Below are 56,002 nucleotides of genomic sequence, written 5' to 3'. Positions count from 1 at the left end.
TACCGGAACTGCCGGGTGAGCAGCACGCACCCCCGCCCGGTGTCGTACGGCAGGACGACGGCGCCGTTGCCCCGGTCGTACGTCTCGCGCTGCTGGGTCTCCCAGCGGCCGTCCCGGCGGCGGTGGTCGAAGGTGGTGCGCCGCAGGACGTGCCAGCCCTCGGAAGTGAGTTCGACGGCCTGGACCACAACGTCAGGATTGCGGTCAAGGCCGCGGCCCGCCCGGTCGAGGCCGGTACGGCCCCGATGGTCGGGAGTATCGATGCCGGGGCGGGCGGTCACGCGACCTCGCCCGGCGTGCGGCGGGGGATCTCGCTCGCCTCGAAGTAGACGGGCAGGCCACGGCGCCGGGCGGTGGCGACGTCCTGGTCGGCACCGGCGGACTCGCCCGGGAGGCGGAGTACGGCGTCGCAGTGCGCGAGCAGCCGGTCGGCGACCGGGTAGAGGACCTCGTCCGCGAGCGGGTCGGTGGGACCGGCGCCGGCCGAGCGCAGCACGGGCAGCGCGACCCACTCGCCGATGACGGGAACGTGCCCGGCGGCGAAGACCGGCCAGGCGGCGCCTTCGAGGCTGCGGAGGTTGTCGGCCATGGCCTGCGGGTCGCCGTCGGTGCCGGACCGGTAGGGGCCTGCGATCAGGATGAGCATGGGCTTGTTCGCCACCTGTGTGCCGTTCATGCCGTCTACACTACATGCAGAAACACGCAAGAACAGGAGAGAACGTGCATGCTTGCTGCTGAACGCCGCGATCACCTACTCGGTCTGCTCGCCCGCGAGGGCAAGATCGTCGCCAAGGACGTCGCCTCCGAGCTGGGCATTTCCGAGGACAGCGTCCGCCGCGACCTGCGCGACCTCGCGGCCGAGGGTCTGTGCCAGCGGGTCTACGGCGGGGCGCTGCCCGTCTCTCCGGCGGTGGTCGACTACGCCGCCCGGCAGGACGTGGCCGCCGACGGGAAGCAGCGGGTAGCCGCGGTGGCGGCGGGCCTGGTGCGGCCCGGCGGCTCACTGATCCTGGACGGCGGCACCACCGCCCTCGCGGTCGCCCGCACACTCCCGCCGGATCTCGCCTGCACCGTGATCACCCACAGCCCGACGATCGCCGCGGCCCTGATCGACCACCCGCGGGCGGAGCTCTACCTGCTCGGGGGCCGCGTCTTCAAGCACTCGGCGGTCACCTGCGGCGCGGCGGCGGTCGAGGCCGCGAGCTACGTCTCCGCCGATCTCTGCCTGCTCGGCGTCACCGGCGTCCACCCGGAGGCCGGGCTGACGACCGGGGACGCGGAGGAGGCGGCCATGAAGCGGGCCCTGTCCGCGCGGGCCGCGGAGACGTACGTCCTGGCGTCCTCGGAGAAGATCGGCACGGCCTCGCAGTACCGCGTCCTGCCCTGGGAACGCGTCACCGGCCTGATCACCGACGCCGATCCGGGCGACCCGGTGATCGAGCGGCTCGTGGCGGAGGTGGGGGTGGAGGTACTGGCGGCGGGGTGACGGTGGGGGCCGGGACTGGGAGCGCCGCAGGTGGGGGCGGCACAGGGCACGAGGCGCGTCGGCCCGCGCCTCAGTCGCTCCCGTACTTCCGGGGCGTGGTCAGCTCTCGGCCGCGAACCCGACGAACGCGGTCCAGGTGGCGGCCCGGAACCTGATCTGCGGACCCGAGATGGTCTTGGAGTCCCGCAGATGGACAGCAGAGGCAGTCGTAGAGACCTCAACGCAGTCGGAATTGGCGTCACTGCTGCTGTAACTGCTCTTGAACCACGCCGAAATCTCTTCGACCGTGGGCTTGGTACTCATGTCTCTCCCAGCAGTTTCTCGATGAAGGCAAGCGACTCTCTTGGAGTGAGCGCCTGCGCCCGGATACTCCCGTACTGCATCTCCAGCATCTGGACCTCACGAGGCTCGGTGATCAGCATCGACAGGTGCTGAACCTCCGTGTATCCCAAGGTAGTACCGCCTCTGAGCCGGAGGATACGGAAGCCTCCCATCAGCCCGGCATGGTCCTCAAGATCGGTCGGCATCACCTGAATCTCCACGTTGCGCATCTGCCCCAGTTCGAGGAGACGCTCCAACTGTCCCCGCTGGACGAGCTTGCCTCCGAGCGGGCGGCGAAGCGTTGCCTCATCCTGGACAAAACTGAAGACCGGCACGGTCTCTGACTTCCCGATGACGTTCTGCCGCGCGGTCCGGGCTGCCACGGCTCTCTCGATGACCTCAGCGGAATACAGGGGACGGCGCGTCCCGAAGAGGGCTTTGGCATACTCGTGCGTCTGGAGGAGGGCATGAAGCGTCTGGTGCGTGTACGCGCCCATTTCCACTGCGTCCGCTTCCAACCGGGCCATGTCCCGGACCTTCTTCGGGTACCTCGCCTCCGCCACGTCCTGTTTCATCGCGGCGATCTTCCCGCCCGCGCCCAGCACCTCGTCCGCCTTGTCCAGGAACTCCGGCTTGGGAATGCGCTTGCCGGACTCGACCTTGTAGATCTGGTTCTCGCCGTAGCCGATGGCCCGGCCGAATTCGGCGGCGCGCATGCCGGCGGCCTCCCGCCAGAGGCGGATCTGTCTGCCCACGGCGGCGATCACCGCGCCGGAGTCGTCCTCCAAGCCGAAGTCGCCGACGTCCAGCTCGTCCAGACCGTCCGTCGTACCGTCCCTGCCGTCTTCCTCCAGCATCGGAGTTCCCCGCCTTCTCGACCCGTCGCTCAGGCATGCAGTGCCGTACGAAGTGGACAGGAGGGGGCCACGACTGGACAGTCACCGTCCGTACCCGCGTCGGCACTTCTCAGCGTAGTGAACTGTGGCCACGCTGAGTGACATGAACCAAGAAATCATCCAACCGCGCGCCACCTCGGGGAAGTTCACGCTTCAGCTTTCGGCCACTCCCCGGGGTGCCCGGCTGGCCCGCCTGCTGGCGACGGAGCAGCTGCGTGACTGGGGACTGGCGCCGGACTCGGCCGCTCTGGTGGTGGCGGAACTGGCCGCGAACGCGGTGGTGCACGGGTACGTCCAGGGCCGCGACTTCCGCCTCGCGCTCACCCTCTCGGACGACACGCTCCGTATCGAGGTGGTCGACACGCGCGGGGAGCGGCTGCCACGAGTACGGGCCTCCGGGGTGGAGTCCGAGTCGGGGCGGGGGCTGGTGCTCGTGGAGGCTCTGGCTGAGCGCTGGGGCGTGGAACACGGGCCGTTCCCCCGGAAGACCGTGTGGGCGGAGGTGGCGCTCACCGGGTCCTGACTCCTGGGCCGCCCACGTTCCGGAGCGTTCCGCCCACCGGGTCCCGCCTCCCGGGACCCGGTGGAACGGGACCCCGTCCGCCGTGTCCTGGGACGCGGGGACATGGCGCTTCGGGACTCCAAAAGCTTGAAAGAACGTGAGAAATAACCAAACCAAACCCCTCCCCCACCGGACGGTTCGGAGGCCGACCACCGGACGGTTCGGGGCTCGATCACGGGCCGGTTCGAGGGCCGATCGGCACCTCCCGGCGTGTCCTCACCCGGACGGGTGAGTTTCGGTAACTCAGCTAGATTTTCGTCCGGTTGGCAGGCATATGCTCCCCCCAACAGCAGGGGCATCCGCCCCGCACCAGACATAGGACGGCCCCCGCCGGGACTGGCATCCCGATCGAGGGCCTGACCAACCAGGAAGATCAACGCTTCCCAATGGATACCCATGAGGTTAGCGCGCACCCGCGCGCCCAGACAGTGGTCATCGACCGCAGTCGCACCCGGACCACCGGGCTCTCGCACGTCACCGTGCCGCTCACCAGCGAGTTCGTGGTGGTCGGCAACCATCTGGCGCAGCACCCCGAACTCTCGCTCGTCGCGATCGGCGTCTCCGTGCACATCCAGTCGCTGCCGCCCGGCCGCCGCGTGGGCATCAAGGCGCTCGCCGAGCGTTTCCAGGAGGGCGCCGAGACCATCGCGCGGGCCATGCGCGAGCTGGAGCGGTGCGGGTACCTGGACCGCCCCCGAGACCGGGTCGGCGAGGGCCGGTTCATGACGCGGACGATCGCGTACAACCACCCCGACGCCGCCCACCACGACCGCGCCGCCCGGGCAGCCGTGGCCGAGCGCCAGGCCGCCGAGCGGAGGGCCTCCGGTCCGAAGGCACTCGGGCGGAGGCCGGCCGCCGTACCCCGGCAGCGGGCGGGCTCTCCGGCCACCGCCCGGCGTCACGGCACCCGGCCCGCGCACGTTCGGAGCGGTGCGCAGCAGCGTCCCGTACGGGAGATGTGCACGGCGTCGGACGCGCTGCGGGAACTGTGGGAGCCGGTGGCCGTCGCGGCTGCGATTGAGGACGCGTCGCCCGCCCCGGCAACCGCCGCCGCCATGGAACGCCCCCGGGCTCACGCGGAGGCGCCCGCAAAGGTGCTCACGGCCGCCGAACCGTACGCGCCGGACGCGCCGCTGGTCGGCTCCGTACGTACAGAGCCGCCAGCGCCGGACGCGCCGCTGGTCGAGGCCGTACGTACGGAGCCGGACGCTCCACCGCAGCCGCAGCCGCAGCCGAAGCCACCGGCCCCCGCACCCACCCCGCCCGCACCCGCACCCGCACCCGCACCCGCACCCGCTGAGCCTTCGGCACCCGCTGCCCCTGCGCCACCCTCCGTGCCCAATGCCGCCTCCATCCGCGCCTCCCTCCCGCAGCCGGTCCAGCCGGCCGCGCCCACCGCCGCCGAGCTCGCACGGCTCGCGGTCGCCGCCGAGTTGCTCAGCGGGCTTCGGGGCGAGGAGAAGCAGCTACGGCTCAGCGAGAAGGACGTGCGGGAGCTCGCGCCGACCGTGGCGGTCTGGCTGGAGCGGGGCGTCCACACGGACCAGGTGCGGGAGGCCCTCCTCAGCGACCTGCCCGCGCAGGTGAAGTACCCGGCGAAGTTCCTCGCCAGGCGGCTGACCAGCCAACTTCCCCCACCGCTCCCGCTCCCCACCGAGCGCGGGAGCCGACCGGCGCCGAACCGTCCGACGGTCCTCCCCATGCAGAACTGCCCCGCCTGCGACCGGGCGTTCCGGGCCCCCGAGCAGAGCCGGTGCGACCGCTGCCTACGGACCGACGCGGTGGACCCGGGGATCGAGGTCGTCCGGTGAAGGTCCCGCCTGCCCGGCGGGTTCCGGCACGCAAGCACCGGAAACCGCCGGACCTGCCCGCCGGACCCGCCCGGCGGACGGCGCTACTCCACGACGCACCCGCCAGGGAGGCCGCCGGACAGCGGCTGCGGCGCGGGCGCCGGTGACGGAACCCGCGCCACCCTCCGGCTGGTCCGGCCTCACTTCCGCCAGAACAGGTGGTGCGTCACGCCGCTCGGGCTGGGCACGACGTCCTGGTGGAACCGGTCGAGCAGCTCATCGGGGGACTCCCACAGCCGGGCCCCGGAGCCGAGCTTCGTCGGCGCGACCGCCACATGCAGGGTGTCGACGAGATCGGCCTCGATGAACTGCCGGATGGTCGTGGCCCCGCCGCCGAGCCGGACGTCCTGGCCCTGCGCCGCCTCCTTCGCTCGGGCGAGCACCTCGGCCGGGTCGCCACCGACGAAGTGGAAGGTGGTGTCGGAGAGCGTGAACGACGGGCGTTTGTGATGCGTCATGACGAACACCGGTGTGTGGAAGGGAGGTTCGTCACCCCACCATCCCTGCCACTCATGGTCCTGCCAGGGCCCGCGCTGCGGCCCGAACTTGTTGCGGCCCATGATCTCGGCGCCGATGTTGCGGGCGTAGTCCCGCGTGAAGTAGTCGTCCAGACCTCGGCCACCGGGTTCGGAGCGGCTGATGGGAGGGTGGTCGGTGGCAAAGGCCCAGGCGAGCAGGTTCCCCGGATCGGCATGGCCGAATGGCTTCTCGAGGCTCTGGCCCTCGCCGGCGCCGAACCCGTCGCTGGAGACGGTAAAGCTCTGGACCCGCAGTAACTGGCTCAAATCGCTCCTCCTGATTCACGCATTCTGATCACCTGGCGAACCGTAGACCGGCCGGGCCGGGAAAACTCGTCGCTGCATCGTGCAGTTTTCGTCGAGCTCCCGCAGGACGACGACTTCCCCGCGTAAATCCCGTCGCTCGCCCTCCCCGCCGCTGCATAGAGTGACAGTCGTTTTCCATTCGCACCGGGGGCCCGACCAGCATGCGTACGCACTATCCGCGCACCCCGCACCTGCCCTGGTCGCCCGGTGCCACCTCGGACGACGTGCGGGTGGCGGACCTGGCAGCGCTCGCCGGGCGCGAGGTCGTCGTCACGGAGAAGCTCGACGGCGAGAACACCACGCTCTACGCGGACGGGCTGCACGCCCGCTCGCTGGACTCGGCCCACCACCCGTCCCGGGGCTGGGTGAAGGCGCTCCAGGGGCGGGTGGGTTCCCGCATCCCGGCGGGGTGGCGGGTGTGCGGGGAGAACATGTTCGCGCGGCACTCGATCCCGTACGACCGGCTGGACGGCTTCTTCTACGGCTTCTCCGTCTGGGACGGCGAACGCTGCCTCGGCTGGGACGAGACCACCGCGTTCCTGCGCGGGCTGGGCGTCCCCGTACCGCCGGTGCTCTGGCGCGGGGTGTTCGACGCGCGGGCGGAGAAGGCGCTGCGGAAGCTGACGCTCGACACCGGCCGGCAGGAGGGGTACGTCGTACGGCCCGCCGGGTCGTTCCGGGCCGATGAGTTCGGGCAGGTCGTGGCCAAGTGGGTGCGGCCGGGACACGTGACGACCGGCACGCACTGGATGCACGCGGCGGTGGTCCCGAACACGCTGGGCCCGTCCGCCGCCCTGTGGACCGTACGTTCCGGGGGTGCGGTCGACGCGGACGCCCTGCGTGAAGCGCTGCCGCCCTCGCAGGGCGACCATCCCGACGCCCGTACGGCGCGCGTCCTCGGTGACGGGGTCGGCGCCTTCGGTGACGAGCGGCTGACCGGGGTCCTGGCGGGTCTGCTCCACCGTGACCGGCGGACCTCGATCGCGCCCCGGCTCGCCCCGGTCCTCGGCATGCAGCAGGCGGTCCGGGTGGCCGACCTGGTGGGGCTCCACCGTTCACTGCACCGCCCGTACCCGGACGAGGAGCGCCGCACCGGGCTGACCCGCATGTCGTGGGCGGCCGACCTGGGGACGCTGCACGCGCTCGCTGCGGCCACCGCCCCCACGGACGAGGCGAGCGAGCAGGTCGCGTGGTCCGCGCTGCACGCCGAGGAGATCCGCGAACCCGCCGGGCTGCGCGGGGCGTTCGACGACCTGGAGCCGGACGCCGCCGACCGCTGCCGGGCGCAGGCCCGCGAGGCGTACGCGCTGGGCCGGATCAGGACCGCCGAGGAGGCGGTCGCCGCCACCTGGCGTTGGCGCTCCGGCGACTTCCCGCGCCTGGTGCTGCTGTGCGGGCCGTCCGGCAGCGGCAAGAGCACGTACGCCCGCACCCTGCCCGGGGTCACCACGTACATCGCCCTCGACGACCTGCGCGAGGCGCGCGGCGACCGGGCCGACCAGAGCGCCAACGCCGAGGTGGTCCGGGAAGCGGCCGAGCGGTTGGACCGGGCGTTGCGGCCCCGCACGACGACGGTCTGGGACGCGACCTCGCTCGCCCCGAGGCAGCGCACCCTGGTCCACGCCGCCGCCGCGCGCCGGGACGCGATGGTCACGCACGAGGTGGCGGTGGTGGGCGCGGCGGAACTGGCCCGGCGCAACACCACCCGCACCCATCCCGTACCGCCCCAGGTGCAGGAGGCGCAGCTGCGGCGGTACGTCCCGCCCTACCCCGGCGAGGCGCACCGGACCTGGTACCTGGGCACGAGCGGGACGGTGGAGGCGAAGGTCTGATGCGGACGAGCGGAACGGTGGAGGCGAGACTCTGATGCGGACGAGCGGAACGGTGGAGGCGAGACTCTGATGCGGACGAGTGACGAGATCTACCACCGGATTCGCTGGGACGCCCGCTTCGATCCGGCGCGGTTCACGATCGGGGTGGCACAGCGCGGCCGGGAGCCGAAGCGGGTGCCGTTGCCGCGCTTCACGCCGGGCGGGGAAGTGCCCTGGCACCGGGTGCTGTTCTTCGAGGCGGACGGCGAGACGGTGTGGGACCGCGCCTCGGGCCTGGACCGGGTGGACACGGCGGAGGCGGGACGGGTGCGCGAGACGCGGTCGCTGCCGTCGCCGTACTTCGCGGCCCGCACCCCGCACGCCTTCGACGGCCGGGCGTGGGAGCCCGCACCTCCGGCGCAACCAGCGCCGCCCGCAGCCGGGTTGAGCGTACTGACGTGGAACACCCTCTGGGACCGTTACGACTCCGAGCGCATCGACACCGCCCGCCGCCGCCCCCTGCTGCTCGACATGTTGCGGACCGCCGACGCGGACGTCGTCGCCCTCCAGGAGGTCGAACCTCCGCTGCTGGACCTGCTGGCGGGCAGTGCGTGGGTCCGCGAGGAGTACACGTTCGGCGCGGGCCTGGACGGGCGTGAGGTCGCCGACTGCGGGCTGCTGGTCCTCAGCCGGCTGCCGGTGCGCGAGGCGGGGTGGCACCCGCTGGGGCGGCACAAGGCGGTCGCGGCGGTCGTCGTGGAGACGGCGGACGGGCCCGTCACCGTCGCGGTGACCCACCTCAGCAGCGACCACTCCCCCGAGGGAGCCGCCCGCCGGGACCGTGAACTCGCCGACCTCGCGACGGGGTTCGCGGATCTGGACGGTGACCTCCTGGTGGTCGGGGACTTCAACGACGGCGGCCCGAACCCGCAGTCGCGCCTCGGCCTGACGGACGCCTGGACGATGGTCCACGGCCCGGCCGACGACACCCCCACCTTCGACCCCTCGGTGAACCCGCTGGCCGCCGTGGGCTCGCTGACGGGCCGCGTGTCCCGGCTGGACCGGGTGCTGTACCGCTCACCGCGGCTGCGCCCGGTGGCGGCCGGGCTGGTGGGCGCGGCCCCGGACGCGACCGGGCTGTACGCCTCGGACCACTTCGGGGTGCGCGTGGAGCTGTCCACCACGGACGGGCCGGAGGCCGGGGGCGCCCCGGACGCCGGGGAGTCGGTACTCGGCCGGGTGGCCCGGGCGCTGCCCGGCGCGAGCGTCCACCTCGTCGGCTCGCGGCGGACGGGCGGTGCGCTGCCGGGGGCGGACGTGGACCTGGTGGCGGCGCTGCCCACCCCGGTCGGGGCCCGGGCGCTGGGGCGCCGGCTGCCTGAGGCCGAGGAGGTGCGCGAGGTGGTCGGGGCCCGGGTACCCGGACTGCGGTTCGTCCTCGACGGGCTGCGGGTGGACCTGGTGACGGTGGTCCCGGTCGGCGTCCCCCCGGCCGAGGCGGTCGGGCGGCGCGTGGAGCTGGGTCCTGCGGCGGCCGTCGCGCTGAGCGCGGTGAGCGACGCGGAGGAGCTGCTCGCGGCGACCGCCCCGCACCGCGCCGCCTTCACGGAGCTGCTCCACGACGTGAAGGCCTGGGCCCGGGCGCGCGGGCTCGACTCCGCACCGTGCGGCGGGCTGCCGGGGCTCGCGTGGACGGTCCTGGCGGCGCGGACGGTGTCGGCGGGGGCGGCAGGGCGGACGCGTACGGCGCTGCTGCGGCAGTTCTTCGCCCAGTGGGCGGAGTGGGACTGGGCCCGGCCGGTGGCGTACGCGGACGCCCCCGCAGCCCACAACGCGGGCGACGCCGTCACGATCCTGACCCCGACCGCCCCCGTACGCTCCTGCTCCACCCAGGTGCCGGCGGCGGGCCGGGAGCTGATCGCCGAGGAACTGTTCCGCGCGTGGGAGGTGCTGGACGCGGCGGCGGACGCCGACCCCGTCCCGTACGCCCGACTCTGCGCCCCGCCACCGCTCCACCTGCGCCACTCGGCCTGGGCGGTGGTCTCCGTACGCGAAGGCGGTGACGAGGGCCGCTTCCGTGGACGCCTCCTGGCGTTCCTCGACGCCCTCGCCCGGTCCGGCTCCCCGGACACCCACGCCTGGCCGCGCCCGGTGGCCGGAGGCCCGGACGGCACGGGGGACGGGGGGTTCGTCCGGTACGCCGTCGGGCTCGGCGCCACGCCACCGGACGCGCAGCGCCTCACGGAGATCGGCGCGGAGATCCTGCGTGGGCTGCCAGGGGCCCAGGTCAGGCGGGTCGCGGTGGCACCGGCCCTGGGCTGAGGGGCGCCCCCGATTCCCCGCTCGCGTGGCCGACTTCTCCGACCGGACGCAGGATGGATGCTCCCGGGGGGAGTGGTGCTGCTACGGCCCCGACAGGAGAGAACGATGAGCGACAGCGTCTACTTGGCCTACGACTATCCGGTCCTCGGAGCCTTCTGGACCGCGATGTGGGTCTTCATCTGGGTCCTGTGGCTGGTGCTCCTCTTCCGGATCATCGCCGACATCTTCCGCGACGACGACATGAGCGGCCTCGCCAAGACCGCCTGGCTGCTCATCGTGATCGTGCTCCCGTACATCGGCGTCTTCGCCTACGTCATCGCGCGCGGGCGGGGCATGGGGCGACGCGAGCACAAGCACGCCAAGGAGCAGCAGAACGCGTTCGAGACGTACATCCGTGAGACGGCCGGCACCACCAGCCCGGCCGACCAGCTCGCCAAGCTCTCCGAGGTGCGTGCAAGGGGCGACATCTCGGACGAGGAGTTCCAGCGGGCCAAGGCGAAGATCCTCGGCTGACGGGCGCGGGACCACCGGGACCGGCTTCCTCCCCGCCAGGGGCAGGGAACCGGTCCCTGCGCGGCCCTCAGCCCTTGGCCCACTCCGCCACGGTGACGACCTCGGCCTGCGCCGGGAAGACCTTCTCGGTCAGAACCCGGTGCACCTCCGGATCGCCGTCCGCGCAGGCGTCCGAGAGGACGGTGAGCCGGTAGTCGAGGTCGGCGGCCTGGCGCACGGTCGACAGCACCACCCCGCTGGTGGCGATGCCGGCCAGGACCAGGTGCTCGATCCCGCCGGCCCGCAACACCATGTCGAGGTCGCTGCCCGCGAAACCGCTCACCCGCCGCTTCACGACCACGACGTCCTCCGGCCGGATCTCCACCCGGGGATGGATCGGGTTGGGGTCCACCCCCGCGGACGCCGCCCGGCGCCCCGCCAGTCCGGCGAACATCTTGTTGCGCGGGTGGATCTCGGGCGCACCGGGGCGGAACCCGACCGTCACGTGGATGACCCGCATCCCCTCGCTCCGGGCGTGGTCGACGGCCTCCCCCAACCGGTCCAGATACCCCGGCCCGGCAAGCCGGTCGACGATGAGTGTCTGGACGTCCATGATCAGCAGGGCTCGCTCGGACATCGGGTTCCTTCTCTCGTACGGGGTCAACGGCCGCTCGTCGGGGCGACGTTACCCACGCCTCCCCGCCCGGCTCCCCGCAGGGGCTGCACCGACCGCGACCGGGCGGTGCCCGTCGGGAGGGAACACTTGATACTTGGCGGATGAACAACAGCACCTTGCCCCCCGTGGCTGCCGCCTGGGCCCTGCGCCCCGCGCTCCCCGGTGACCTCGAAACGATCGCGGAGCTGCGCGCCGTCGTCATGCGGCCGGACCTGGAGCGCCTCGGACGGTACGACGAGCACCGCGTACGCCAGCGGCTGCGCGACAACTTCGTCCCCGAGCACACCTCGGTCATCGAGGTGGACGGGGCTTTCGCCGGAAGCGTGACCCTGCGCCCCGCCGAGCGGGGTCGCTGGCTGGAGAACTTCTACCTCACCCCCGAGGTGCAGGGCCGCGGTGTGGGTACCGCCGTCCTGCGGTCACTGCTCACCCGCGCCGACGAGGCAGGCACGGAGGTCCGGCTGATCGTCGTCCAGGGCAGCGCCGCACGCCCGCTGTACGAGCGCCACGGCTTCGTGGAGGAGAGCCAGGACCCGATCGACGTGTACATGGTGCGCCGCCCGGTCCGTAACGCCTCGGCGGCCGTCACCGACTGAGCCCGGGGCGCAAACGCGCGAGCTGGGGCCGAAAGGCGGGCGCAGGCACGCGGGCAGGGGCCGAAAGGCGGGCGCAGGCGGGAGAGCGGGCACAGCCGGGGCGCGCTTCCGGAGCGGGGATAGACCCGCCCGGATCGTGGGCAGGCTCCCGCCGCCCGCGCTTCCCGCCCCGGTGGCCCGAGCAACCGGAATTACACAATCCAAGAACGTACGTGCGTGCGAATCGGGCTACTGTCGCGGGGAGCGAGTCAAGGAGAAGCATGAACACCCGCATCCGGACCGGTGCACTCGTCGGCACCGTCTCCGCCCTGCTGCTGGCCACCGCCTGCACGGCCGATGCCACGGCCCCCGTCATCTCGGTCGAGGGCAGACTCGGCACGGCGAAGATCCAGGGAAAGCCTCGTACCGTCGTGGCACTGGACAGCGCCAGCGCCGACATAGCGCTCTCCCTCGGCTTCAAGCCGGTGGCCATGCCCGCCGCAGCCGAGGGAGTCCCCGGCGGCATCACGCCCTGGACCAAGACCGCCCTCACCGGCAAGCAGCCCCACCTGCTCCGGGCCGACGGCGACCTCGTCGCCCAGGTCGCCTCGTACAAACCGGACGTGATCCTGGCGACCCGGGACCGCACCCTCGACCCGCTGTACCCGAAGCTCTCCGCCATAGCGCCCGTCGTGCACTACACCAAGGGCCCCGACGCGGACCCCTGGCAGACCAGCACCCGCATCATCGCCAAGGCGCTCGGCGTCAAGGATCAGGGCGAACAGCTGATCAGCGCCGCCGAACAGACCGCGCTCGACGCCCGCGCCGCCTTCCCCGCCATCGTCGGTACCCGCTTCAACCTGCTGGTCTCCCCCATGCCCCACGGCGTCGGGGCGGTGAAATCGCGCGAGGACACCTCGGCTCGCGTGCTGCGGAAGTTCGGGATCAAGCTCAACGAACTCACGGCCCTGCTCCCCGATTCCAGCAACCCCGCACGCGCCTACCTCGACTACGCGCAGGTCGGGCAGACCGACACCGACATCGTCTTCGCCGCCGGCACGACGGACGCCCTCTCCACCCTGGAGAAGACCCCCGCCTTCCGCGCGATGCGGGCCGTCACCGACGGCCGGTACATCCCCCTCGATCCCGCCCTGGCCGAGGCCCTCTCGGAGCCGACCCCGCACAGCGTCGAATGGGCCGTCCAACAGCTGGCCCCGAAGATCGGCGCGGCGGCCGCGGCGGCCCGCGCATAACGACGGGCCGCACCCACCAACCGCGCGCACGTCCGTCCGCACACAAAAAGAAGGGCCCCGTCCCACCGCTCGCGCGGCGGGACGGGGCCCTTCTCGGTGCTCAGTGAGGAGCAACCAGGTCAGACGATCAAGTAATTACTTGATGATCTTGGTGACCTGGCCGGCGCCCACGGTCCGGCCACCCTCACGGATGGCGAACTTCAGGCCCTCTTCCATGGCGACGGGCTGGATCAGCACGACGTTCATGATCGTGTTGTCGCCCGGCATGACCATCTCGGTGCCCTCGGGGAGGGTCACGACGCCGGTCACGTCCGTGGTACGGAAGTAGAACTGCGGGCGGTAGTTGTTGAAGAACGGGGTGTGACGGCCACCCTCGTCCTTCGACAGGATGTAGGACTGGGCCTCGAACTCGGTGTGCGGCGTGACCGAACCGGGCTTGATGATGACCTGGCCGCGCTCGACGTCCTCGCGCTTGATGCCACGGAGGAGCAGACCGACGTTCTCACCGGCCTGGCCCTCGTCGAGCAGCTTGCGGAACATCTCGATGCCGGTGACCGTGGTGGTGGTCTTCTCCTGCTTGATGCCCACGATGTCAACGGTCTCGTTGACCTTCAGGACACCACGCTCGATACGACCGGTGACGACGGTGCCACGACCGGTGATCGTGAAGACGTCCTCGATCGGCATCAGGAACGGCTTGTCGACGTCGCGCTCGGGCTGCGGGATCGACTCGTCGACGGCGGCCATCAGGTTCAGGACCGACTGGCCCCACTCCTTGTCGCCCTCGAGCGCCTTGAGCGCCGAGACCTTGACGACCGGCAGGTCGTCGCCCGGGAACTCGTACTCGGAGAGGAGCTCACGGACCTCGAGCTCGACGAGCTCCAGGATCTCCTCGTCGTCCACCATGTCGGCCTTGTTCAGGGCGACGACGATGTACGGAACGCCGACCTGGCGGGCCAGGAGCACGTGCTCCTTGGTCTGCGGCATCGGGCCGTCGGTGGCGGCGACCACGAGGATGGCGCCGTCCATCTGCGCGGCACCCGTGATCATGTTCTTGATGTAGTCAGCGTGACCCGGGCAGTCGACGTGCGCGTAGTGACGCGACTCCGTCTGGTACTCGACGTGCGCGATGGAGATCGTGATTCCACGCTGACGCTCTTCGGGAGCCTTGTCGATCTGGTCGAAGGCCGAGGCCTCGTTCAGGTCGGGGAACGCGTCGTGCAGCACCTTGGTAATGGCGGCCGTGAGGGTCGTCTTACCGTGGTCGATGTGACCGATGGTGCCGATGTTGACGTGGGGCTTAGTCCGCTCGAACTTCGCCTTCGCCACTGGGTCCTCCTGGGGAGTGGTTCTGTACGCCTTGCTTCATCGGCGCCAGGTGATCTTTGCTGGGATGCCGGAGCCCGGGGCATTCACCGCAACACTCGCGCGTTGCGGTGAATGCCCACCAGGCTCCGGTGACAAGCCTAAAGCGTGAGCTCGGGAGAGTTACTCGCCCTTGGCCTTCGCGATGATCTCCTCGGCGACGTTCCGCGGAACCTCGGCGTAGGAGTCGAACTGCATCGAGTAGCTTGCGCGACCCGAGGTCTTGCTACGGAGGTCTCCGACGTAGCCGAACATCTCCGAGAGGGGCACGAGGCCCTTCACGATGCGAGCACCGTGGCGCTCCTCCATGGCCTGGATCTGGCCACGGCGGGAGTTGATGTCGCCGATGACCTCACCCATGTAGTCCTCGGGCGTGGTGACCTCAACGGCCATCATGGGCTCGAGAATGACGGGAGAAGCCTTGCGCGCGGCCTCCTTGAAGGCCTGCGAACCGGCGATCTTGAACGCGAGCTCCGAGGAGTCGACCTCGTGGTAGCCACCGTCGAGAAGAATGACGCGGACGCCAGTCATCTCGTAGCCGGCCAGGATGCCGAACTGCATGGCCTCCTGCGCACCCGCGTCCACCGAGGGGATGTACTCCCGGGGGATACGGCCACCGGTGACCTTGTTCACGAACTCGTACGAGGCGTCGCCGCCCTCGATCGGCTCGATCGCGATCTGCACCTTGGCGAACTGACCGGTACCACCGGTCTGCTTCTTGTGGGTGTAGTCATGACGCTCGACGGCCTTGCGGATCGTCTCGCGGTACGCGACCTGGGGCTTGCCGACGTTCGCCTCGACCTTGAACTCGCGACGCATACGGTCGACGAGGATGTCGAGGTGGAGCTCGCCCATACCACCGATGATGGTCTGGCCGGTCTCCTCGTCCGAGTGAACACGGAAGGAGGGGTCCTCCTCCGCGAGACGCTGGATGGCTACACCCAGCTTCTCCTGGTCACCCTTGGACTTGGGCTCGATGGCGACCTCGATGACCGGCGCCGGGAAGTCCATGGACTCCAGGATCACCGGGTTCTTGTCGTCGGACAGCGTCTCACCCGTGGTGGTCTGCTTCAGGCCCATGACGGCGACGATGTCACCGGCGCCCACCGACTCGATCTCCTCACGCTTGTTCGCGTGCATACGGTAGATCTTGCCGATGCGCTCCTTCTTGCCCTTGACGGAGTTCAGCACCGCGGTGCCGGCCTCCAGGCGACCCGAGTAAACCCGGATGAAGGTGAGCTTGCCGAGGTGCGGGTCGCTCGCGATCTTGAAGGCGAGCGCGGCGAGCGGCTCGTCCACAGACGGCTTGCGGGTGATGACCTCGTCGGCGTCGTTGACCGCGTGGCCGTCGATGCCCTCGACGTCCAGCGGCGACGGCAGGTAGCGGACGACCGCGTCGAGCAGGGGCTGAACGCCCTTGTTCTTGAACGCGGTACCACAGAACACCGGGGTGACCGTGGTGTCCCCACCCTTGCCGGAGGCAATGGTGATACGACGCACGGCGGCGTAGAGCTGCTCCTCGGTGGGCTCGGTGCCCTCCAGGAAGAGCTCCATCAGCTGGTCGTCGTTCTCGGCGACGGTCTCGACGAGCTTGGCGCGGTACTCCTCGGCCAGCTCCACGAGGTTGGCCGGGATGTCGACGACGTCGTACATCTCGCCCTTGGACGCCTCGGCGGACCAGACGAAGGCCTTCATGCGGACCAGGTCCACAACGCCCTCGAAGTCGGCCTCGGCACCGATCGGCAGCTGCATCACGATCGGGGTGGCGCCGAGGCGGTCCACGATCATGTCGACGCAGCGCAGGAAGTCGGCACCGGTCCGGTCGAGCTTGTTGACGAAACAGATACGCGGGACGCCGTAGCGGTCCGCCTGACGCCAGACAGTCTCGGACTGGGGTTCGACACCGGCAACGCCGTCGAACACCGTCACAGCGCCGTCGAGGACGCGGAGCGAACGCTCCACCTCGACGGTGAAGTCCACGTGGCCGGGGGTGTCGATGATGTTGATCGTGTGATCGACATCTTCGAGGGGCCAGTGGCAGGTCGTCGCGGCAGACGTGATCGTGATGCCGCGCTCCTGCTCCTGCTCCATCCAGTCCATCGTGGCAGCGCCGTCGTGGACTTCACCGATCTTGTACGAAACGCCGGTGTAGAACAGGATCCGCTCAGTGGTGGTCGTCTTGCCCGCGTCGATGTGGGCCATGATCCCAATGTTGCGGACCTTGGCCAGGTCAAGCGAAGTGGTAGCCATAAGGCTTCAGTCTTCTCTCGGTCTCGATGTGGGTAACGACTACCAGCGGTAGTGCGCGAAGGCCTTGTTGGACTCGGCCATCTTGTGGGTGTCCTCGCGCTTCTTGACGGCCGCACCGAGGCCGTTGGAGGCGTCGAGCAGCTCGTTCATGAGGCGCTCGGTCATGGTCTTCTCACGACGGGCGCGGGAGTAACCGACGAGCCAGCGCAGAGCGAGGGTGGACGCGCGACCGGGCTTGACCTCGATCGGCACCTGGTAGGTGGCGCCACCGACACGGCGGGACTTGACCTCAAGGGCGGGCTTGACGTTCTCAAGCGCGCGCTTCAGCGTGATGACCGGGTCGTTGCCGGTCTTCTCGCGGAGGCCTTCCATGGCGCCGTACACGATCCGCTCGGCGGTGGAACGCTTGCCGTCGAGCAGGATCTTGTTGATCAGCGACGTGACAAGAGGAGAGCTGTAGACCGGGTCGATGATGACCGGGCGCTTCGGGGCGGGGCCCTTACGAGGCATTCTTACTTCTCCTTCTTGGCGCCGTAGCGGCTGCGGGCCTGCTTGCGGTTCTTGACACCCTGGGTGTCGAGCGAGCCGCGGATGATCTTGTAACGAACACCCGGCAGGTCCTTCACACGGCCACCACGCACGAGCACGATGGAGTGCTCCTGCAGGTTGTGTCCCTCACCCGGGATGTAGGCCGTGACCTCGATGCCGGAGGTCAGACGCACACGCGCGACCTTACGGAGCGCCGAGTTCGGCTTCTTCGGGGTGGTCGTGAAGACACGCGTGCAGACGCCGCGGCGCTGGGGCGAACCCTCGAGTGCGGGCGTCTTGTTCTTCTCGACCTTGTCCTGCCGGCCCTTCCGGACCAGCTGCTGGATCGTAGGCACTACTTCTCCGGTTTCTGTGTGCCGTTCGTTGAAACTAACCTGGAACGTCGCCGACCCACGCGGTCGGGTGTGTCGAATACTGCAAGCCTCTGCCGGAAAACTACGGATGAAGCGCAGATTGCGGTGGCCCTTGTCCGGACCCGGCTTGCGGCTGAGGACACGCATGCCGAGCCCAGGCACACCCCAGGCACAAGGCTTGAGCGTACCTACCTCATCGACTTGGGTCAAAACAAATGGGGCGCGGCCGGACGCGCGACGGCCCGTCCCCCCGCGGGGACACCCCCGCGGTGCACACCGGGTAACCGCTCAGGTCGCGTCGGAAGAACACCGGTGAGCCGGCCGGGCCGAGGAAAGCCCTGGTCGCTGCGGTGGTCAGTCCTGGCCCGCGCATTTACCGCCGAGGTATTTCCGGATCAGGAGTGCGTCCTCCCGGTCCTTCCCGCGGGGCGACCTCTCCTTCCAGCCGAGAACCACCTCCAGGGGGCAGAACGGCAGCCCCTGGATCCATTCCGCACCGTCGATGAGCGCGTCGGCACCCACAGTGCCGGGAAGCCAGGTGTCGAAGATCTCCAGGTCGCCCTCGAAGAGCAGCACCATGGAGCCACGCCCCGAAGGGGCATGCACCGGAGCTGAGAGTTTGGTGGCCGCTCTCCAGGCATCGCCCCTGGCGACGATGTCGAGGTCTCCCACCGTCCGGCGCAGTCCGTGCGCGAGCAGAGGTCCGCTTCCCGCGATCACGTAGTCGCCGAGCTCCAGGCCCAGGGACATGAGCTTCCTCACGATCGGATGCTCGGGCAGGTTCAAGATTGCCTCTTCCTAGAAGGTGGGCAGTCCCACTGCTGACCGAGCGGCCATGCCCATCGCGAGCGAAGCGATGACACTCGCCAGCGTACCGATGAGGAAGTACTCCGAGGCGTACTTGCCGTGATCGTTCGTCGGGACCCTCGCCAGTGACTTGGCGGCGAGCACCAGCGCGGCGGCCTCCGGCTGGCCGGCGCCGATGAAAGCGAAGAGGAGTCCCCGCTCCAGCAGACCGATCGTCCGGCTGCCGCTCATGAAGTCGAGCGCACGATCCCTGTCCGGTCCCGCGGGCAGGGATTCCACCTCGACGCGGACCGGCGCCGTGGCCAGGGCCGCCAGCGCTCCTCCGCCGAACACGGCTACCAGCAGCGCCGAGACGAACACGGACACCCGGTCGCTGAGGACGAATTCGAGGCTGAGGACTTTCGTCGTTCCGCCCGCCGTCCACAAGCCCATGACCACAGCGAGGGTCAGCAGAGCCAGCCCCGCCCGTCGAGTGGCCCGGGCCGGACCCGAAGTCAGCGGAAGAGACAGGGAGAACCCGAAGCCCGGAGCTCCCGGCGCCCTCATGACCAGTACCGAGCCGACGGCCATCAGCACAGCCGCGGCCCACGCGGACCACGCCCGCCCGTCCCCGACGTACGGCGCTATCGCGTAGGCACCGTAGAGACCTGCGAACAGCACCGTGGCAGCCGGTCTCGTACGGTGCCAGTCGGCCCCCCAGGGCGTCGCCAGCGCCGCCGCCACGCCGAAGAACACCCGTGTCGTCTCCATGCCCACGCCCCCCGATCCCACGCGTGCCGGCCGGCGCGTGCGGGCGCCGGACTCTACCGGCACGGAAAACCTGATGCGGGCCACTCACGAAAATCCCCCGCACAACGCCGCAGGGCGGCCACCCCTTCCGGGGTGACCGCCCTGCGGACCGATCAAGCGACTCGCTTACTGGTTGTACGGACCGTAGTCGTAGTCCTCCAGCGGAACGGCCTGGCCGGAGCCGGTGCCGAACGGCGAGTAGTCGATGTCGTCGTAGCCGACGGCCGAGTACATCGCGGCCTTGGCTTCCTCGGTCGGCTCGACCCGGATGTTGCGGTAGCGGGCGAGGCCCGTACCGGCCGGGATGAGCTTACCGATGATGACGTTCTCCTTGAGGCCGATCAGGGAGTCCGACTTGGCGTTGATCGCCGCGTCGGTCAGAACCCTGGTCGTCTCCTGGAAGGACGCCGCCGACAGCCACGACTCGGTGGCCAGCGAGGCCTTGGTGATACCCATCAGCTGCGGACGGCCGGAGGCGGGGTGTCCGCCCTCGGTGACCACACGACGGTTCTCGGTCTCGAACTTCGAGCGCTCGACGAGCTCGCCCGGCAGGAGCTCCGCGTCGCCGGACTCGATGATCGTCACGCGGCGGAGCATCTGCCGGATGATGATCTCGATGTGCTTGTCGTGGATCGACACACCCTGCGAGTTGTAGACCTTCTGGACTTCGCCGACCAGGTGGACCTGGACCGCACGCTGGCCGAGGATGCGCAGCACGTCGTGCGGGTTGGTCGCACCGAAGGTCAGCTTCTGGCCGACCTCCACGTGGTCGCCCTCGCGGACGAGCACCTTGGAGCGCTTGGAGATCGGGAAGGGAGTCTCTTCGCTGCCGTCGTCCGGCGTGACGATGATCTTCTTGGTCTTCTCGGTCTCTTCGATCCGGATGCGGCCTGCGGCCTCGGAGATCGGAGCGACACCCTTCGGCGTACGAGCCTCGAAGAGCTCGACGACACGGGGCAGACCCTGCGTGATGTCGTCACCGGCCACACCACCGGTGTGGAAGGTACGCATCGTCAGCTGGGTACCGGGCTCACCGATGGACTGGGCGGCGATGATGCCGACCGCCTCACCGATGTCGACCAGCTTGCCGGTGGCGAGCGAGCGTCCGTAGCAGAAGGCACAGGTGCCGACCGCGGACTCACAGGTCAGGACGGAACGCGTCTTGACCTCCTCGACACCCGCGTTGACGAGGGCGTCGATGAGCACGTCACCGAGGTCCACGTTGGCCGGCGCGATGACCTTGCCGTCGATGACGACGTCCTCGGCCAGCATGCGGGCGTACACCGAGGTCTCGACGTCGTCCGTCTTGCGCAGGACACCGTCCTCGCCCTTGACGGCGATCTTCAGCTTGAGGCCGCGGTCGGTGCCACAGTCCTCTTCGCGGATGATCACGTCCTGCGAGACGTCCACCAGACGACGGGTCAGGTAACCCGAGTCGGCGGTACGCAGCGCGGTGTCGGCCAGACCCTTACGGGCACCGTGCGTGGAGATGAAGTACTCGAGGACGGTGAGGCCCTCACGGAACGACGCCTTGATGGGACGCGGAATCGTCTCGTTCTTGGCGTTCGACACCAGACCACGCATACCGGCGATCTGACGCATCTGCATCATGTTTCCTCGGGCACCCGAGTCAACCATCATGAAGATGGGGTTCACCTTGGGGAAGTTCGCGTTCATCGCCTCGGCAACCTCGTTGGTCGCCTTGGTCCAGATCGCGATGAGCTCCTGCGTGCGCTCGTCCTTGGTGATCAGACCACGCTCGTACTGCTTCTGGACCTTCTCGTCCTGCTCCTCGTAGCCGCGCACGATGGCCTTCTTGGCCTCGGGAACGACGATGTCGGAGACCGCGACGGTCACACCGGAGCGGGTCGCCCAGTGAAAACCGGCCGCCTTCAGGTTGTCGAGCGTCGCCGCCACGATGACCTTGGGGTAGCGCTCGGCCAGGTCGTTGACGATCTCGGAGAGCTGCTTCTTGCCCACCGAGTAGTCGACGAACGGGTAGTCCTCGGGCAGCAGCTCGTTGAAGAGCGCGCGGCCCAGGCTCGTACGCAGACGGAAGGTGTCGCCCGGCTGGTACTCGGGCTCGCCCTCTTCGGCGACCGGCGGCACCCAGCCACGCGGCGGGATGGTGCCCACCGGGAAGCGGATGTCGACCTTCGCCTGCAGCGACAGCTCGCGGGCGTCGAAGGCCATGGTGGCCTCGGCCGTGGAGCCGAACGCGCGGTCCGTGCCCTTGACGTTGCGGCCCTCTTCGTCCGTGGTGAGGAAGAAGAGACCCAGCACCATGTCCTGGGTCGGCATGGTGACGGGGCGACCGTCGGCCGGCTTCAGGATGTTGTTCGAGGACAGCATCAGGATGCGGGCCTCGGCCTGCGCCTCCGCGGAGAGCGGCAGGTGCACGGCCATCTGGTCACCGTCGAAGTCCGCGTTGAACGCGGTGCAGACGAGCGGGTGGATCTGGATGGCCTTGCCCTCGACCAGCTGGGGCTCGAAGGCCTGGATGCCGAGGCGGTGCAGGGTGGGTGCACGGTTCAGCAGCACCGGGTGTTCGGCGATGACCTCTTCGAGGACGTCGTACACGACGGTGCGGCCACGCTCGACCATGCGCTTCGCCGACTTGATGTTCTGCGCGTGGTTCAGGTCCACCAGGCGCTTCATCACGAACGGCTTGAAGAGCTCCAGGGCCATGGCCTTCGGCAGACCGCACTGGTGCAGCTTGAGCTGCGGGCCGACGACGATCACGGAACGCGCGGAGTAGTCCACACGCTTGCCGAGGAGGTTCTGACGGAAACGGCCCTGCTTGCCCTTGAGCATGTCGCTCAGGGACTTCAGCGGACGGTTGCCGGGGCCCGTGACCGGGCGACCACGACGGCCGTTGTCGAACAGCGCGTCGACGGCCTCCTGGAGCATGCGCTTCTCGTTGTTCACGATGATCTCGGGGGCACCGAGGTCGAGAAGGCGCTTCAGGCGGTTGTTGCGGTTGATCACGCGGCGGTACAGGTCGTTCAGGTCGGAGGTCGCGAAGCGGCCACCGTCCAGCTGCACCATCGGACGCAGGTCCGGCGGGATGACCGGCACGCAGTCGAGCACCATGCCCTTGGGCTTGTTGCTGGTCTGCAGGAACGCGGAGACGACCTTGAGGCGCTTGAGCGCACGGGTCTTCTTCTGGCCCTTGCCGGAACGGATGATCTCGCGGAGGCGCTCGGCCTCCTCGTCGAGGTCGAAGGACTCCAGGCGCTTCTGCAGCGCGGCGGCGCCCATGCAGCCGTCGAAGTACGTGCCGAAGCGGTCACGCAGCTCGCGGTAGAGCAGCTCGTCGCCCTCGAGGTCCTGGACCTTGAGGTTCTTGAAGCGGCTCCACACCTCGTCGAGACGGTCGATCTCGCGCTGCGCACGGTCGCGCAGCTGCTTCATCTCGCGCTCGGCACCTTCGCGCACCTTGCGGCGCACGTCGGCCTTGGCGCCCTCGGCCTCCAGCTCGCCCAGGTCGGTCTCGAGCTTCTTGGCGCGGTTCTCCAGGTCGGAGTCGCGACGGTTCTCGACCTGCTGACGCTCGACGGAGACGTGGGCCTCCAGCGACGGGAGGTCGCGCGTGCGGCGCTCCTCGTCGACGAACGTGATCATGTACGCGGCGAAGTAGATGACCTTTTCGAGGTCCTTCGGCGCGAGGTCCAGCAGGTATCCGAGGCGCGACGGGACGCCCTTGAAGTACCAGATGTGGGTGACGGGAGCGGCAAGCTCGATGTGGCCCATGCGCTCGCGGCGCACCTTGGCGCGCGTGACCTCGACGCCACAGCGCTCACAGATGATGCCCTTGAAGCGGACACGCTTGTACTTGCCGCAGTAGCACTCCCAGTCCCGGGTCGGACCGAAGATCTTCTCGCAGAAGAGTCCGTCCTTTTCGGGCTTGAGCGTGCGGTAGTTGATGGTCTCCGGCTTCTTCACTTCGCCGTGGGACCAGGTCCGGATGTCGTCCGCGGTGGCAAGGCCGATCCGCAGCTCGTCGAAGAAGTTGACGTCGAGCACTTGTCGTCAATCCCTCTTTCGGGGGTTCGAGCCCCTCGCCGTCAAGCGAAAAGATGGGGCACTTCAGCAATGGTCTGAACGGGTCCCGGGAGGGCCGGCCGGATCACGGGGATCCGGCCGGCCTACCCGTCAGACCTCTTCGACGCTGCTCGGCTCGCGCCGGGACAGGTCGATACCGAGTTCCTCCGCCGCGCGGAAGACGTCCTCGTCCGTGTCGCGCATCTCGATGGACATGCCGTCCGAGGACAGCACCTCCACGTTGAGGCAGAGCGACTGCATTTCCTTGATGAGCACCTTGAAGGACTCAGGGATGCCCGGCTCAGGGATGTTCTCGCCCTTGACGATGGCCTCGTAGACCTTCACGCGGCCGGTCACGTCGTCGGACTTGATCGTCAGCAGCTCCTGGAGGGCGTAAGCGGCGCCATAAGCCTCGAGCGCCCACACCTCCATCTCTCCGAAGCGCTGACCACCGAACTGAGCCTTACCACCGAGCGGCTGCTGGGTGATCATGGAGTACGGGCCGGTCGAACGAGCGTGGAGCTTGTCGTCGACCAGGTGGTGCAGCTTGAGGATGTACATGTAACCGACCGAGACCGGCTCCGGGAACGGCTCTCCGGAACGGCCGTCGAACAGGTTGGCCTTTCCGGTGGGCTGCACCAGGCGGGCGCCGTCGCGGTTCGGGATCGTGGCGTTGAACAGGCCGGAGATCTCGTCCTCGCGCGCACCGTCGAAGACGGGCGTGGCGACGTTGGTGCCGGGGGCGACCTGGTCGGCACCGATGGCCTGGAGCCGCTTGGCCCACTCGTCACCGAGGCCGGAGACGTCCCAGCCGCGGCTGGCGAGCCAGCCGAGGTGGATCTCCAGGACCTGTCCCGGGTTCATTCGGGACGGGACACCCAGCGGGTTGAGGATGATGTCGACCGGGGTGCCGTCCTCCAGGAACGGCATGTCCTCGATCGGCAGGATCTTCGAGATGACGCCCTTGTTGCCGTGACGGCCGGCGAGCTTGTCACCATCGGTGATCTTGCGCTTCTGCGCGACGTAGACGCGGACCAGCTGGTTCACGCCCGGCGGCAGCTCGTCGCCCTCTTCGCGGTCGAAGACGCGGACGCCGATGACCTTGCCGATCTCACCGTGCGGCACCTTCAGCGAGGTGTCGCGCACTTCGCGCGCCTTCTCACCGAAGATCGCGCGGAGCAGGCGCTCCTCGGGGGTCAGCTCGGTCTCGCCCTTGGGCGTGACCTTGCCGACGAGGATGTCACCGGCGACGACCTCGGCACCGATACGGATGATGCCGCGCTCGTCGAGGTCGGCGAGGACCTCTTCGGAGACGTTCGGGATGTCCCGGGTGATCTCCTCCGGGCCGAGCTTGGTGTCACGGGCGTCGACCTCGTGCTCCTCGATGTGGATCGAGGAGAGGACGTCGTCCTGCACGAGGCGCTGCGACAGGATGATCGCGTCCTCGTAGTTGTGACCCTCCCACGGCATGAACGCCACGAGCAGGTTCTTGCCCAGGGCCATCTCACCGTTCTCGGTGGCCGGACCGTCGGCGAGCACCTGGTCGGCGACGACCCGGTCTCCCTCGGACACGACGACCTTCTGGTTGACCGAGGTGCCCTGGTTGGAGCGCATGAACTTGGCGATGCGGTACGTGGTGTACGTGCCGTCGTCGTTCGTGACGGTGATGTAGTCCGCGGAGACCTCCTGGACCACACCGTCCTTCTCGGCCTTCAGCACGTCACCGGCGTCGGTGGCGCAGCGGTACTCCATGCCGGTGCCGACGAGGGGCGCCTCGCTCTTGATGAGCGGGACGGCCTGACGCATCATGTTCGCGCCCATGAGGGCACGGTTGGCGTCGTCGTGCTCCAGGAAGGGGATCATCGCGGTGGCGACGGACACCATCTGGCGCGGCGAGACGTCCATGTAGTCGACCTCGGCCGGCGGCACGTAGTCGACCTCACCGCCGCGGCGGCGGACCAGGACGCGGGGCTCGGTGAAGCGCAGCTCGTCGGAGAGGGTCGCGTTCGCCTGGGCGATGACGTAGCGGTCCTCCTCGTCGGCCGTGATGTAGTCGACCTCGTCGGTGACCTGGCCGTCGGTGACCTTGCGGTACGGCGTCTCGATGAAGCCGAACGCGTTGACGCGGCCGTACGAGGCGAGCGAACCGATCAGACCGATGTTCGGGCCTTCAGGGGTCTCGATCGGGCACATGCGTCCGTAGTGGGACGGGTGCACGTCTCGGACCTCGAAGCCGGCCCGCTCACGGGAGAGACCACCCGGGCCAAGAGCCGACAGGCGGCGCTTGTGGGTGAGACCCGACAGCGGGTTGTTCTGGTCCATGAACTGCGACAGCTGGCTGGTGCCGAAGAACTCCTTGATGGAGGCGACGACCGGCCGGATGTTGATCAGGGTCTGCGGCGTGATCGCCTCGACGTCCTGGGTCGTCATGCGCTCACGCACGACGCGCTCCATACGGGCGAGACCCGTGCGGACCTGGTTCTGGATCAGCTCGCCGACGTTGCGCAGGCGGCGGTTGCCGAAGTGGTCGATGTCGTCGGTCTCGACGACGATCGAACGTCCGGACTCGCCGACCGTCTCGGTCTCACCGGCGTGCAGCTTGACCAGGTACTTGATGGTCGCGATGACGTCGTCGGTGGTGAGCACGCCGGCGTCCAGCGGCTCGTCGGCGCCGAGCTTCTTGTTCACCTTGTAGCGGCCGACCTTCGCGAGGTCGTAGCGCTTCGGGTTGAAGTAGAGGTTCTCGAGCAGCGTCTGAGCGGCCTCGCGGGTCGGCGGCTCACCCGGGCGCAGCTTGCGGTAGATGTCGAGCAGTGCGTCGTCCTGGCCCTGGGTGTGGTCCTTCTCCAGGGTGGCGCGCATCGACTCGTACTCGCCGAACTCCTCCAGGATCTGCTCGGTCGTCCAGCCGAGAGCCTTGAGGAGGACGGTGACCGACTGCTTGCGCTTGCGGTCGATGCGGACACCGACCATGTCGCGCTTGTCGATCTCCATCTCCAGCCAGGCACCCCGGGACGGGATGATCTTGGCGGAGTAGATGTCCTTGTCGGACGTCTTGTCGATCGAGGAATCGAAGTAGACGCCGGGGGAACGGACGAGCTGCGACACCACGACACGCTCGGTGCCGTTGATGACGAAGGTGCCCTTGTTGGTCATGAGCGGGAAGTCGCCCATGAAGACCGTCTGGGACTTGATCTCGCCGGTCTCGTTGTTGGTGAACTCGGCGGTGACGAAGAGCGGGGCGGCGAAGGTGAAGTCGCGCTCCTTGCACTCGTCGATCGAGTTCTTCGGGGGCTCGAATCGGTGGTCGCGGAACGTGAGCGACATCGACCCGGAGAAGTCCTCGATCGGGGAGATCTCTTCGAAGATTTCCTCGAGGCCGGACTTGGTGGGGACGTCTTGTCCACTGTCCAGAGCAGCCTCGACGCGAGCCTTCCAGGCGGCATTACCGAGGAGCCAGTCAAAGCTCTCGGTCTGCAGCGCGAGGAGGTTCGGAACCTCGAGGGGCTCCTTGATCTTTGCAAAGGAGATGCGCAGCGGGGCGGTGCTGGCACCGTTGTTCGTATTCGCGGTCGAGGCGTTGCGCGAGGCGGCCAAGAGGGGGTCCTTCCGAGGGCTCGGACTCACTACGCGCGTACCGGTCCCATGCCGACACGAAGACGGAAATCCCAGTTCAGGGAGAATCTGTCATCGATGCTCAAGCGTGGGCATGCCCCTGGTGACGGGCAGGAGGCAGCTAACAGGCAGCGCAAAGGGACAGTGTAGCCAAGCGGCACACTGATGTCCAGTCGGGGTTCTCAGAGACCCGCGTCGCTGTCAACAGCTGTTCTCAACACCTTTTCAGCCCTCGCGCGGCTCGTGCCGCGCGCTTCTTTACTTCCCGCTTCGTATCCGATCCATGCCTCGGATGAGGATCGAGATGAAGACGCGTCCTGAGAATTGCGCGCCGCGTGCGGTTCGTCAAGGCCCCCCGGCCCGCTCGCGCCCCCTGAAGCCCGCTCCGGGGCTCCTGGGTCCTCACCGGCGCCCTCAGGTGGCGTACGGCGATGATCACCCTACTACCCACCGGCGGAAGAGCAAGGCGGGCGACTCGGATACGCCGAAGGGCGACCACCCGGTCGGGTGATCGCCCTTCGCGTTCGCGACGGACCCCGCCTCACGGCAGGGGCGTCACTGATGAGTCAGAAGACTCGTGAAGTCACTTGACCTCGACGGAGGCGCCGGCGCCCTTGAGGGACTCGGCAGCCTTCTCGGCGGCCTCCTTGGCGACCTTCTCGAGGACGGGCTTCGGAGCGCCGTCGACGAGGTCCTTGGCCTCCTTCAGGCCGAGGGAGGTCAGCTCACGCACGACCTTGATGACCTGGATCTTCTTCTCGCCGGCACCCGTGAGGATGACGTCGAACTCGTCCTGCTCCTCGACGGCCTCGACGGCGGCAGCGCCACCGGCGGCGGCAACGGCGACCGGGGCGGCGGCCGTGACGTCGAACTTCTCCTCGAACGCCTTGACGAACTCGGAGAGCTCGATGAGGGTCAGGGTCTCGAACTGCTCGAGCAGCTCTTCCTGGGACAGCTTCGCCATGATGGCGTCCTTCCACTAAGTCGGCAGGTGCCGGATGTATATGTCGGCGGGCGTACGAAGGGCCCGCTGGACCGCTGAGTGATTACTCGGCAGCCTCGGCGGGCGCCGGCGTACCGGCACCGCCCTGCTCTTCCTTCTTGGCACGAAGAGCTTCCGCGGTGCGGACGAACTTCGAGGGGAGCGCCTGGAAGAGTGCGGCAGCCTGAGACTGCTTGCCCTTCATGGCACCTGCCAGCTTGGCGAGCAGAACCTCGCGGGACTCGAGGTCCGCGAGCTTCTTGAACTCATCGGCGGACAGCGCCTTACCGTCAAGGACACCGCCCTTGATGATGAGGTTGGGGTTGTCCTTGGCGAAGTCACGAAGACCCTTCGCCGACTCCACCGGGTCACCGGTGACGAAGGCAACCGCCGTCGGACCTGCGAACAGGTCGTCCAGCGTGTCGATCCCGGCCTCGTTGGCCGCGATCTTGGTCAGCGTGTTCTTCACCACGGCGTACTGGGCGTTCTCACCGAGCGAACGGCGCAGCTGCTTGAGCTGGGCCACGGTGAGACCCCGGTACTCGGTCAGCACGGCGGCGTTCGAGCTGCGGAACTGGTCCGCGAGCTCGGCTACCGCGGCAGCCTTGTCGGGCCTTGCCATGAGCGTCGGCCTCCTTCCGGGTGATGAGGACCGCTCAGAAGGGGCCGGGAAAGACGAAACGCCCCAGCACAAGTGCCAGGGCGCGGCTCGACCGGACGAATCCGGGAGCGTTCCACAGTCACCTGCGCAGGTCGTCCGTCTGTACGGAACCTTCGGTTGGCGCCCCTTCTTGCGAAGGCACACCAACGACCAGCGGTCTTTGGCTTCTCAAGGAGACTACGCGACCAGGACCGTGCGGGGCAAATCCGTCCGGAATCCGTGGGGTGCGGGAGGTTTGGGCCCGCACCCCACGGGCCAAGGGAAGGGTCGGACAGGGGTCAGGAGGCGGCCTGCGCGGCCTGGCCGGCGATCTCCTTGAAGTCCGTCGTGTCCCCGGCGGCGGGCGCCTGGACGCTCACCGGCGTGCCGTAGCCGCTGTAGAAGACAGTGCTGTTCATCGCGCCGGCGGCGCTGTCTCCCCGCTCGGTCTTCTTGACGAGCAGGTCGTCCTTGTCGACCCACACGTCGATCGTCTCCGTCTTCAGGCCGGTCTTTTCCAGCTGGTCCTTGAGCTCCTGGAGCTGGGCGGCGTCGAGGTTGCCGTTCCTGGCGGTGAGCGCGGCCACGTCGACGACACCGGAGTAGTGCGTGGTGGCGACGCCCCGGACGTCCTCCGCGCCGACCTTCTTCACGTCACCCGCCGCCAGCAGGGCCTTCACGCCCTCCTGGGGAGTGGTGTTCTTGATCTGGTTCTGCACCGCCTCGCCGGACGCACCGGTGAGTGCGGCGAGATCGGCCCAGGCGTACCGGAGCCAGTGCTTGCCCCCGAGGGCGGAAGCGAAGGCGTCGCCCATGTTCACGTAGTAGGCGTCCTTGAGATACAGCGCCCGCATCGTGCCGTCGGTGCCCATCTTCGCCATGGCCTCGCCCATGGTGCCGCCGGTGTACTTGATGCTGACGTCCCCGGTCATACCGTCCGACCAGTCCATGCCCCCCGACATCGTCATCGACATGGTGGTGCCCATGGTCATGGTGCTCTCCACCTTGGCGGAGTGGACGCTGTCGCCCTTCGTCTGCACCTTCTTGAGCGCGGCGATCGGCGACACGGCGACCGCGGCGGCGGCAGGGCTCTTGTCGCCGTTCTTGCCGCCAGAGCCGCTCGCCTCGTCGGACCCCCCGCAGGCCGCCACCGAAGACAGCGCCGTCACCGTCACGACCGACACGCACACGCGCCGCAGTGTCTTGCTCGTCATTCCGAACCCCACCCCTCGTACGTACTGTCGTCCCACCCTCGCACAGAGGGCTGACAGCAATCGGTGCGAGCCCTTCCGTACGGGCCGCTCCCGGATACGAAGACGGGCCCCGCAACCAAATGGTTGCAGGGCCCATCTACACGCGTGACGCGGCTACCTGGTGAGCGCGGGGGCTCAGACGGCGGCCGGGTCCTCCTCGACGAGGAGGTTACGGGTGCGGTTCTGGTCCAGCGGGATGCCGGGGCCCATCGTGGTGGCCAGTGCGGCCTTCTTGATGTAGCGGCCCTTGGCGGCCGACGGCTTCAGACGGAGGATCTCCTCCAGCGCGGCGGCGTAGTTCTCGACCAGCTTCGTCTCGTCGAAGGAGACCTTGCCGATGATGAAGTGCAGGTTCGAGTGCTTGTCGACGCGGAACTCGATCTTGCCGCCCTTGATGTCGTTGACAGCCTTGACGACATCGGGGGTGACGGTGCCGGTCTTCGGGTTCGGCATCAGACCACGCGGACCGAGCACGCGGCCGAGGCGGCCGACCTTGCCCATGAGGTCCGGGGTGGCGACGACGGCGTCGAAGTCCAGGCGGCCCTTCGCGACCTCGTCGATGAGCTCGTCGGAGCCGACGATGTCGGCGCCCGCGGCTTCCGCGGCCGCAGCACGGTCACCGGTCGCGAAGACCAGGACCCGGGCGGTCTTGCCGGTGCCGTGCGGGAGGTTCACGGTGCCACGGACCATCTGGTCGGCCTTGCGAGGGTCGACGCCCAGGCGGAAGGCGACCTCGACGGTGCCGTCGAACTTGGTGGACGCGGTCTCCTTGGCGAGACGGACGGCCTCGAGCGGGGCGTAGAGACGCTCCCGGTCGATCTTCGCGTCCGCAGCGCGGAGGTTCTTGCTGCGCTTCACTGCTGCTCCTGTGTGTTCAGAGTGTGGAGTCGTGGTGCGGACCAGCGCCTGGTCCTACCACTTGAGGCCGTGGAGGCTGGACTCAGCCTTCGACCGTGATGCCCATGGAACGGGCGGTGCCAGCGATGATCTTCGACGCGGCGTCGAGGTCGTTGGCGTTCAGGTCGGGAAGCTTGGTCGTGGCGATCTCGCGGACCTGGGCGGCCGTCAGCTTGGCGACCTTGGTCTTGTGCGGCTCGCCGGAGCCCTTGTCCACACCAGCGGCCTTGAGGATCAGCTTGGCGGCCGGCGGCGTCTTGGTGATGAAGGTGAAGGTGCGGTCTTCGTAGACCGTGATCTCCACCGGCACGACCATGCCACGCTGCGACTCGGTCGCGGCGTTGTAGGCCTTGCAGAACTCCATGATGTTGACGCCGTGCTGACCCAGTGCGGGGCCGACCGGCGGAGCCGGGTTGGCCGCACCGGCGTTGATCTGGAGCTTGATAAGCCCCGTGATCTTCTTCTTCTTGGGAGGCATTGCTCTCTCCGGGTCCTAGTGAGAGTGTTTCGCCGCCATTCCGGTCATCCGGACGGAGGCATACCGCACAACGATAACGGGTATAGCTGCGCGACCAAAAACCGAGCAGGTCAGACCGGCTGCGAAGCCTGTCTGACCTGCTCGGTAAGCATGCGTCCAGAAGGAGGCGAAAGCCGTCAGTTCTTCTGGATCTGGTCGAAGCTGAGCTCGACCGGGGTCTCACGGCCGAAGATCTCCACGAGACCCTTGACCTTCTTCGAGTCGGCGTTGATCTCGTTGATCGTCGCCTGCAGGGTCGCGAACGGACCGTCGGTGACGGTGACCGAGTCGCCCACCTCGAAGTCGAGCACCTGGACCTCGACCCGACGGGCCGGAGCCGGCTTGCCCGCGGCCTCGGCGGCCTCACGGGCGGCCTTCTCCTCGGCCTCGGGAGCGAGCATCTTCACGATCTCGTCCAGGGTCAGCGGATACGGGTCGTAGGCGTTGCCCACGAAGCCGGTGACGCCGGGCGTGTTGCGGACGACGCCCCAGGACTCGTTGGTCAGGTCCATGCGCACCAGGACGTAACCCGGCAGCTTGTTCTGGCGGACGTTCTTGCGCTCGCCGTTCTTGATCTGGACGATCTCTTCCTCGGGGACTTCCGCCTGGTAGACGAACTCCTCGACGTTGAGCGAGACGGCGCGCTGCTCCAGGTTGGCCTTCACACGCTTCTCGTACCCGGCGTACGTGTGGATGACGTACCACTCGCCGGGCAGGGTGCGGAGTTCCTCGCGCAGGGCGGCGACGGGGTCGACGGGGGCGGCCGGCTCGGCGGCTTCCTCGGACTCCTCGTCGGCGTCGTCCTCGGACTCGTCGGCGAGCGCCTCGTCGTCCTCGTCGGAGTCTTCCTCGTCGGAGTCGTCCTGGTCGAGCTCGGCGTCGGCGCTCTCGTCAGCAGCTTCGACCTGGTCCGAGGACTCGGAGGACTCGGACTCCGAGGCCTCAACGATGTCGTGCTGGTCCTCGGCGGACTCGAAGGCGTCCGTCCCGGACTCGGCGGCGTCGTTCAGGTTCGGGTCAGACACGATGGCTGCTTCTTCCTGGATACAAATGGGTGGAACATGCGAAAGGGGCGCCGGTGAGGCGCCCTCCGCGGGATCAGCCGAAGACGTACTTGATGACCCGCTGGAATCCGAAGTCAATCACGGTAACGAGACCAATCATGACGACTACGAACACAATCACCACGGTGGTGTACGTGCTCAGCTGCTTGCGCGTGGGCCAGACGACCTTGCGCAGCTCGGCGATGATCTGACGGTAGAAGAGCGCGAGACGGCCGAAGGGGCCCTTCTTGCCGCGCTTGCCGCCCTTCCGAGTCTTCTTGGACTCGGGTGCTTCATCCTCAGCATCAGGCATGTCGATGGAGCCCACGGCGTCCGTCACGCTACTCACCTGATTCCGGGTCGTGGCCGTGCCGCGCCCGTTGGAGCCGCGCACGGCTGTGCAATGAAGTACGTACATGCGCACACATCCCGGCGAAGGAGTGTGTAGCAGGGCCGGAGGGACTTGAACCCCCAACCGCTGGTTTTGGAGACCAGTGCTCTACCAATTGAGCTACGACCCTTTGTGGTTTCCCCAACCTACCGCATGTCCCCCGGTGACCAGGAAGTCATTGCGGTGCGGCTGGTGAAGGCCAACGACAGGTGAGTGTACGTGTTCACGGGCTCCGCGTCGAACAGAAGATGAGCGGGCCATCCGGACGGGGGTCGGCGGGGCGTGTCCGGGGGCTTCTCCGGGCCCCTGTTCCGGCCCTGGCCAGGGCCCGTGCGGCGGGTCGGGGGACGCCTTCCACCCGTGGGAAAGGCCGCGCCGAGGGGGCCACCGGTCGTGCACCATGGGGGGCATGAGCGCTCCCACTTCTCCGACCGAACGCCGGGTCTCCGTCCGCGTCGGTGCGATCTCCGAGTCCGCCACCCTCGCCGTGGACGCCAAGGCGAAGGCCCTCAAGGCCGCCGGCCGTCCGGTGATCGGGTTCGGTGCCGGTGAGCCCGACTTCCCGACGCCCGACTACATCGTCGAGGCCGCGGTCGAGGCGTGCCGCAACCCGAAGTACCACCGCTACACCCCCGCGGGCGGGCTGCCGGAGCTCAAGGCGGCCATCGCGACGAAGACGCTGCGCGACTCCGGCTACGAGGTCGACCCCTCGCAGATCCTGGTGACCAACGGCGGCAAGCAGGCCATCTACGAGGCCTTCGCCGCGATCCTCGACCCGGGCGACGAGGTCATCGTCCCCGCGCCGTACTGGACCACCTACCCCGAGTCGATCCGGCTGGCCGGCGGTGTCCCGGTGGACGTCGTCGCCGACGAGACCACCGGGTACAAGGTCACGGTCGAGCAGCTGGAGGCCGCGCGTACCGAGCGGACGAAGGTCGTGCTGTTCGTCTCGCCGTCGAACCCGACCGGCGCGGTGTACTCCGGGGCCGAGGCCGAGGCGATCGGCCGCTGGGCCGTCGAGCACGGGCTGTGGGTGCTGACCGACGAGATCTACGAGCACCTCGTCTACGGCGACGCGAAGTTCACCTCGCTCCCGGCTCTCCTGCCGGAGCTCCGCGACAAGTGCGTCGTGGTCAACGGTGTCGCCAAGACGTACGCGATGACCGGCTGGCGGGTGGGCTGGATCATCGGTCCGAAGGACGTCGTGAAGGCGGCGACCAACCTCCAGTCGCACGCCACCTCCAACGTCTCCAACGTCGCCCAGGTCGCCGCGCTGGCCGCCGTCTCCGGGCCGCTCGACGCGGTCGCGGAGATGCGGACCGCCTTCGACCGCCGGCGCAGGACGATCGTGCGGATGCTCAACGAGATCGAGGGCGTCCTCTGCCCGGAGCCCGAGGGCGCGTTCTACGCGTACCCCTCGGTAAAGGGGCTGCTCGGCAAGGAGATCCGCGGCAGGCGTCCGGCGACCTCGGTCGAGCTGGCGGCGCTGATCCTGGACGAGGCCGAGGTCGCCGTCGTGCCGGGTGAGGCCTTCGGTACACCGGGTTACCTCCGGCTCTCCTACGCGCTGGGCGACGACGACCTGGCCGAGGGCGTCTCGCGGATCCAGAAGCTGCTGGCGGAGGCGCGCGACTGACCGCGCGCGCAAGCACGGGAGAGTGCCCCCGGGCCGCGGACTTCATGTCCCGGGCCAGGGGCGTTTCTTTGTTCGCCCCCTCCCCGAAAGGGAAAGCGGCTTCCGCTCAGGGGCGTGGGTGCGGCAGGATCTTCCAATGGAGCGTGATGTACGTCTGTTGCCCAAGGCCCACCTGCACCTGCACTTCACCGGGTCGATGCGGCCCACCACCCTGCTCGAACTCGCCGACAAGTACGGCGTGCGCCTGCCCGAGGCCCTCACCGGCGGTGAACCTCCCGAACTGCGGGCGACCGACGAGCGCGGCTGGTTCCGCTTCCAGCGGCTCTACGACATCGCCCGGTCCTGCCTGCGGGAGCCGGAGGACATCCAGCGCCTGGTGCGGGAAACCGCGCGGGAGGACGTCGCGGACGGTTCCGGCTGGCTGGAGATCCAGGTCGACCCCACCTCGTACGCGCCGCTGCTCGGCGGGCTGATCCCGGCGATCGAGATCATCCTGGACGCCGTGGACAGCGCCTCCCGGGAGACCGGGCTGGGGATGCGGGTGGTGATCGCGGCGAACCGGATGAAGCACCCGCTGGACGCCCGTACGCTGGCCCGGCTCGCGGTGCGGTACGCCGACCGGGGGGTCGTCGGGTTCGGTCTCTCCAACGACGAACGCCGGGGCATGGCCCGGGACTTCGACCGGGCCTTCGCCATCGCCCGCGAGGGCGGACTGATCGCGGCCCCGCACGGCGGCGAGCTGGCCGGCCCGTCCAGCGTCCGCGACTGCCTGGACGACCTGGACGCGTACCGGATCGGGCACGGGGTCCGGGCGGCCGAGGACCCCCGGCTGATGCGCCGACTGGCGGAGCGCGGGATCACCTGCGAGGTCTGCCCGGCGTCCAACGTGGCGCTCGGGGTCTACGAGAAGCCCGACGACGTACCGCTGCGGACCCTCTTCGACGCGGGGGTGCCGATGGCGCTCGGCGCGGACGACCCGCTGCTCTTCGGTGCGCGGCTGGCGGACCAGTACGACCTGGTGCGCAAGCACCACGCCTTCACCGACGCGGAGCTGGCGGAGCTGGCCCGGCAGTCGGTGCGCGGCTCGGTGGCCCCGGAGGACGTACGGCAGAAGATGCTGGCCGGAATCGACGACTGGCTGACGGCCCCGGCCGCCTGAGGGCGGTGGCGGGGCGGGCCCCGCCGGGCATCAGAGGCTGACGCCGACCGTCACCGGCTCGTTGACCAGGGTCACGCCGAACGCCTCGCGCACCCCGGCCACGACCTCGCGGGCGAGGGCGAGCAGGTCCTCGGTGGTTGCCTCGCCCCGGTTGGTGAGGGCGAGGGTGTGCTTGGTGGAGATGCGGGCGGGCCCGGTGCCGTACCCCTTGGTGAAGCCGGCCTTGTCGATCAGCCAGGCGGCCGACGTCTTGGTCCGCCCGTCGCCCGCCGGGTAGGCGGGCGGGGTGGTGTCCGGGCCCAGGCGCTCCGCGGCGCGGGCGAGGAAGTCCGCGTACTCCCGCTCGTCGAGCACCGGATTGGTGAAGAAGGAGCCGGCGGACCAGGTGTCGTGGTCCTCGGGGTCCAGCACCATGCCCTTGCCCGCGCGGAGCGCGAGGACGGTCTCCCGGGCAGCGGCGGCCGGAACCCGGTCACCGGCCCGGACGCCGAGGGTGCGGGCGGTCTCCGGGTACTTCACGGGCGCCGACAGCCCGCCCGCGTCCTCCAGCTCGAACCGGACGCGCAGGACGACGTACCGGTCGGGGTGCTGCTTGAAGGTGCTGTGCCGGTACGAGAAGCCGCAGGCGGCGTTGGGGAGGGTCACCGTCTCACCGGAGCGCCGGTCGAAGGCCACGACCTCGCTGATGGTGGTGGAGACCTCCTGGCCGTACGCGCCCACGTTCTGGATCGGCGTGGCACCCGCGCTGCCGGGGATTCCTGCGAGGCACTCGATGCCGGCGAGTCCGGCTTCGACGGTACGGGCGACGGCGTCGGTCCAGACCTCGCCCGCCGCGAGTTCGAGGCGGGTGCCGGTCAGCTCGAAGCCGGTGGTGGCGATGCGCAGGGCGGTGCCGTCGAAGCCCTTGTCGCCGATGACCAGGTTGGAGCCGCCGCCGATGACCAGCAGCGGGGTGCCCGCGTCGTCGGCCTCGCGGACGGCCGCGATCACCTCGGCGTCGGTCGTCGCGGTGACGAGCCGGGTGGCCGGGCCGCCGAGCCGGAAGGTGGTCAGGGGGGCGAGGGGGGCGTCGTGGAGTACCTGCACGGGTCAAGAGTACGGGCCCCGGTCCTGCCGCCCCCGCCGCTCGGGCGGGGTGGCGGACCGGGGCCCGTACGGCGCGGTGCGCGGGCGGTGCGGCGCCGGTCAGGCCGGGACGCGGAGGGCCTGGCCGGCGGGCGCGGACTCGGCCTCCGGCACCTGCGGGCCGCCGCGCCGGCCCGGTACCAGCAGGGCGACCAGCGCGGCGAGGGCGACGACTCCGGACCCGATCCAGACCGCGGGCACGGTCCCGTCGGCGAACTGCTGCGGGGAGCCGAAGCCGCCCTGGGCGGAGAACACCGAGGCCAGCACGGCGACCCCGAGCGCTCCGCCGACCTCGCGCAGGGCGTTGTTGGCACCGGAGGCGATGCCCTGCTCGCCCGGCCGGACGCTGGACATGACGAGCCCGGAGGCGGGCGCGAAGTACATCGCCATGCCGACGCCGCCGATGATCAGGCCGGGCAGCTGGGCGGCGTAGGAGACGTCCGGGCTGAGCACCCGGGCGAAGAGCGCGAGGCCCACCGCCTGGAGCGCGAGACCGGTGACGACGATGGGACGGCCTCCGAACCGGTCGCTGAGGTAGCCGGCGACGGGAGCGACCAGGATCGGCATGCCGGTCCAGGGCAGCATCCGCAGTCCGGCTTCGGTGGGCGAGTAGCCGAGCGCGCTCTGCAGGAACTGGCTGAGCAGGAAGATCGAGCCGAACATCCCGAGAAACATCAGCAGGCTCGCGATGTTGATGCCGAAGAAGGCCCGGTTGCGGAAGAGCCGCATCGGCAGCATCGGGCGCTCGGCGCGGAAGCCGTGGCGGACGAAGCCGCCGATCAGCGCGGTGCCGGCGATGAGTCCGGTGAGGACGGGGGCGCTGGTCCAGCCGTCGGAGTTGGCGCTGACGAGGGCGTACACGATCCCGAAGAGGCCGCCGCTGACCAGCAGGGTGCCGACGACGTCGAGCCGGGCGTCCGGGGCGTACGACTCGGTCAGCCGCAGCCGGGCCAGCGGCAGCAGGACGAGGCCGACGGGGACGTTCAGCCAGAAGATCCACTGCCAGGAGATGTGCTCGGTGATGCTGCCGCCGATGAGCGGGCCGCTCGCCACGGCCAAGCCGGTGACCGCGCTGTAGATGCCGAGCACCGCGCCCCGGCGGGCGGCCGGGACGGCGGCGGTGAGCAGGGTGAGGGTGAGCGGCATCATGATCGCCGCACCGACGCCCTGGACAGCCCGGAAGGCGATGAGTTCGCCGATGCCGGGCGAGAGGGCCGCCGCGGCGGAAGCGCCGGTGAAGACGGAGAGCCCGACGAGGAAGAGCCGGCGGCGGCCGAACCGGTCACCCAGGGCCGCGCCCATCATCAGGAGAACGGCGAAGGTGAGGGTGTAGGCGTTCACCGTCCATTCGAGCTCCTTCAGGCCGCCGCCGAGGCTCACGCGGATGGACGGCAGGGCCGTGGTGACGACCAGGTTGTCGAGCGCAGCCATGAAGCTGGCGACGCTGGTGACGACGAGGGCCCAGACGGCTCCCCCGCGCAGGGCCGTGGGTGTGGGCTGTTCCATGACTCCCCCTGTGGGTTAGTTATTGATGACTAACTTTTGTGGACAGAAACCGGACGGGCCGGGACGCGCTGTTCTCAGTGGGGGGAGCCGGTTCGGGGCCGGCGCGCCGAAGGGATCGAAGGGATCGAAGGGCTCACGATGCGGCGGGGGGAGACCCGGCCGCCACCGGTCGGGCGGTCTCCCAGAAGGCGTCCCAGACCCGGTGACCGGCCGGGAAACCGAGTGAGGTCAGGGTGTTCACGAGCATGCCGTGGGCGAAGTAGTTCTTGGTCGCCTCGACGTCACCGCCGAGCGCGAGGTGGATCTCGTCCCACATCCGCACCCAGACGGTCCGCACCGACGCCCCGAACTCGTGGTCACCGGACGCCTCGGCCGCCGCTACGGCCGCGTACGTCTGCATCTGCATCAGCAGCATGTCCGGGTCGTCGGCGAGCAGACTCCCGTACGCCGCGGCCATGCACTGACCGGCGTCCTCTCCGCCGACACCCGCCTCCAGGAGAATGCGGGCGGTCTCGGAGATGCAGCGCTCCGCGGCGGCGAGGAACATCGCCTGCTTGCTCGGGAACAGGCGGAAGAGATACGGCTGCGAGACGCCGACGCGCCGCGCGATCGTCTCCGTGGACGTCGCGGCGTAGCCGCCCCGGGCGAACTCGGTGATCGCCGCCCGGACGACGCTCTCGCGCCGCTCCTCCGCACTCATCCTTGCCATGGAAGTAAGTTATTACTCAATCACTAACTGCGTCAAGGGAATCGCGGGGCCGGGCACCCGAGGGATCCCGCGGGACCCGGAAGGGCAATCGCGGGGCCGGGTACGCGGAAGGGGGCGTCCACCGCAGCGGACGCCCCCTTCCCACACCCTGTGGACGGCCCGACTCAGACGAGGCGGACCACGGCGCGGGACATACCCAGCACCTTCTGACCGTCGCACACGGCGACCAGGTCGACCCGGACCTGGTTGTCGTCCAGCTTGGCGGCGACCTTGCCGCTGACCTCGATCAGCGCACCCTTGTCGTCGTTGGGCACGACGACCGGCTTCGTGAAGCGCACGCCGTACTCCACGACCGCACCCGGGTCGCCGGCCCAGTCCGTGACCACCCGGACCGCCTCGGCCATGGTGAACATGCCGTGCGCGATGACGTCCGGCAGCCCGACCTCGACCGCGAACTTCTCGTTCCAGTGGATCGGGTTGAAGTCGCCGGACGCGCCCGCGTACCGGACCAGCGAGGCCCGGGTGACCGGGAAGGAGCGGGACGGCAGCTCCGTACCGACCTCGACCGACTCGTAAGCGACCTTCGCGCCCATCACGCCTCCTCGGCGGCTCGCGCCACCAGCTTCGTCCAGGCCGTCACGACGTGTGCGCCGGCCTCGTCGTGAACCTCGCCACGGATGTCCAGGATGTCGTTCCCGGCCATCGACTTGATCCGCTCGATCGTCGAGGTGACCGTCAGCCGGTCCCCCGCCCGCACCGGGCGCGTGTAGGCGAACTTCTGGTCACCGTGCACGACCCGGCTGTAGTCGAGCCCCAGCTGCGGGTCCTCGATGACCTGCCCGGCGGCCTTGAACGTGATCGAGAAGACGAAGGTGGGCGGCGCGATCACGTCGGGGTGACCGAGCGCACGGGCCGCGTCCGCGTCGACGTACGCCGGATGGGCATCGCCCACCGCCTCGGCGAACTCGCGGATCTTCTCCCGGCCGACCTCGTACGCCGGGGTGGGCGGATAAGTCCGCCCCACGAAGGACTGGTCGAGCGCCATGAGCTCGCTACCTCCTGATGAAGAGAAAAAAAGAGGGTCGAGGGAGGTCGAAGAAACCAGCCCCACGACCCCATACAACGACACGAGGCCGCCCCCAGTGGGGACGGCCTCGTGTACGAGCCTGTTTCAGCGCGTTTCGCGGTGCGCAGTGTGCGAGTTGCAGCGCGGGCAGTGCTTCTTCATCTCAAGACGGTCCGGGTTGTTACGCCGGTTCTTCTTGGTGATGTAGTTCCGCTCCTTGCACTCCACGCAGGCCAGCGTGATCTTCGGGCGGACGTCGGTGGCAGCCACGTGAGTGCTCCTAAGACGGACGGATGGACGGATGAACGCATAAAAGAGTAGCCGATCGAAGGACCGACCCCACAATCGGCTACCGTTTGTAGCGGTGACCGGACTTGAACCGGTGACACAGCGATTATGAGCCGCTTGCTCTACCGACTGAGCTACACCGCTTTGATGAACAGGTCTCCCTGCCGAAGCAGGGTTTCCCGATCACCAGAGCCCCAATGCGGAATCGAACCGCAGACCTTCTCCTTACCATGGAGACGCTCTACCGACTGAGCTATTGGGGCGAGCGAGGAAGACATTACACGGTTCTCCGCCGATCCCCCAAATCCGTTTCCGCGCACCCCCTCGAAGGCTCTCCACGAGGCGGCCCCGAGGGGCCGCCAGGGCTCTGATCAGGGGCTGAGCGCCCAGGAGCGGAACCTCGGGAGTCCCACGGAACCCCTCCGTCCGGGGCGCCCCGTCACACCTCGCCGGTATGACTATTTCGCTCCTCCATGGGACAGGTCGGACTCCGCCCTAGGCTCGGGCCGGTTCGATCTTGAAAACGGCCGTTCCGACGGCGCTCCGGCACCGTTCCGTCGGCCGCCGTGCGTCGCGAGGGCCATCACCCCTCCCGGGAGCGCGATGCCCGACAGCCGGCCGAGGCGGCCCGACCACGACCCGGCGGACGACCCCGACGAGACCCCCGAACCGCTCCTGCTGTGCGGCGCACGGCTCACCGACGGCCGCCTCGTGGACGTACGGGTGGCCGGCGGACGGATCGAGTCCGTCGGAGCCCCCGGCAGCCTCGGCGCCCGGGGCTCACGGGTCGATCTGCGCGGCTACCTGCTGCTCCCCGCCCCCGCCGAACCGCACGCCCACGGCGACACCGCCCTCACCGCGCCCGACTGCGACGGTGGCCCGCGCGGCCCCCAGGACCTGCGCCGGCGCGTCACCGAGGCCACCCTGCTCCAGCTGGGGCACGGCGCGACCGCGCTGCGCACCCACGTCCGGGTGGGCGGTGCACAGGGCCTCGGACCGCTGGAGGCCGTCCTGCACGCGCGGTACGCGCTGCGCGGACTGGCCGACCTCACGCCCGTGGCGGTCCCCCGGCGCCTCGCCGGAGCCACGGACGGGAACCTCACGGCTCTGCTCCGTGACGCCGTCGCGATGGGCGCGGGCGTGATCGGCGGGCGCCCGGACCTCGACCCCGACCCCGACGCGTACACGGAGCGGGCCCTGTCGGTGGCCGCCGAGCACGGACTCCCGGTGGACCTGCACACCGACGCGGCCGACCCCGCCCGACTGGCCCGACTCGCCGCGATGGCAACCGGACTGACGGCCGGACAGAGGGCGGGGGCGGGGTCCGGAGCGGCGGGGCCGGGGCCGGGTGTCACCATCGGCCCGTGCGGAGGTCTGTCGCGGCTGGATCCGGAGACCGCGAGGCTGGCGGCCGGCCGGCTCGCGGCGGCCGGGGTGACGGTCGTCTGCCTGCCGCAGGGCGGCTGCTCGGGCGCGAAACGTCGACTCACCGCCCCCGTACGCCTGTTGCGCGCGGCCGGGGTGCGCGTGGTGGCGGGCAGCGGGGCGTTGCGCGACACCGCCAACCCGGTCGGGCGGGGGGACCCGCTGGAGGCGGCGTACCTGCTGGCCTCGCAGCACGGACTGCCCGTCAGGACCGCGTACGACGCCGTCGCGGACACCGCCCGGCAGGCGATGGGGCTGCCCGGGGTGCGGGTGGAGGCGGGTTTCCCGGCCGAGTTGCTCGCGGTGCGCGGCGACGGTCTCGCGGGCGTGCTCTCGCTCGCGTACAGCCGGATCGTGGTGCACCGGGGGCGGATCGTCGCCCGGACGAGCGCGGTGCGCGAGTACTGCGACTCGGAGCTGCCGGAGCCGTACGGGCTGCCGCGCCAGGGCAGACCCGGACCGGGTCCGGGCCCGGGTTGACGCTCCGCCGGGCGTGCTCCCGGCGTGCGGGCCCGCTCCGGCGTACGGTCGTGACCATGCGCATTGTCATCGCAGGTGGACATGGTCAGATCGCACTGCGGCTGGAGCGCCTGCTCGCCGCGCGCGGGGACGAGCCGGTCGGCATCGTCCGCGATCCGGGACAACGCGGGGACCTGGAGGCGGTGGGCGCCGAAGCGGCCGTCCTGGACCTCGAATCGGCCTCCGTGGACGAGGTGGCCCAGGTGCTGAAGGGGGCCCACGCCGTGGTGTTCGCGGCGGGCGCGGGCCCCGACAGCGGCGCGGGGCGCAAGGACACCGTGGACCGGGCGGCGGCGGTACTCCTCGCCGACGCGGCCGAACGCGCGGGCGTGCGCCGCTACGTCATGGTCTCGGCCATGGGCGCCGACGCCGCGCACGCCGGCGACGAGGTCTTCGACGTCTACCTGCGGGCGAAGGGCGCGGCCGACGACGCCGTACGGGCGCGTTCCGGGCTCGACTGGACGATCCTGCGCCCCGGCCTGCTCACCGACGACGCCGGCACCGGCCTGGTCCTCCTCGCCCCGTCCACCGGCCGGGGCCCGGTCCCCCGCGACGACGTGGCGGCGGCCCTCGCCGAACTGCTGGACACCCCGAGCACGGCGGGTCTGACCCTGGAGCTGATCTCGGGCAACGTGCCGGTGGCGGTCGCGGTACGGAACGTCGCGGGGAACTGAGCGGCGGCGGGGCGCCCGGGGTGACTCGGGCGCCCGACCCGGCGGGTTCCGGCCCCGGACGGACATGAAGAAAGCCCCCGTCCACATTGCTGTGGACGGGGGCTTCCCGTTCGGTGGCGGCGCCAGGGTTCGAACCTGGGTAGGCTGAGCCGGCAGATTTACAGTCTGCTCCCTTTGGCCACTCGGGCACACCGCCTCGAACATCACTTCGGAGCCCCGCTCGGGGACTCCTTGGCGACGACGTAAACGATACCCGATGCTCAGGGGTGCTCCGCCACTCGATTGATCAGCGTCCGGACGCGGGGGCAGCCTTTAGGCTTTCTCCTGCATCGCAGTGCAGATCCATGCCTACGACCGTCTACGACGCAAGGAGCCACACGTCATGGCCGACTCCAGTTTCGACATCGTCTCGAAGGTCGAGCGGCAGGAGGTCGACAACGCCCTCAACCAGGCCGCCAAGGAGATCTCCCAGCGCTACGACTTCAAGGGCACCGGCGCGTCGATCTCCTGGTCCGGCGAGAAGATCCTGATGGAGGCGAACGGCGAGGAGCGCGTCAAGGCGATCCTCGACATCTTCGAGACCAAGCTGATCAAGCGCGGTATCTCGCTGAAGTCGCTGGACGCGGGCGAGCCGCAGCTGTCCGGCAAGGAGTACAAGATCTTCGCCACCATCGAGGAAGGCATCTCCCAGGAGAACGCCAAGAAGGTCGCCAAGGCCATCCGCGACGAGGGCCCCAAGGGCGTCAAGGCGCAGGTCCAGGGTGACGAGCTGCGCGTCAGCTCGAAGAGCCGCGACGACCTGCAGGCCGTCCAGGCGCTGCTCAAGGGCAAGGACTTCGACTTCGCGCTGCAGTACGTCAACTACCGGTGACGGACGGGCTGATGCCCGTACCCCCGCGCACTCACTGAGGTTCCCCACGGCGGTGTCGTCTTCGGCACCGCCGTGAGCCATGTCCGGCCCCGGGCCGACGGGCCCGCCCCCGATGCCCCATGTCGGATTTCCGCCAGCCCGGACCCGTCGCCGTGCCGCAGACTCGTAGGTACGGGCCCGCCACCGGACCTGGGGCGCGCGAGAGGAACGAGGGCCGATGAGCACGGTGTACACGAGTTTCGACAGCCCGTTGGGCGAGCTGCTGCTGGTCGGCGACGAGGCGTCCGGGGGACTGCTCTCCGTGTCCGTACCGGAGCAGAAGGGCGGGGCGGTCGTCCGGGCCGGATGGCGGGAGGCGCCGGAGCTCTTCGAGGAGGCACGGGCACAGCTCTCCGCGTACTTCGCGGGGCGGCTGAAGCGTTTCGAGCTGCGGTACGCGCCGGGGGCCGGGACGGAGTTCCAGCGGCGGGTCTGGGGGGCGCTGGAGGAGATCCCGTACGGCGGGACGGTGTCGTACGGCTGGGTCGCCGGGCGGGTCGGGGTGGCGGGTGCCGGGGTACGGGCCGTGGGCACCGCGATCGGGCGCAATCCGCTGCTGGTGGTGCGGCCGTGTCACCGGGTGATCGGCGCGGACGGTTCGCTGCGGGGGTACGCGGGCGGGCCGGAGCGCAAGGAGCGGCTGCTGACGTTCGAGGGGGCCTGGGCCGACGGCAGGGCGACCGGGGGCGCGCCGGGGGACGCCGTGGTGGCCGGGGACGGGGCGGACCGGGCCGCGGGGCGGGGCTGACGGTGCCGGCGGGGCTGTTCCCGAGGGAGCGGCGGACCGTGGCGCCCGGGGCGGTGCACGTGCCGGGGTGGCTGTCCGTGGAGCGCCAGCGGGAGCTGGTGGTGGCCTGCCGGGAGTGGGCCCGGGGTCCGGTGCCGCTGCGGCACACGGAGCTGCCGGGCGGCGGGGTGATGTCGGTGCGGACGGTGTGCCTGGGGTGGCACTGGCTGCCGTACCGGTACGTCCGGACCGCCGACGACGTGAACGGCGCCCGGGTGGCGGCCTTCCCCGGATGGCTCGCGGAGCTGGGCCGGGCGGCGGTGGCGGACGCGTACGGGGACGAGGCGGCGGGGCGGGCGTACACGCCGGACGCGGGGCTGGTGAACTTCTACGACGAGACGGCCCGGATGGGCATGCACCAGGACCGGGAGGAGGTCTCCGGGGCCCCGGTGGTGTCGCTCAGCATCGGGGACACCTGCGTCTTCCGGTTCGGGAACACGGAGGACCGGGGACGGCCGTGGACGGACGTGGAGCTGGAGTCCGGTGATCTGTTCGTGTTCGGCGGCCCGTCGCGGTTCGCGTTCCACGGGGTGCCGAAGGTGTACCCGGGGACGGCCGGCCCGGATACGGGGATGCGGGCCGGCCGGCTCAATCTGACGTTGCGGGAGACCGGTCTGGACGACCGGTGACCGGTGGGCGCGTGGCGCGGGTCAGCGGCGTTCGCGGGAGTTGCCGAAGAGCAGCCGGTAAGCGATGAGCAGCACCAGGGAGCCCGCGATGGCGGCCACCCAGGTCGCGAGGTCGAAGAAGTCGTCGTTGATGGGACGGTCGAGGAACTTCGCGGAGAGCCAGCCCCCGACGAACGCTCCGGCGATCCCGATGAGGGTCGTGATGATGATGCCGCCGGGATCGCGTCCCGGCAGCAGAACCTTGGCTATGACTCCGGCGACAAGCCCGAGGATGATCCACGCGATGATGCCCATGTGACCCGCTTACCCCTTTCCTGGTTACGGAATCAGGGACGCGGGCGGGGGTGCGATCGGTTGCCCGGGGGAACGGACCGGAGTGGTGCCGGACCGTGTCTACCGGGCGGCGAAGGGCTGGTCGGTGGGGACGACCTCCTTGCCGAACGGCATCAGGGACACCGGGATCAGCTTGAAGTTCGCGATGGCCAGCGGGATGCCGATGATCGTGACGAAGAGCGCGATGCCGGTGACGATGTGGCCGAGGGCCAGCCACCAGCCGGCGAGGACCAGCCAGAGGACGTTGCCGACGCAGGAGGCGCCGCCCGCGTCACGCCGGTCGACCACCATGTAGCCGAAGGGCCAGAGTGCGTACAGGCCGATGCGGAACGCGGCGACGCCGAAGGGGATGCCGATGATCGTGATGCAGAGGACCAGACCGGCGGCGAGGTAGCCGAGGCACATCCAGAAGCCGCACAGAACCAGCCATATGACGTTCAGGATCGTCTTCACGGTCGATGACCTGCCATCTTCTCTAGTCGGGCGATGCGCTCCGCCATCGGCGGATGCGTGGAGAACATCTTGGACACGCCTTGGCCGGGCCGGAAGGGGTTCGCGATCATCATGTGGCTCGCGGTCTCGATCCGGGGCTCCGGAGGCAGCGGGAGCCGCTTCGTGCCCTCGTCGAGCTTGCGCAGGGCGCTTGCCAGGGCGAGCGGGTCCCCGGTGAGCTGGGCTCCGGAGGCGTCCGCCTCGTACTCGCGGGAGCGGCTCACGGCGAGCTGGATGACGGAGGCGGCGAGCGGGCCCAGGATCATCACGAGGAGCAGGCCGAAGATGCCGGGGCCCTCGTCGTCGCTGGAGCGGCCGACCGGGATCAGCCAGGCGAAGTTGACCAGGAACATCACGACGGAGGCGAGCGCTCCGGCGACGGACGAGATCAGGATGTCGCGGTTGTAGACGTGGCTCAGCTCGTGGCCGAGGACGCCGCGCAGCTCGCGTTCGTCCAGGATCTGGAGGATGCCGTCGGTGCAGCAGACTGCGGCGTTGCGCGGGTTGCGTCCGGTGGCGAAGGCGTTGGGCGCCTGGGTGGGCGAGATGTAGAGCCGGGGCATCGGCTGCCGGGCGGCGGTCGAGAGCTCGCGCACGATGCGGTAGATCGTGGGGGCCTCGAACTCGCTGACGGGCCTCGCCCGCATCGCCCGCAGGGCGAGCTTGTCGCTGTTCCAGTACGCGTAGGCGTTGGTGCCGACCGCCACGAGAAGCGCGACGATCAGGCCCGTACGCCCGAAGAAACTGCCGATGACGATGATCAGCGCGGAGAGACCACCGAGGAGTACGGCGGTCTTCAGCCCGTTGTGCCGGCGGTGCACGGTACGCCCTCCAAATGGTGCAGCAGGGGAACCCTTGCTCGATAGCGACAGGAGTCCACTTCTTCAGTGGAGCCTCCCGCTCTGGTCAACGCCAGGCGAGGTGAGCTAGTTCCCTTGTGCGCGGGCCCGGAGGGCGGGGCCCGCACGCCCGTACGGGCCCCGGGGAGGGATCGACCGTACGGGTGGCGCTCGGAGGAATGACGCGGCTCAGCGCGGGGCGGGGAGCTTCTGGGCGCCCACGGGCTTCCCGGTGATCCGTTCGGCGAGCGCCACGGCGGCGGGGTCGGGCTCGACCTCGCTGGTGCAGTGGCCGCAGCGCGAGGCGATGGCCGGGATGGCGGTGTAACAGCGCGGGCAGTCGCGCAGGGCGGCCTTGATGTCGGCGGGCTCGTCGGCCTTCTTGGCGGTGAAGCGGTCCTGGACCTTCTGCATGGGGACGACGACGCAGAAGTAGAGCACGGCGGCGGTGATGACGAAGGCGATGGCCGCGGCGATGAACAGGCCGTAGGGGAACGTGACGCCCTCGACGTCGAAGGACGCCTTGTTGAAGTCGCCGGTGCCCCGGGTGATGACGCCGATGAGCGGCACGATGAAGGCGTTGCTGAATCCGGTGACGACGGCGGTGAAGGCCGCTCCCACGGCGAGGCCGATCGCCATGGAGACGACATTGCCCCGGAGGATGAAGTCCTTGAATCCGTTCAGCACTGCGCTGTCTCCCTCGTCCGCTCGGTGCGCGCCCGGGGCGTCGCCCGGTGCGTGATGGATGCACGCAAGACCCTGCCCTGTCCCGGCCCGCCGGGGCAAGCCGGTGAGGTGAGGGCCGGGACGGGTGGGAGGGAACCGTCAGAAAAGCGTTCCGCCGGCGAACCTCAGAACGATCTGCGGTGCCCCGGAGAGGACGAGCGCGGCGGCGGTGGTGAGGACGAGCGCGGCGACGAGGGGCGCGGGTGCGGCCACCGGGGTCGCCCCCGCCGGTACGGCCTGGGGGGTGCCCTCCCCCGCGGCCTCCGGGGCGTCGGCGCCGCGGAAGAGCAGGGCGGTCCACCGGAGGTAGTAGGCGAGGGCGATCACCACGTTGACGGCCATCACGACGGCGAGCCAGCCCAGGCCCGCGTCGACGGCGGCCGAGAACACGGTGACCTTGGCGAAGAGGCCGATGATCCCGGGCGGCAGTCCGGCCAGGCAGACCAGGAAGAAGGCCAGCGCCAGGGCGGTGAGGGGCCGGCGGGCGTAGAGGTTCCGGTAGTCGGTGAGCCGGTTGCCGGGGCTCGTACGGGCCACGAGGGCGGCGACTGCGAAGGCGCCGAGGTTCACGACGGCGTACATGAGGGCGTACGCGACGGTGGAGCCCACGTGGACGTCGTCGGAGTACGCGGACGCGGCGATCGGCACCAGGAGGTAGCCGGCCTGGCCCACCGAGGACCAGGCGAGCAGGCGTACCGCGCTGCGGGCGCGGCCGGGGTCCTGGCGCAGCGCGGCGACGTTCCCGACGGTCATGGTCAGTGCGGCGAGCACGGCGAGGGCCGGCCCCCACACGTCGGCGTAGGCCGGGAAGGCGATCACGGTGACCAGGATCAGGCCGGAGAAGCCGACCGCCTTGCCGACGACGGAGAGGTACGCGGCGATGGGCAGCGGGGCGCCGACGTAGGTGTCGGGGACCCAGAAGTGGAAGGGCGCGGCGGCGGTCTTGAAGGCGAAGCCGACGAGGGTGAGCGCGACGCCGGTCGCCGCGAGGGTGGAGAACCGGGCGGGTACCTCGTCGAGGCCGTGGGCCAGTTCGGTGAGGTGGGTGGTGCCGGTGGCCGCGTACACGAAGCTGACGCCGAGGAGCATCACGGCGGTCGCGGTGACGGACGACAGGAAGAACTTGAGGGCCGCCTCGGAGGAGCGGCGGTCGCCGCGCTTGATGCCGACGAGGGCGAAGGCGGGGAGCGAGGCGACTTCCAGGGCGACGACGAGGGTGATCAGGTCGCGCGAGGCGGGCAGCAGCGCCGCGCCGGAGGCCGAGGAGAGCAGCAGGAACCAGAACTCGCCGGCCGGCAGCTTGCGGGTGTCGTCGAGCGAGAGCAGCGCGGTGAGCAGCGCCCCGACGAGGACCAGGGCCTGGATCACGAGGGCGAAGTTGTCGGCGGTGTAGCTGCACGCCTGCTCCGAACCGGGACCGGCGGCGGCGCAGAAGGTCGAGCGGTGGTCTCCCCGCAGCGGGACGAGGCAGGCGAGGGCGACGACGAGCCCGGCGACGGTGGCGTACCCGAGCAGCGGCTTGTGGCGTTCGGCGAGGAAGAGGTCGGCGACGAGGACGGCGAGCGCCAGGAGCGCGACGACGAGCGGCGGCGCGACGGCGAGCCAGTCGATCGACTGGACCAGGCTCGCGGCGGACTCGACGGCCGGGGCACCGGCACCGGTCGCTCCGTCGGGGCCGGTCGGGCCGGCCGCCGGGCCCTGGGCCGCTCCGACGGCGGCGGTCACGAGGTCCGTGATCACGACTTGCCTCCTGCGAGGAGCTTCTGCACGGCCGGGTCGCTGAGTCCCAGGAGGACGGCGGGCCAGAGTCCGGCGAGGACGGTGAGGGCGACGAGCGGGGTCCAGGTGGCGAACTCGTACGGGCGGACGTCGGCGATCTCCGTGGTGGCCGCCGTGGCGGTCGCCGTCGTGGCCACGGCGCTCTTGGCGGCCACCGCGGTCCCGGTGGTCCCGGCGGCTCCCGTGCTGTCCGGCTGGTCCCCCGCGCCGAGGCCGGTGGCGTTGCTCGTCCGCGCGGGCGGTTCGCCCATGCAGACGCGACGGACGACGACGAGCATGTACGCGGCGGTGAGCAGGGTGCCGAACGCGCCGATCGCCGTGAACGTCAGGAACGCGGGGCGGCTGAGGCCCTCGGCCGGGTCGAACGCGCCGAACAGGGTGAGCATCTCGCCCCAGAACCCGGCGAGGCCCGGGAGTCCGAGGGAGGCGACGGCAGCGAAGGCGAGCAGTGCGCCGAGGCGGGGTGCGCGGCCGTAGAGGGCGGCTCCGGTGGCACCCGCGAGGGTGTCGAGATCGGCGGTGCCGTGCCGGTCCTTCACCGCGCCGACCAGGAAGAACAGCAGGCCGGTGATGAGGCCGTGGGCGATGTTGGCGAAGAGCGCGCCGTTGACGCCGGTGGGGGTCATGGACGCGATGCCGAGGAGTACGAAGCCCATGTGGCCGACCGAGGAGTACGCGATCAGCCGCTTGAGGTCGCCCTTGGCGCCCGGGCGGGCGAGGGCGAGGCAGGCGAGCGACCCGTAGACGATCCCGGCGACCGCGAGGGCGGCGAGGTACGGCGCGAAGGTGTGCATGCCGTCGGGGGCGATCGGCAGGAGCACCCGGACGAATCCGTACGTGCCCATCTTCAGCATCACACCGGCCAGGAGCACCGAGCCGACCGTGGGGGCGGCGGTGTGCGCGTCGGGCAGCCAGCTGTGCAGCGGCCACATCGGGGTCTTCACGGCGAGCCCGATCCCGATCGCCAGAACGGCGATGACCTGCACGGACGTGGAGAGGCCGCGGCCGTTGTCAGTGGCGAGTGCCACCATGTCGAAGGTGCCGGCGTCGAGTCCGACGAGCAGCAGTCCGAGCAGCATGACGACGGAGCCGAGCAGCGTGTAGAGGACGAATTTCGAGGCCGCGGCCTGCTTGCCCTCGCCGCCCCAGCGGGCGATGAGGAAGTACATCGGGATGAGGACCATCTCGAAGGCGAGGAAGAAGAGCAGCAGGTCCAGCACGGCGAAGGTCGCGAGCGTGCCGGATTCCAGGACCAGGATCAGTGCGACGAACGCCTTCGGGGACGGGCCCGCGGGCATCTTGAAGTAGCTGTACACCGCGCAGAGGAAGGTCAGCAGCGCGGTGAGCACGACGAGGGGGAGAGAGATGCCGTCGATGCCGAGGTGGACGCGGACGTCCAGTGCGGGAATCCAGCCGATGTCGGTGGTGGCCTGCATGGTCGACGCGTGGTCACGGTCGAATCCGGCCGCCAGCAGCAGGGTGATGACGAGGATCGCGCCGGTCACGGTGACACCGTGGCGGAGTACGGCCTGGTCCGGGTCGCGGCCCTTCAGTCCGGGCGGGGCGGGGAGCAGGGCGGCGACGGCGCCCACCAGCGGGCCGACGACGGCCAACGCCAGAAGGACCTGCATCACGGACGGGCTGATATCGAGCACGGTTCACGCCCCGGCGTTGACGTTGGCATAGACGACGACGGCGATCGTCAGGACGAGTGACCCGGCGAGCAGGGCGGAGACGTAGGTCTGCGCGTTGCCGGTCTGGGCGCGGCGCACGGCGGTGCCGAGCAGTCGTGCGGTGGTGCCGGCGCCGCGTACGTACGTGTCGACGACCTCGCGGTCCAGGAAGCGGACGAGGCGGGCCGCGGCCAGCACGGGCCGGACGAACAGCCGCGAGTACAGGGCGTCCAGGTGGAATCCGGCGGCGGCCGGGCCGTGCAGGGGGCCGAGCAGCAGGCGTCCGGGGTCGGCCGGGTCGGCAGCCTCCGCGATGTCTCCGTAGACGGCCGCGTGGGCGCTGATGGCCTCGGCCTCCACCAGGGCGGGTTCGGCCCGCGGGTTCGCGGTGACGGCGCCGAGGGGGTGGACGGCGGCGTGCGCGGTGGTGTGGCGCCACGCCGCGTAGGTGACGAGTCCGCCGACGAGTCCGACCCCCGTGGAGAGGACCGCGGTGGTCAGCGTCGGGGTGAGGCGGTGTCCGTCGAACCAGTCGCCGATCACGCCGACGGTCAGGCCGAAGCCGAGGGTGGGGACCGCCAGCACCCAGAGGACGCCGGTCATCGCGGCGGGCTGCTTGCCGTGGTCCGCCACGTCGGGGCCGCGGCCCTTGAAGGTGAGGAGCCAGAGGCGGGTGGCGTAGGCGGCGGTGAGCACGGCGGCCAGCAGCCCGGCGACGAGCACCGTCCATCCCGCTGCGGCCGGGGCGACGTGGCGGTCGCCGAGGGCGGTGTGCTCGGCGGCGACGAGGACGGCTTCCTTGGAGAAGAAGCCGGCGAACGGCGGGATGGCCGCCAGGGCCAGCAGGGCGACGGTCATCGTCCAGTAGGCGTCGGGGATGCGCTTGGTGAGCCCGCCCATGCGGGACATGGCGGCGAGCGAGTTGGTGCCGGTGGCGTGGATGACGACTCCGGCGGCCAGGAAGAGGACGGCCTTGAAGGCTCCGTGCGACAGGAGGTGGAAGACGGCGGCCCCGCGGTCGCCGACGGCCAGCGCTCCGGCCATGTAGCCGAGCTGACCGAGGGTCGAGTAGGCGAGGACGCGTTTGATGTCGTCCTGCGCGAGCGCGGCCAGACCGGAGCCGACCATCGTGACGGCGGCCATCACGGAGAGGACGACGAGGGCGGCGCCGGAAGCGGCGAAGACGGGCAGCAGCCGGGCCACGAAGTAGATTCCGGCGGCCACCATCGTCGCGGCGTGGATGAGCGCGGAGACGGGCGTCGGACCGGCCATCGCGTCGGGCAGCCAGGTGTGCAGCGGGAACTGCGCGGACTTGCCCGCGACCCCGGCGAGCAGCAGCAGTGCGATGACCGTGGGGTGGTCGAGCCCGCCGTTGGCGACCGCGCCGAGGATGCCGGTGATGCGGAAGGTCCCGGTGTCGGCGGCGAGCGCGAAGAGGCCGATCAGGAACGGCACGTCGCCGAGCTTGGTGACCAGGAACGCCTTGAGGGAGGCGGCGCGCGCCTCGGGCGTCTCCCAGTAGTGGCCGACGAGGAAGTACGAGCAGATGCCCATGACCTCCCAGCCGACCAGGAGCACCATCAGGTCGCCGGAGTAGACGACGAGCAGCATCGCGGAGGTGAAGAGGGAGACCAGCGCCGCGTAGGAGGGGTAGCGGGGGTCGTCGCGGAGGTAGGCGAGCGAGTAGACCTGCACGCAGGTCGCGACGAGCCCGACGAGGACGGCGACGAGGGCGGCGAAGCCGTCCAGGTGGAGCGCGAGGTCGATCGGTACCGAGCCGGTCGGCGTCAGCCGGGTCGCGGCGTCGATGGCCCGGCCGCCGCCCTGGTCGGCGGCGACGACCACCGCGAGCACGGCCGCGGCGAGCACCGGGAGGACGGCGAGCGGCCGGACGAACCCGGGCGCGGTGCGGCCGAGCAGCAGTCCCGCGACGGCCCCCAGGAAGGGCAGCAGGGGGACGAGGACGGCAAGGGTCGTGGTGGTCACGCGGTGGCCTCTGTCTTCCGTGCCTTCCCCGACGGGACGGTGGCCGGTTCATCGGGGTTACTGCTGGTGCTCGGGTCGGCGGCTCCGCCGTCGCCGGTCCACTCGTCGGGGAGGGCCTCGGCGTCGTCGGTCTCGGCGGTGTCGCGGAGACGGTCGACGTCGGAGGAGCCGCGGTTGCGGTACACGGCGAGCACGATCGCGAGGCCGATGCCGATCTCGGCGGCGGCGATGGCGATGGTGAAGAGGGTGAGCGCCTGGCCGGCGTGGAGCGAGTCGCGGAGCCAGACGTCGAAGGCGACCAGGTTGAGGTTGACGGCGTTGAGCATCAGCTCGACGGACATCAGGACCAGGATCGCGTTGCGGCGGGCGAGTACGCCGTAGACGCCGACGCAGAAGAGGAGGACGGCGAGCACGGCGGGATAGGCGAGGTGCATCAGCTCTTCCCTTCTTCCGGGGCGCCGGGGGCGGCCGGGTCTTCCGGGGCGCCGGGGGCGGCCGGGCCGGGGGCGGGCTCGGGACCGGGCTGGTCGCCAGGACCGCTGCCGGGCCGGTGACCGGCGCGCGTGCGCCCGGGGGTGGTGGCGCGGCGGGCGGTGGCGCGGGTGCCGGGCCCGCCGGACGTACGGCGGGCTCCGGGGAGGGCCGCGCGGGTCTCGGGGTCACGGCGGGACAGCACGATCGCCCCCACCAGGGCAGCGAGCAGCAGTACGGAGAGCGCCTCGAACGGCAGCACCCAGTGCCGGAAGAGGAAGCTGCCGGTGACGGCGGTGGAGCCCTGGGCGGGACCGTCCAGCTCGATCCAGGTGGTCCGGAAGGCGTCCACCACCACCCAGACCAGGGCCGCCGCCGAAGCGGCGGCCACACCGAGCGCGGCCCACCGGTTCTCCGAGTCGGCGTCCGGCGACCGGCCGATGGGTGCGCGGGTGAGCATCAGCCCGAAGAGGAGGAGGACCACGACCGAACCGACGTAGATCAGTACCTGGACCCAGGCGATGAACTCCGCCGTGAGCAGGAGGTACTCCACCGCGATGCCGCCGAGCGTGACGACGAGCCAGAGCGCGGCGTGCACCAGCTGACGGGTCGTGACGGAGACGAGCGCCGCGCCGAGGGTCACGAGTCCGACCAGGACGAACGCGATCTCGACGCCGGACGGGGAGAGGAAGCCGGGGTGGGCCGCCGCGCTCGCGGCGAGTGCGGGCATCATGCCGGGCCCTCCTCGTCGTGCGGCTGCTCCTGTGTGGCCTGCCCGGCCTCCCGGGCTGCCTGTTCGGCCTGTTCGGCCTGGACGGCCTGTTCGGCCTGTTCGGCCTGGACACGCTGGGCTTCGAGCTTCTCCGCCGTCTTGCGGGCGGCGGCGATCTCCTTGGGCTCCTCCGCGCCGGGATCCAGCGCGGGTGGCTCCGGCACGGTCCACATCCAGTCGCGGAGCTTGTCCCGCTCGTGGGTGAGTTCGTGGATGTCCGTCTCCGCGTACTCGAACTCCGGCGACCAGAAGAGGGCGTCGAAGGGGCAGACCTCGATGCAGATACCGCAGTACATGCAGAGGGAGAAGTCGATGGCGAAGCGGTCGAGGACGTTGCGGGAGCGCTCGCGTCCGCCGGGGGCGGCGGGCGGGCTCGTCTCCTTGTGGGAGTCGATGTAGATGCACCAGTCGGGGCACTCGCGGGCGCAGAGCATGCAGACCGTGCAGTTCTCCTCGAACAGCCCGATGACACCGCGGGAGCGCGGCGGGAGTTCGGGCTGCGCGTCCGGGTACTGCGCGGTGACCGTGCGCCTGGTCATGGTCCGCAGGGTGACGGCGAGGCCCTTGGCCAGGCCGGAGCCGGGGATCGGAGGCACTAGTTGATCGCCACCTTCACGATGCCGGTGAGCGCGATCTGCGCGAGGGCGAGCGGGATGAGTGTGGTCCAGGCGAGCTTCTGGAGCTGGTCCTCGCGCAGGCGCGGGAAGGTGACCCGCAGCCAGATGACGACGAACGCGAGGATCACCGTCTTCACCAGGGTCCAGAGCCAGCCGAGGCCGTCCCCGCCGAACGGACTGTGCCAGCCGCCGAGGAAGAGCACGGTGGTCAGACCGCACAGGACGACGATCCCGGCGTACTCCGCGAGCAGGAAGAGCGCGAAGCGCAGCCCGGTGTACTCGGTGTACGCGCCGAAGATGATCTCCGAGTCGGCCACCGGCATGTCGAAGGGCGGTCGCTGGAGCTCGGCGAGCCCGGCGACGAAGAAGATCAGGGCGCCGGTGATCTGCCAGGGCAGCCACCACCACTCGAAGGCGTCGAGGATGCCCGGCAGCGACACCGTCCCGGCGGCCATCGCCACGGAGGCGGCGGCGAGCAGCATCGGCAGTTCGTACGCCAGGAGCTGCGCGGCGGTACGGAGCCCACCGAGCAGGGAGAACTTGTTGGCGGAAGCCCATCCCGCCATCAGCGAGCCCAGGACGCCGATCCCCATGACGGCGAGCACGAAGAAGATCCCCGCGTCGACGGCCTGACCGACCGCGCCCTCCCCGGGCCCGACCGGGATGGCGAGCACCACCAGCAGGTACGGCAGCAGCGCGACGGCGGGCGCGAGCTGGAAGACCCGGCGGTCGGCGTCGGCCGGGACCACGTCCTCCTTCTGCACGAACTTGACCCCGTCCGCGACGAGCTGCGCCCAGCCGTGGAATCCGCCCGCGTACATGGGACCGAGGCGGCCCTGCATGTGCGCCATCACCTTGTGCTCGGTCTGGCCGACGACGAGCGGGAAGACCAGGAACACGACGAAGACGATGAGGAGCCGGAGGGCGACGTCGAGTACGTCGTTCACGCGGTATCGCCTCCGGAGGGACGGTGGTCGGGATCTTCGGGCCCGTCGGGGCCTTCGGGATCTGCGGGGTCTGCGGGCTTTGCGGGGTCTGCGGATCGCTCGGGGGCTTCGGGCCTCGCGTCCGGCTCGGGCTTCGCGTCCGGCTCGGGCCTCGTGTCCGGCTCCGGCTCCGGCTCCGGCTTCGCCTCAGGCTCCGGCTTCGCGTCCGCCGTCCCGTCGTCGAACGCCGGTCGGGCGTGGTGCCACGGGGCGTCCGCGCTGCCGGTCCTACGGGGAGCCGGGTCCGTCGCGGCGGTCTCCGTACCGTCCGGGGCGGTGCCCTCCGCGATCCGGCCGGCGGAACCGTCCGAGACGCCGCGGGACCGGCGGGC

The 56,002-nt window shown here is 70.0% G+C and carries 53 protein-coding genes, 4 tRNA genes and 1 pseudogene (1 of these 58 cut by a window edge); 15 read left to right on the top strand and 43 right to left on the bottom strand.

All coding sequences use genetic code 11. The annotated features are described in order from the left end of the window. Both ACWD3D_RS01255 and ACWD3D_RS01250 read right to left on the bottom strand, forming a co-directional pair. Positions 1-281 carry the beginning of an NUDIX domain-containing protein gene (locus ACWD3D_RS01255; RefSeq protein WP_451458844.1) on the bottom strand. The gene continues 394 nt to the left of window position 1, outside the view, so only the first 281 of its 675 coding nucleotides appear in the window; the start codon lies at positions 279-281; the stop codon falls past the left edge of the window. After that, positions 278-661: a DUF4406 domain-containing protein gene (locus ACWD3D_RS01250; RefSeq protein WP_266710547.1), complete on the bottom strand. Its 384-nt coding sequence runs from the start codon at positions 659-661 to the stop codon at positions 278-280. The genes ACWD3D_RS01255 and ACWD3D_RS01250 overlap by 4 nt, the downstream gene beginning before the upstream one ends. 63 nt (positions 662-724) lie before the next feature. Between ACWD3D_RS01250 and ACWD3D_RS01245 the strand changes: the two genes are divergently transcribed. Further along, complete coding sequence (locus ACWD3D_RS01245; RefSeq protein WP_451458843.1) at positions 725-1,486, top strand: DeoR/GlpR family DNA-binding transcription regulator; 762 nt, start codon at positions 725-727, stop codon at positions 1,484-1,486. 99 nt (positions 1,487-1,585) lie between these two features. On the opposite strand, the gene ACWD3D_RS01240 is transcribed toward ACWD3D_RS01245, so the two are convergent. Beyond that, positions 1,586-1,789 (bottom strand): DUF397 domain-containing protein, encoded by a 204-nt coding sequence (locus tag ACWD3D_RS01240; protein ID WP_451458842.1) that lies wholly within the window; start codon positions 1,787-1,789, stop codon positions 1,586-1,588. Further along, on the bottom strand, positions 1,786-2,664 hold the full coding sequence (locus ACWD3D_RS01235) for a helix-turn-helix domain-containing protein (RefSeq protein ID WP_451458841.1): 879 nt from the start codon (positions 2,662-2,664) through the stop codon (positions 1,786-1,788). The genes ACWD3D_RS01240 and ACWD3D_RS01235 overlap by 4 nt, the downstream gene beginning before the upstream one ends. Positions 2,665-2,806: 142 nt before the next feature. Here ACWD3D_RS01235 and ACWD3D_RS01230 point away from each other — a divergent pair, with 142 nt between their 5' ends. Continuing rightward, a complete protein-coding gene (locus ACWD3D_RS01230; protein ID WP_451458840.1) occupies positions 2,807-3,226 on the top strand; it encodes an ATP-binding protein in 420 nt (139 codons plus the stop codon). A 425-nt stretch (positions 3,227-3,651) separates the two neighbouring features. After that, on the top strand, positions 3,652-5,076 hold the full coding sequence (locus tag ACWD3D_RS01225) for a hypothetical protein (protein ID WP_451458839.1): 1,425 nt from the start codon (positions 3,652-3,654) through the stop codon (positions 5,074-5,076). A 179-nt stretch (positions 5,077-5,255) separates the two neighbouring features. Here the strand turns inward: ACWD3D_RS01225 and ACWD3D_RS01220 are convergent, their stop codons facing one another. After that, positions 5,256-5,900 carry a dihydrofolate reductase family protein gene (locus tag ACWD3D_RS01220; RefSeq protein WP_451458838.1) on the bottom strand — a complete coding sequence of 215 codons (645 nt, stop codon included), beginning with the start codon at positions 5,898-5,900 and terminating at the stop codon, positions 5,256-5,258. Positions 5,901-6,100: 200 nt separating this feature from the next. On the opposite strand from ACWD3D_RS01220, the gene ACWD3D_RS01215 reads away from it, so the two are divergent. The 3 genes from ACWD3D_RS01215 (at position 6,101) to ACWD3D_RS01205 (ending at position 10,585) form a co-directional block, all read left to right on the top strand. After that, complete coding sequence (locus tag ACWD3D_RS01215) at positions 6,101-7,771, top strand: RNA ligase family protein (RefSeq protein WP_451458837.1); 1,671 nt, start codon at positions 6,101-6,103, stop codon at positions 7,769-7,771. 69 nt (positions 7,772-7,840) lie between these two features. After that, positions 7,841-10,072: a poly(A) polymerase gene (locus ACWD3D_RS01210; protein ID WP_451458836.1), complete on the top strand. Its 2,232-nt coding sequence runs from the start codon at positions 7,841-7,843 to the stop codon at positions 10,070-10,072. Positions 10,073-10,177: 105 nt separating this feature from the next. After that, a complete protein-coding gene (locus tag ACWD3D_RS01205; protein ID WP_451458835.1) occupies positions 10,178-10,585 on the top strand; it encodes a PLDc N-terminal domain-containing protein in 408 nt (135 codons plus the stop codon). A 67-nt stretch (positions 10,586-10,652) separates the two neighbouring features. Here ACWD3D_RS01205 and ACWD3D_RS01200 read toward each other — a convergent pair whose 3' ends face one another. After that, positions 10,653-11,201 carry a cysteine hydrolase family protein gene (locus tag ACWD3D_RS01200; protein ID WP_451458834.1) on the bottom strand — a complete coding sequence of 183 codons (549 nt, stop codon included), beginning with the start codon at positions 11,199-11,201 and terminating at the stop codon, positions 10,653-10,655. A gap of 140 nt (positions 11,202-11,341) precedes the next feature. Here ACWD3D_RS01200 and ACWD3D_RS01195 point away from each other — a divergent pair, with 140 nt between their 5' ends. Beyond that, positions 11,342-11,836: a GNAT family N-acetyltransferase gene (locus ACWD3D_RS01195; RefSeq protein ID WP_451458833.1), complete on the top strand. Its 495-nt coding sequence runs from the start codon at positions 11,342-11,344 to the stop codon at positions 11,834-11,836. A gap of 260 nt (positions 11,837-12,096) precedes the next feature. Further along, a complete protein-coding gene (locus tag ACWD3D_RS01190) occupies positions 12,097-13,068 on the top strand; it encodes an ABC transporter substrate-binding protein (RefSeq protein ID WP_451458832.1) in 972 nt (323 codons plus the stop codon). 135 nt (positions 13,069-13,203) lie between these two features. Here the strand turns inward: ACWD3D_RS01190 and tuf are convergent, their stop codons facing one another. From tuf to ACWD3D_RS01110, 16 genes are all read right to left on the bottom strand, one after another. Continuing rightward, positions 13,204-14,397, bottom strand: coding sequence for an elongation factor Tu (gene tuf / locus ACWD3D_RS01185; protein WP_266705279.1), 1,194 nt, complete (start codon positions 14,395-14,397; stop codon positions 13,204-13,206). A 159-nt stretch (positions 14,398-14,556) separates the two neighbouring features. Continuing rightward, on the bottom strand, positions 14,557-16,683 hold the full coding sequence (gene fusA, locus ACWD3D_RS01180) for an elongation factor G (RefSeq protein WP_451458831.1): 2,127 nt from the start codon (positions 16,681-16,683) through the stop codon (positions 14,557-14,559). A 39-nt stretch (positions 16,684-16,722) separates the two neighbouring features. Continuing rightward, positions 16,723-17,193, bottom strand: coding sequence for a 30S ribosomal protein S7 (rpsG, locus tag ACWD3D_RS01175; protein ID WP_219611728.1), 471 nt, complete (start codon positions 17,191-17,193; stop codon positions 16,723-16,725). A 2-nt stretch (positions 17,194-17,195) separates the two neighbouring features. Next, positions 17,196-17,567, bottom strand: a complete 372-nt coding sequence (gene rpsL, locus ACWD3D_RS01170) for a 30S ribosomal protein S12 (protein WP_003948652.1) — start codon at positions 17,565-17,567, stop codon at positions 17,196-17,198. A 372-nt stretch (positions 17,568-17,939) separates the two neighbouring features. After that, on the bottom strand, positions 17,940-18,347 hold the full coding sequence (locus tag ACWD3D_RS01165) for a hypothetical protein (RefSeq protein WP_451458830.1): 408 nt from the start codon (positions 18,345-18,347) through the stop codon (positions 17,940-17,942). Between the two features lie 36 nt (positions 18,348-18,383). Further along, complete coding sequence (locus ACWD3D_RS01160; RefSeq protein ID WP_451458829.1) at positions 18,384-19,142, bottom strand: hypothetical protein; 759 nt, start codon at positions 19,140-19,142, stop codon at positions 18,384-18,386. A gap of 165 nt (positions 19,143-19,307) precedes the next feature. Next, positions 19,308-23,207 carry a DNA-directed RNA polymerase subunit beta' gene (locus ACWD3D_RS01155; protein WP_275493793.1) on the bottom strand — a complete coding sequence of 1,300 codons (3,900 nt, stop codon included), beginning with the start codon at positions 23,205-23,207 and terminating at the stop codon, positions 19,308-19,310. Between the two features lie 129 nt (positions 23,208-23,336). Further along, a complete protein-coding gene (rpoB, locus tag ACWD3D_RS01150; protein WP_451458828.1) occupies positions 23,337-26,822 on the bottom strand; it encodes a DNA-directed RNA polymerase subunit beta in 3,486 nt (1,161 codons plus the stop codon). Between the two features lie 601 nt (positions 26,823-27,423). Beyond that, entirely contained in the window at positions 27,424-27,804 is a 381-nt protein-coding gene (rplL, locus tag ACWD3D_RS01145; RefSeq protein ID WP_266705291.1) for a 50S ribosomal protein L7/L12, read from the bottom strand. 82 nt (positions 27,805-27,886) lie between these two features. Then, on the bottom strand, positions 27,887-28,444 hold the full coding sequence (gene rplJ / locus ACWD3D_RS01140) for a 50S ribosomal protein L10 (RefSeq protein ID WP_266705293.1): 558 nt from the start codon (positions 28,442-28,444) through the stop codon (positions 27,887-27,889). Positions 28,445-28,761: 317 nt separating this feature from the next. Beyond that, positions 28,762-29,676: a hypothetical protein gene (locus ACWD3D_RS01135; RefSeq protein WP_451458827.1), complete on the bottom strand. Its 915-nt coding sequence runs from the start codon at positions 29,674-29,676 to the stop codon at positions 28,762-28,764. 174 nt (positions 29,677-29,850) lie between these two features. Next, on the bottom strand, positions 29,851-30,573 hold the full coding sequence (rplA, locus tag ACWD3D_RS01130; protein WP_451458826.1) for a 50S ribosomal protein L1: 723 nt from the start codon (positions 30,571-30,573) through the stop codon (positions 29,851-29,853). A gap of 82 nt (positions 30,574-30,655) precedes the next feature. Then, on the bottom strand, positions 30,656-31,090 hold the full coding sequence (gene rplK / locus ACWD3D_RS01125) for a 50S ribosomal protein L11 (RefSeq protein ID WP_451458825.1): 435 nt from the start codon (positions 31,088-31,090) through the stop codon (positions 30,656-30,658). 176 nt (positions 31,091-31,266) lie between these two features. Then, entirely contained in the window at positions 31,267-32,154 is an 888-nt protein-coding gene (gene nusG, locus ACWD3D_RS01120; protein WP_451458824.1) for a transcription termination/antitermination protein NusG, read from the bottom strand. A 73-nt stretch (positions 32,155-32,227) separates the two neighbouring features. After that, positions 32,228-32,512, bottom strand: coding sequence for a preprotein translocase subunit SecE (gene secE, locus ACWD3D_RS01115; RefSeq protein WP_266705301.1), 285 nt, complete (start codon positions 32,510-32,512; stop codon positions 32,228-32,230). Between the two features lie 108 nt (positions 32,513-32,620). After that, positions 32,621-32,693, bottom strand: a tRNA-Trp gene (locus ACWD3D_RS01110). Between the two features lie 279 nt (positions 32,694-32,972). Here ACWD3D_RS01110 and ACWD3D_RS01105 point away from each other — a divergent pair. Then, the gene (locus tag ACWD3D_RS01105) at positions 32,973-34,199 is read left to right on the top strand and encodes a pyridoxal phosphate-dependent aminotransferase (protein WP_451458823.1); all 1,227 of its coding nucleotides are present in this window, start codon (positions 32,973-32,975) and stop codon (positions 34,197-34,199) included. Between the two features lie 136 nt (positions 34,200-34,335). Further along, entirely contained in the window at positions 34,336-35,358 is a 1,023-nt protein-coding gene (locus tag ACWD3D_RS01100; RefSeq protein WP_451458822.1) for an adenosine deaminase, read from the top strand. A 30-nt stretch (positions 35,359-35,388) separates the two neighbouring features. Here ACWD3D_RS01100 and ACWD3D_RS01095 read toward each other — a convergent pair whose 3' ends face one another. The 8 genes from ACWD3D_RS01095 to ACWD3D_RS01060 all read right to left on the bottom strand — a co-directional run bounded on the left by ACWD3D_RS01095 (position 35,389) and on the right by ACWD3D_RS01060 (position 40,315). Next, on the bottom strand, positions 35,389-36,444 hold the full coding sequence (locus ACWD3D_RS01095) for a UDP-N-acetylmuramate dehydrogenase (protein WP_451458821.1): 1,056 nt from the start codon (positions 36,442-36,444) through the stop codon (positions 35,389-35,391). A 99-nt stretch (positions 36,445-36,543) separates the two neighbouring features. After that, entirely contained in the window at positions 36,544-37,989 is a 1,446-nt protein-coding gene (locus tag ACWD3D_RS01090; RefSeq protein WP_451458820.1) for a DHA2 family efflux MFS transporter permease subunit, read from the bottom strand. A gap of 133 nt (positions 37,990-38,122) precedes the next feature. Beyond that, positions 38,123-38,689 carry a TetR/AcrR family transcriptional regulator gene (locus tag ACWD3D_RS01085; RefSeq protein ID WP_451458850.1) on the bottom strand — a complete coding sequence of 189 codons (567 nt, stop codon included), beginning with the start codon at positions 38,687-38,689 and terminating at the stop codon, positions 38,123-38,125. 173 nt (positions 38,690-38,862) lie between these two features. Then, positions 38,863-39,291, bottom strand: coding sequence for a MaoC family dehydratase (locus tag ACWD3D_RS01080; protein WP_451458819.1), 429 nt, complete (start codon positions 39,289-39,291; stop codon positions 38,863-38,865). Continuing rightward, on the bottom strand, positions 39,291-39,743 hold the full coding sequence (locus ACWD3D_RS01075; protein WP_387375213.1) for an FAS1-like dehydratase domain-containing protein: 453 nt from the start codon (positions 39,741-39,743) through the stop codon (positions 39,291-39,293). Before ACWD3D_RS01075 ends, ACWD3D_RS01080 begins: the two co-directional genes overlap by 1 nt. A gap of 126 nt (positions 39,744-39,869) precedes the next feature. Continuing rightward, the gene (gene rpmG / locus ACWD3D_RS01070; protein ID WP_003956487.1) at positions 39,870-40,034 is read right to left on the bottom strand and encodes a 50S ribosomal protein L33; all 165 of its coding nucleotides are present in this window, start codon (positions 40,032-40,034) and stop codon (positions 39,870-39,872) included. 89 nt (positions 40,035-40,123) lie between these two features. Further along, positions 40,124-40,196, bottom strand: a tRNA-Met gene (locus tag ACWD3D_RS01065). Between the two features lie 46 nt (positions 40,197-40,242). Beyond that, positions 40,243-40,315 (bottom strand) — tRNA-Thr (locus ACWD3D_RS01060). A gap of 340 nt (positions 40,316-40,655) precedes the next feature. Between ACWD3D_RS01060 and ACWD3D_RS01055 the strand changes: the two genes are divergently transcribed. Together ACWD3D_RS01055 and ACWD3D_RS01050 are read left to right on the top strand one after the other, a co-directional pair. Further along, positions 40,656-41,957 carry a hydrolase gene (locus tag ACWD3D_RS01055; RefSeq protein WP_451458818.1) on the top strand — a complete coding sequence of 434 codons (1,302 nt, stop codon included), beginning with the start codon at positions 40,656-40,658 and terminating at the stop codon, positions 41,955-41,957. 56 nt (positions 41,958-42,013) lie between these two features. After that, entirely contained in the window at positions 42,014-42,670 is a 657-nt protein-coding gene (locus ACWD3D_RS01050) for an SDR family oxidoreductase (RefSeq protein ID WP_451458817.1), read from the top strand. Between the two features lie 114 nt (positions 42,671-42,784). Here the strand turns inward: ACWD3D_RS01050 and ACWD3D_RS01045 are convergent. Beyond that, positions 42,785-42,866, bottom strand: a tRNA-Tyr gene (locus tag ACWD3D_RS01045). A gap of 186 nt (positions 42,867-43,052) precedes the next feature. Here ACWD3D_RS01045 and ACWD3D_RS01040 point away from each other — a divergent pair. From ACWD3D_RS01040 to ACWD3D_RS01030, 3 genes are all read left to right on the top strand, one after another. Next, positions 43,053-43,541: a YajQ family cyclic di-GMP-binding protein gene (locus ACWD3D_RS01040; RefSeq protein WP_451458816.1), complete on the top strand. Its 489-nt coding sequence runs from the start codon at positions 43,053-43,055 to the stop codon at positions 43,539-43,541. Between the two features lie 217 nt (positions 43,542-43,758). Then, positions 43,759-44,328 carry a methylated-DNA--[protein]-cysteine S-methyltransferase gene (locus ACWD3D_RS01035; protein WP_451458815.1) on the top strand — a complete coding sequence of 190 codons (570 nt, stop codon included), beginning with the start codon at positions 43,759-43,761 and terminating at the stop codon, positions 44,326-44,328. Between the two features lie 2 nt (positions 44,329-44,330). Further along, positions 44,331-44,996, top strand: coding sequence for an alpha-ketoglutarate-dependent dioxygenase AlkB family protein (locus tag ACWD3D_RS01030; protein WP_451458814.1), 666 nt, complete (start codon positions 44,331-44,333; stop codon positions 44,994-44,996). A 21-nt stretch (positions 44,997-45,017) separates the two neighbouring features. On the opposite strand, the gene ACWD3D_RS01025 is transcribed toward ACWD3D_RS01030, so the two are convergent. The 12 genes and pseudogenes from ACWD3D_RS01025 to ACWD3D_RS00970 all read right to left on the bottom strand — a co-directional run. Continuing rightward, on the bottom strand, positions 45,018-45,290 hold the full coding sequence (locus ACWD3D_RS01025; RefSeq protein WP_451458813.1) for a GlsB/YeaQ/YmgE family stress response membrane protein: 273 nt from the start codon (positions 45,288-45,290) through the stop codon (positions 45,018-45,020). Between the two features lie 99 nt (positions 45,291-45,389). Then, positions 45,390-45,782 carry a YccF domain-containing protein gene (locus ACWD3D_RS01020; protein WP_328721247.1) on the bottom strand — a complete coding sequence of 131 codons (393 nt, stop codon included), beginning with the start codon at positions 45,780-45,782 and terminating at the stop codon, positions 45,390-45,392. After that, complete coding sequence (htpX, locus tag ACWD3D_RS01015) at positions 45,779-46,642, bottom strand: zinc metalloprotease HtpX (RefSeq protein ID WP_451458812.1); 864 nt, start codon at positions 46,640-46,642, stop codon at positions 45,779-45,781. The genes ACWD3D_RS01020 and htpX overlap by 4 nt, the downstream gene beginning before the upstream one ends. Before the next feature lie 207 nt (positions 46,643-46,849). Further along, on the bottom strand, positions 46,850-47,347 hold the full coding sequence (mscL, locus tag ACWD3D_RS01010) for a large conductance mechanosensitive channel protein MscL (RefSeq protein ID WP_451458811.1): 498 nt from the start codon (positions 47,345-47,347) through the stop codon (positions 46,850-46,852). Between the two features lie 138 nt (positions 47,348-47,485). Then, the gene (locus ACWD3D_RS01005) at positions 47,486-49,111 is read right to left on the bottom strand and encodes an NADH-quinone oxidoreductase subunit N (RefSeq protein ID WP_451458849.1); all 1,626 of its coding nucleotides are present in this window, start codon (positions 49,109-49,111) and stop codon (positions 47,486-47,488) included. A gap of 11 nt (positions 49,112-49,122) precedes the next feature. Further along, positions 49,123-50,796, bottom strand: coding sequence for a complex I subunit 4 family protein (locus tag ACWD3D_RS01000; RefSeq protein WP_451458848.1), 1,674 nt, complete (start codon positions 50,794-50,796; stop codon positions 49,123-49,125). 27 nt (positions 50,797-50,823) lie between these two features. Further along, positions 50,824-52,824 carry an NADH-quinone oxidoreductase subunit 5 family protein gene (locus ACWD3D_RS00995; protein ID WP_451458810.1) on the bottom strand — a complete coding sequence of 667 codons (2,001 nt, stop codon included), beginning with the start codon at positions 52,822-52,824 and terminating at the stop codon, positions 50,824-50,826. Continuing rightward, positions 52,821-53,258: an NADH-quinone oxidoreductase subunit NuoK gene (gene nuoK, locus ACWD3D_RS00990; protein WP_451458809.1), complete on the bottom strand. Its 438-nt coding sequence runs from the start codon at positions 53,256-53,258 to the stop codon at positions 52,821-52,823. The genes ACWD3D_RS00995 and nuoK overlap by 4 nt, the downstream gene beginning before the upstream one ends. Next, positions 53,258-54,028 (bottom strand): NADH-quinone oxidoreductase subunit J family protein, encoded by a 771-nt coding sequence (locus tag ACWD3D_RS00985; RefSeq protein ID WP_451458808.1) that lies wholly within the window; start codon positions 54,026-54,028, stop codon positions 53,258-53,260. Before ACWD3D_RS00985 ends, nuoK begins: the two co-directional genes overlap by 1 nt. Further along, entirely contained in the window at positions 54,025-54,663 is a 639-nt protein-coding gene (locus ACWD3D_RS00980; protein ID WP_451458807.1) for a 4Fe-4S binding protein, read from the bottom strand. Before ACWD3D_RS00980 ends, ACWD3D_RS00985 begins: the two co-directional genes overlap by 4 nt. After that, entirely contained in the window at positions 54,663-55,631 is a 969-nt protein-coding gene (locus ACWD3D_RS00975; protein ID WP_451458806.1) for a complex I subunit 1/NuoH family protein, read from the bottom strand. The genes ACWD3D_RS00980 and ACWD3D_RS00975 overlap by 1 nt, the downstream gene beginning before the upstream one ends. Beyond that, positions 55,628-56,002: pseudogene (locus tag ACWD3D_RS00970) on the bottom strand (NADH-quinone oxidoreductase subunit C); the annotation flags it as partial. The gene ACWD3D_RS00975 and the pseudogene ACWD3D_RS00970, both read right to left, overlap by 4 nt.

The sequence above is a fragment of the Streptomyces sp. NPDC002690 genome (assembly GCF_053592415.1).
Note: the sequence above shows the minus strand (reverse complement) of the source record. Positions and strands in the feature narration are given on the sequence as shown.

Excerpts from the sequence above, each read along its gene's own strand:
- ACWD3D_RS01035 (WP_451458815.1), top strand. The coding sequence starts at position 43,759 with ATGAGCACGGTGTACACGAGTTTCGACAGCCCGTTGGGCGAGCTGCTG.
- rplL (WP_266705291.1), bottom strand. The coding sequence starts at position 27,804 with ATGGCGAAGCTGTCCCAGGAAGAGCTGCTCGAGCAGTTCGAGACCCTG.
- ACWD3D_RS01225 (WP_451458839.1), top strand. The coding sequence starts at position 3,652 with ATGGATACCCATGAGGTTAGCGCGCACCCGCGCGCCCAGACAGTGGTC.
- nuoK (WP_451458809.1), bottom strand. The coding sequence starts at position 53,258 with ATGCACCTCGCCTATCCCGCCGTGCTCGCCGTCCTCCTCTTCTGCGTC.
- rplJ (WP_266705293.1), bottom strand. The coding sequence starts at position 28,444 with ATGGCAAGGCCCGACAAGGCTGCCGCGGTAGCCGAGCTCGCGGACCAG.
- rpsG (WP_219611728.1), bottom strand. The coding sequence starts at position 17,193 with ATGCCTCGTAAGGGCCCCGCCCCGAAGCGCCCGGTCATCATCGACCCG.
- ACWD3D_RS01245 (WP_451458843.1), top strand. The coding sequence starts at position 725 with ATGCTTGCTGCTGAACGCCGCGATCACCTACTCGGTCTGCTCGCCCGC.
- ACWD3D_RS01075 (WP_387375213.1), bottom strand. The coding sequence starts at position 39,743 with ATGGCGCTCGACCAGTCCTTCGTGGGGCGGACTTATCCGCCCACCCCG.
- ACWD3D_RS01100 (WP_451458822.1), top strand. The coding sequence starts at position 34,336 with ATGGAGCGTGATGTACGTCTGTTGCCCAAGGCCCACCTGCACCTGCAC.
- ACWD3D_RS01000 (WP_451458848.1), bottom strand. The coding sequence starts at position 50,796 with ATGCAGGTCCTTCTGGCGTTGGCCGTCGTCGGCCCGCTGGTGGGCGCC.
- ACWD3D_RS01160 (WP_451458829.1), bottom strand. The coding sequence starts at position 19,142 with ATGGAGACGACACGGGTGTTCTTCGGCGTGGCGGCGGCGCTGGCGACG.
- ACWD3D_RS01240 (WP_451458842.1), bottom strand. The coding sequence starts at position 1,789 with ATGAGTACCAAGCCCACGGTCGAAGAGATTTCGGCGTGGTTCAAGAGC.
- ACWD3D_RS01200 (WP_451458834.1), bottom strand. The coding sequence starts at position 11,201 with ATGTCCGAGCGAGCCCTGCTGATCATGGACGTCCAGACACTCATCGTC.
- ACWD3D_RS01040 (WP_451458816.1), top strand. The coding sequence starts at position 43,053 with ATGGCCGACTCCAGTTTCGACATCGTCTCGAAGGTCGAGCGGCAGGAG.
- ACWD3D_RS01195 (WP_451458833.1), top strand. The coding sequence starts at position 11,342 with ATGAACAACAGCACCTTGCCCCCCGTGGCTGCCGCCTGGGCCCTGCGC.
- ACWD3D_RS01055 (WP_451458818.1), top strand. The coding sequence starts at position 40,656 with ATGCCCGACAGCCGGCCGAGGCGGCCCGACCACGACCCGGCGGACGAC.
- ACWD3D_RS01235 (WP_451458841.1), bottom strand. The coding sequence starts at position 2,664 with ATGCTGGAGGAAGACGGCAGGGACGGTACGACGGACGGTCTGGACGAG.
- ACWD3D_RS01025 (WP_451458813.1), bottom strand. The coding sequence starts at position 45,290 with ATGGGCATCATCGCGTGGATCATCCTCGGGCTTGTCGCCGGAGTCATA.
- ACWD3D_RS01190 (WP_451458832.1), top strand. The coding sequence starts at position 12,097 with ATGAACACCCGCATCCGGACCGGTGCACTCGTCGGCACCGTCTCCGCC.
- ACWD3D_RS00985 (WP_451458808.1), bottom strand. The coding sequence starts at position 54,028 with ATGATGCCCGCACTCGCCGCGAGCGCGGCGGCCCACCCCGGCTTCCTC.
- ACWD3D_RS01080 (WP_451458819.1), bottom strand. The coding sequence starts at position 39,291 with ATGGGCGCGAAGGTCGCTTACGAGTCGGTCGAGGTCGGTACGGAGCTG.
- ACWD3D_RS01215 (WP_451458837.1), top strand. The coding sequence starts at position 6,101 with ATGCGTACGCACTATCCGCGCACCCCGCACCTGCCCTGGTCGCCCGGT.
- ACWD3D_RS01210 (WP_451458836.1), top strand. The coding sequence starts at position 7,841 with ATGCGGACGAGTGACGAGATCTACCACCGGATTCGCTGGGACGCCCGC.
- ACWD3D_RS01205 (WP_451458835.1), top strand. The coding sequence starts at position 10,178 with ATGAGCGACAGCGTCTACTTGGCCTACGACTATCCGGTCCTCGGAGCC.
- ACWD3D_RS01230 (WP_451458840.1), top strand. The coding sequence starts at position 2,807 with ATGAACCAAGAAATCATCCAACCGCGCGCCACCTCGGGGAAGTTCACG.
- ACWD3D_RS01090 (WP_451458820.1), bottom strand. The coding sequence starts at position 37,989 with ATGGAACAGCCCACACCCACGGCCCTGCGCGGGGGAGCCGTCTGGGCC.
- rplK (WP_451458825.1), bottom strand. The coding sequence starts at position 31,090 with ATGCCTCCCAAGAAGAAGAAGATCACGGGGCTTATCAAGCTCCAGATC.
- ACWD3D_RS01105 (WP_451458823.1), top strand. The coding sequence starts at position 32,973 with ATGAGCGCTCCCACTTCTCCGACCGAACGCCGGGTCTCCGTCCGCGTC.
- ACWD3D_RS01135 (WP_451458827.1), bottom strand. The coding sequence starts at position 29,676 with ATGACGAGCAAGACACTGCGGCGCGTGTGCGTGTCGGTCGTGACGGTG.
- fusA (WP_451458831.1), bottom strand. The coding sequence starts at position 16,683 with ATGGCTACCACTTCGCTTGACCTGGCCAAGGTCCGCAACATTGGGATC.
- ACWD3D_RS01050 (WP_451458817.1), top strand. The coding sequence starts at position 42,014 with ATGCGCATTGTCATCGCAGGTGGACATGGTCAGATCGCACTGCGGCTG.
- ACWD3D_RS01085 (WP_451458850.1), bottom strand. The coding sequence starts at position 38,689 with ATGAGTGCGGAGGAGCGGCGCGAGAGCGTCGTCCGGGCGGCGATCACC.